The sequence below is a fragment of the Pseudomonas sp. 5Ae-yellow genome (genome assembly GCF_014077575.1).
Taxonomy (GTDB): domain Bacteria; phylum Pseudomonadota; class Gammaproteobacteria; order Pseudomonadales; family Pseudomonadaceae; genus Halopseudomonas; species Halopseudomonas neustonica.
The window spans coordinates 115,344-173,014 of sequence record NZ_JACGWE010000004.1 but is presented as its reverse complement, the minus strand read 5'-3'; the positions used below and the strand labels follow the sequence as shown (position 1 = coordinate 173,014).

Below are 57,671 nucleotides of genomic sequence, written 5' to 3'. Positions count from 1 at the left end.
CCAATTCTGGGACCTGATCGGGCGTATACGTCAGGGGCGGCCGGGCATGAGTGTGCTGATCGCCAGCTCCTACATGGATGAGGCGCAGCGCTTTGATCATCTGGTGGTCATGGATGACGGCAAAGCGCTGGCTTGCGGCAGCCCCGACGAATTGCTACAGCGCACCGGTACCAGCGATCTGGAACAGGCGTTTGTGGCCTTGCTGCCGGAAGAGAAACGCCAAAATCACGAAAAGCTGGTTATTCCACCGCGTACCGCTGACGGCGAGATTGCGATTGAAGCCCACGACCTGACGCGGCGATTCGGCGACTTCACTGCGGTAGACAAGGTCAACTTTCGTATTGAGCGCGGGGAGATTTTTGGCTTTCTGGGCTCCAACGGCTGTGGCAAATCTACCACCATGAAGATGCTGACCGGGTTGCTACCGTCCAGCTCCGGCGAGGCTTCGCTTTTTGGCAAGCCGGTGGACCCCAAGGACATCAATACCCGCAAGCGGGTGGGTTACATGTCGCAAGCCTTCTCGCTCTACAGCGAGCTGACGGTGCGGCAGAACCTCAACCTGCATGCGCGGCTGTTTCAGTTGGCGGCTGGCTACCGCGATGAGCGTGTTGCTGAACTGATCGAGACGTTCAATCTTGCAGAGGTGGCAGATAGTCTGCCCATGAGTGTGCCCCTGGGGGTCAGGCAGCGCCTGTCGCTGGCGGTCGCGGTGATCCATAAACCGGAAATTCTGATTCTGGATGAGCCCACTTCCGGCGTAGACCCCATCGCCCGCGATGCGTTCTGGGCGCTGCTCGTTAAGCTATCGCGGGACGACGGCGTGACCATTTTCATCTCGACCCACTTCATGAACGAGGCTGAGCGTTGCGACCGGATGTCGTTGATGCACGCAGGCAAGGTGCTGGCCAGCGATACGCCCGAAGCGCTGCGGCTGGAGCGTGGCAAGGATACGCTTGAGGAAGCCTTTATCGATTGGCTGCGCGAAGCCAGTGACCCGCAGGCAACTCCGGATTCTGAGACCGCCTCGCCAACACCGCAGGTGGTCAGTTCAACGGCAAAGTTGCCGCGTTTCAGCCTGCGCAGGCTGATGAGCTATGCCCGACGCGAGACGATTGAACTGCGTCGTGATCCGATCCGCGGCTTGCTGGCGTTGCTGGGGTCGGTTTTTCTGATGTTCATCATGGGCTATGGCATCAATCTGGATGTGGAAGATCTCACCTTCGCGGTGCTCGACAACGACCGCACCACCTACAGCGAGCGCTACATACAAAACCTCTCTGGCTCGCGCTACTTTGTTGAGCGACCGCCGCTGGTGAGTCATGCCGATCTGGAGCAGCGCATGCGCGAGGGCAGCATCAGTCTGGCGTTGGAGATTCCACCCAATTTTGGCCGCGACTTGCTGCGCGGCGACACGCCACAGGTGGCTTATTGGGTTGATGGTGCCATGCCCATGCGCGCCGATACCCTGCGTGGCTATGCGCAAGGTATTCACCTCAATTACCTGCGCAGCTTGGCAGCAGAGCAGCCGTATACGGTCAGCATGGAATTCAGCAAGGTGGCCACGCGTTACCGCTATAACCCGGATGTGAAAAGCCTGCCGGCGATGGTGCCGGCGGTTATCCCCATTCTGCTGATGCTGATTCCGGCGATGCTGACGGCGCTGGCGGTAGTGCGCGAAAAGGAGCTGGGCTCGATCATCAACTTCTACGTTACGCCTGTGCCCCGTCTCGAATTTCTGCTGGGCAAGCAATTGCCTTACATCCTGTTGGGCTTCATCAACTTTCTCACCTTGCTGCTCTTGGCGGTGCTGGTGTTCAAAGTGCCGGTGAAGGGGAGTTTGCCTACGTTGCTGTTGGCGGGGCTGGTCTATATCACTTGCGCGACGGGCGTTGGCTTGTTCATGTCTTCACTGCTGAAAAGCCAGATTGCAGCGATTTTCGGTACGGCCATCGTCACTATCGTACCGGCGGTGCAGTTCTCGGGGCTGCTGCACCCGGTATCCAGTATGGAGGGTTTTGGCGCCATTATCGGTGAGCTGTATCCCACCACCCATTTCCTCATCATCAGCCGGGGTGTGTTCTCCAAGGCGCTGGGGTTGAGCGAGCTTTATCCGTTCTTTATTCCAATGTTGCTGGCCATACCCGCCCTGACGCTATTCAGCGTGCTGGGTCTCAACAAGCAGGAAAAATAACATGCGCTCCCTCGGCAATATTATCCAGCTAGGCATCAAGGAACTGCGCAGCCTGTGGCGCGATCCGGCGCTGGTGTTGCTGATCATTTATGCGTTCAGCGCCAATATCTACTCCAGCGCCATGGCCATTCCGGAAAGCCCGCATCGAGCCAGTATTGCGGTCGTCGACGAGGATCGCTCACAGCTCTCCGGGCGGCTGCTGGATGCCTTTCAGCTACCGTATTTTGTGCCGCCGGTGCGTATCGATCAGGCCGCCATGGACGCCGGTATGGATAGCGGTAAATACACCTTTACGCTGGATATTCCACCGAATTTTCAGCGTGACGTACTGGCGGGTAAACAGCCGACCATTCAGCTTAATGTCGATGCCACGCAGATATCCCAGGCGTTCAGCGGCGCCGGCTATATTCAGCAGATCATCCAAGACGAGACGACGACCTTCGTCAGCCGTTACCGGGCAGATACCGTGCTGCCGGTCGACGCCGTTGTGCGCATGGCCTTCAATCCAAACCTGGAACGGAGCTGGTTTGGTTCGCTGACCGCGGTAATCGATCAGATCACCATGCTGTCGATTATCCTGACCGGCGCGGCGCTGATACGCGAGCGTGAACACGGCACCATAGAGCACCTGCTGGTGATGCCGGTTACGCCGCTGGAAATTATGCTCGCCAAGGTTTGGTCGATGGGGCTGGTGGTGCTGGTCGCGTCAGCGCTGGCCCTGCGCTTTGTTGTCGAGGGACTGTTGGCGGTGCCGGTGCAGGGCTCTATTGCACTCTTTCTGCTGGGCGCTGCGCTGCATCTGTTTGCCACTACCTCGATTGGCATCTTCTTTGGCACTGTGGCGCGCTCCATGCCGCAACTGGGCCTGCTGATCATTCTGGCGTTGATTCCGCTGCAGATACTTTCCGGCGAAGTCACACCGCGCGAGAGCATGCCGATGCTGATTCAAGTGATCATGCTGGCCGCACCCACCACGCATTTTGTCGAGTTGGCCCAGAGTATTTTGCTGCGTGGTGCCAACCTGGCCATTGTCTGGCCGCAGCTGTTGGGGTTGCTGGCGATTGGTAGCGTCTTTTTCCTCAGCGCTTTGGCGCGGTTACGACAATCGCTCCAGTAGTTTTTTATCCTGACGGCCATGTGGCTGACCGCCGTACTACCGATCAACCCTGGGCAGCAACCCGATCTGCGGCGCATGCTGCTGCGCCGCAGCGCCGTAACCATGGCTGATGATCTAACTGCGCCCACTCTCCCTCGAAGCGAGTTAATAATCCGGATACGGGTATTTAGCACGGCTGGGCATGTTATGGGTGTTGGCTCTGACGGTAACGAGCCTGGGTCACGCTCGTTGAAAATCAAGTCTTCGCAGCAATTCATCAGCGCACGCTACTATGTAGGCGCTTTGCTTGAACTATTCCACGGTTGGGAATTTGTGTTTCAGGCCGCGTGTGACAGATGACAGGATCGTCACTCGCATGAAACAATCTCGCGCCTTAATCGTTGAAGGAATTGGTTATGCCCCGTTTATCTACTGAGCAGCTTTCTATGGAATGGGGGGCGTTGAACCAGCGCTTCAGCGCACACAGCCGAGTATTTATACTCGACTTTTGCCAGCGTCATGCGCTGCCGCTGGCTGAGCATTTTTATCAACAGATGCTGCAAGACGCTGGCGCTTCCCCTTTTCTGTCCCATGACCAGGTTAGTAGTCGCCTGCGTTCATCCATGCAACGCTGGGTCGCTGGGCTATTCGCTCCGCAAACCCATGAGGATCTGTTGCGGATCATCGCCGAGCAACAAAAGATCGGCGAGGTACATGCCCGTATCGATATTCCGGTACACCTGGTTTTGCGCGGCGCACGGGCAATGAAGGTTGAGTTTATCCGACTGCTCTTGGCCGACGGCCGCCTCTGCGGCGATGAATACCTTGAAGTGGCCCGCCTGATGTCGGACACCATCGACCTAGCGATGGAGGTTATGAGCCAGGCTTATGCCAGCTCTCACGACCGCAATTCCCGCACCGAAGAAGCCTATCGACTGTTTTCTGTCACCCAGAATATTGCCAGTGAGAAAGAGCGCCAACGCGGCGCACTGCTGGATTGGGAAAACCAATTGATGTTTGGTTTGGCGACTGGTTTGAGTATTGCGCAGTTGCCGCGGATACGAACTTGCGAGTTTGGTGTGTGGTTTCGTCACAAGGGCGCTCATGCGTTTGAAGGGACGCCGGAGGCCAGCCAGATTATCCACGGCATGGTGCAGATCGATGACGTACTGCTGCCGTTATTCGCTGAGGAGTGGCGAGACCGAGTGCCGCAGCTGCGTGAAATGCGCGATCTGGTTAGTACTATCCGGTTCAACCTTGATCATCTGTTTGAGCAGAATAGCGAGCTTGAGGCCGGACGCGATGTACTTACCCGGCTACTCAACCGCAAGTTTTTGCCGGTGGTGCTGAGCAAACAGATTACTTATGCGCGCAACCATGGAGCTGAGTTCGCCGTGCTGGCGCTGGATATTGACCACTTTAAGCGCATTAACGATGGCTACGGGCACGAGGCTGGAGATCGCGTATTGCAGCAGTTGGCCGCTTTACTGGTTAACAATAGCCGGGCAGGGGACTACCTGTTCCGGCTTGGCGGCGAAGAGTTTCTGATGTTGCTGGTGGATACCGGACTGAATGGCGCCAGGCGTGCCGCGGAAAAGTTGCGTGCCAGCGTTGAGCGTGAGGTGTTTCGTTTGCCACAAGAGCAGACGCTCAGCGTGACGATGAGCATCGGCCTGGCCTGTTTTGATGGCCATCCCGATTACCAGCAGATGATGCGCCGTGCAGACGAAGCACTGTATAAAGCCAAAGAGGGCGGGCGGAATCAGGTGGTTCAGGCTATCTAGGTAGTTGCGCTCAGAGCGTACCGGTCCTGATTTGATCAGGCGGCACGTTGCGGCTGCGCTGATACCTGATCAATCAGCACGTCCATGACTCTTGGCTCTGGTTGGCATCCCTAACGTGCAGGCTTATGCTGTTTCATCTACGAGACATAAGACCTACAAAGGGCTTCCAATGACAACAGCACTGCCCGATGGCCTGATTGTAGTGGCCAAGGCCGATTGCCCTACCTGCCGCTTGGTGGAACCACTGCTCGCCGAAATGGCGCAAGGCGGCCCGCTGACTGTTTACGTGCAGGACTCAGTCGATTACGCCGCTGATTTGTCCGGCTCGCTTTACGACAAGACGCTGGAACACTCCTATCGCCTGGGCATCGAGTTCGTGCCCACGCTCATCCGTGTTGAAAACGGACAGGAGATCGAGCGTACCTATGGCTGGCACAAGGAAGACTGGCGACAGCTGAGCGGCGTGGCTGAGCTGGGCGAGGCGCTGCCGGTGATGCGCCCTGGCTGCGGTTCCAAAACGCTTGAGCCGGGCATTGCCGAGGAACTGGAACTGGCCTTTGGCGACATCCAGCTACAGTCCCGTGAGATCGACATTGCGGGCGCTGATGACCCGATGGAGGCCTGCTACGAGCGGGGCTGGAGCGATGGTTTGCCGGTGGTGCCACCAACGCCGGTGCGGGTGTTGCGGATGCTCAAGGGTACCGAGCGCAAGCCCGATGAAGTCGTGGGTTTGATGCCGCCTGATCTGGTGCCCTGCACCGTGGAGAAAGTCGCGGTGAACGCCGTGCTCGCGGGCTGCAAGCCCGAGTACATGCCGGTACTGTTGGCCGCGCTGGAAGCCTCACTGACCGATGAATTTGGCTTGCACGGGCTGATCTGCACCACGATGTTTGGTAGCCCGATGATCATTGTGAATGGCCCGGCGGCCAAGGCCATCGGCATGAACTCGGGGGTGAACGCACTGGGGCAGGGTAATCGCGCCAATGCCACTATCGGCCGCGCGCTGCAGTTGATTATTCGCAACGTGGGCGGCGGCCGGCCCGGTGAGATCGACCGCTCCACGCTGGGTAACCCCGGCAAGTACAGTTTCTGTTTTGCTGAAGCAGAAGACAGTGACTGGTTGCCGCTGGCGCAGGAGCGCGGCGTCGAAGCAGGCCGTTCGGCGGTGACGATCTTCCCTGGTGAAGGCGTGCAGGGCATCGTTGACCAGAAATCCCGTGATCCTGAGTCCTTGGCGCGCTCCTTTGCGCTGTCGCTGCGCACCGTTGACCACGCCAAGCTGGCGATGGCCGGTGATGCGGTGTTGGTGGTATCGCCTGAGCATGCGCGGGTCTTTATCGACGCTGGTTGGTCCAAGCAGCGTTTGCGCGAAGAGCTGGAGCAGCTGCTGATGGCGCCCGGCGCGCAGCTGGTGGCTGGCGCCGACGGCATTGCCGAAGGTATTCCGGCGCGTTTTCAGGATCAACAGGTTCCCAAGTTTCGCCCCGGCGGTCTTTTGATCGTCCGGGCTGGCGGTACAGCAGGTCTGTTTTCCGCCATTATTGCTGGCTGGGCCGCGTCTGGCCCGGTTGGATCTTCTCCGGTAACACGTGAGGTAAATACATGAACGACAGCATATTGCTCGATCCGACGGCCGAGCAGGCCCCGGCTCAGCGCTCGCGACTGGCACGACCTGCCAGCCTTGAGGGCAAGCTAGTTGGCCTGCTGGATATTTCCAAGCCGCGTGGCAACGTCTTCCTTGATCGTATCGAGGAGCAACTGGCGGCGATGGGGATTGAGGTCAAACGCTACAACAAGCCGACCTTTACCCGTGTGGCGCCTACCGAACTCAAACAACAGATGGCCGCTGAGGTTGATCTGCTGGTAGAAGGGCTGGCTGACTGAGGGTCTTGTACGTCGTGCTGTATGCATGACATAGCAGACCTGGAGTCACGCCAGATCCCAGGAGTAGGGGTTGCTTCCAGTGAATTTGTACAAGCGGCTGCCTTGCAGTCCAAGGCGCTTGGTTTTGATCCGGCGATGGTTTTTGTGCCACACCCGATCCAGGACCGTACCGATGATGAAATGCGCGCGCTGGCCGACGGCGCTCTGGCGGATATTCTGCGCCTGCTGCGTGCCGATACAGAGGATGCCAGCGACTGAGCAGAACGGGAGGGCAGCCGCATGACCGAGGTTGCCCAACCGATGCACCGCCCGCCGGCGGTAGACAAGGCGCTGAAGTGGCCCGGCATGCAGGCGCTGGTGGCTATTCATGGCCGCGCGCTGGTGCTTGAATGCCTGCGGGTGGCACTGGAGTCATGGCGCCAGGGCCACATCAGTGATGAGGCTGAGGTGTTGCACGCGGTGCAGCGGCAGATCGAGCAGCTGCTGGCGCCGTCCATGCGGGCGGTGTTCAACCTGACCGGAACCGTACTGCACACCAATCTGGGCCGCGCGCCATTGCCGCCAGAAGCCATCGAGGCGATGACGGCGGTCGCGGTGGGTGCCAGTAACCTTGAATTCGATCTTAAGACGGGCCAGCGCGGCGACCGTGACGATCATGTCGAGCAGTGGATTTGCCGGCTGACCGGTGCTGAAGCGGCGACCGTGGTCAACAACAACGCCGCCGCCGTACTGCTGGTGCTCAACGCCTTGGCCAACCGTCGTGAGGTGGTGGTTTCGCGCGGTGAGTTGATCGAGATTGGCGGTTCTTTCCGCCTGCCAGACATTATGGCGCGCGCTGGCTGCAAGCTGCACGAAGTTGGCGCGACCAATCGCACGCACGCCAAGGATTATGTCGAGGCCATTGGCCCGCGTACTGCCTTGCTGCTCAAGGCGCATACCAGTAATTACCGGATTGAAGGCTTCAGCACGGCGCTGAGCGAGGCGCAGCTGGCCGAGATTGCGCGTGCGCATCAGGTGCCGCTGATGGTGGATCTGGGCGCTGGCTCACTGATCGACCTGCAGGCATTGGGCTTGCCTGGTGAGCCGGTGGTATCGCGGGTGCTGCAGCAAGGGGTTGATGTGGTTACCTTTAGTGGTGACAAACTGCTCGGAGGGCCGCAAGCCGGCATTATCGCTGGGCGCGCAGACCTGATCGCGCGCATTCGCAAGAGTCCCCTCAAGCGGGCACTGCGTTGCGACAAGATGACCCTCGCCGCGCTGGAAGCGGTATTGCGTTTGTATGCTGACCCGCAAACGCTGGTGCAGCGCATTCCGGCGCTACGTTTGTTGACGCGCAGTCAGGCTGATATTCAGAGCACCGCAGAGCAGCTGTTGCCCAGGTTACAGGCCTGGGTGGGTGAGGCGTTTGAGGTCGACGTCTGTGCGGTCAGCAGCCAGATTGGCTCGGGCTCGTTGCCACTGGAGGTGCTGCCCAGCGCCGCCTTGCGCCTGCGCAGTCGCAGCGCCAATAAACGTACCCGTAGCCGCGATCTACGCACCCTGGCCGAGCGCTTGCGCCAACTGCCGCAGCCCGTGATCGGGCGCATCGCCGATGACAGCATGCTGCTTGATTGCCGTTGTCTGGAACACCCGGAAACCCTTCTGGCGCAGTGGGTCACCGAGGCGTGATCATTGCCACTGCCGGGCACGTGGATCACGGCAAGACCACGCTGATCAAAGCGTTGACCGGCGTCGATACCGATCGCCTGGCCGAAGAAAAACGCCGTGGGCTGACCATCGAGTTAGGCTTTGCCTGGTTGCCGACCGAGTCCGGCCTGCCGTTGGGATTTGTCGATGTGCCAGGGCATGAAGGGTTCATCAGCACCATGCTGGCGGGTGTGGCTGGCGTCGATATGGCGCTGCTGGTAGTGGCCGCTGACGACGGCGTTATGCCCCAGACCCGTGAGCACCTGAGTATTCTGCGCCTGCTTGGCGTTAGCGAACTTGAGGTGGTGCTGAGCCGCTGTGACCTAGTGGATGATGCGCAGCAGCAACGGGTTGCCGCGCAGATTGCTGAGTTGCTGCACGAGGAGGCTTGGCCGCTTGCCCCGGTATGGCGGGTTTCCAGTCTGAGCGGACAGGGCATCGCCGAGCTCAAGGCGCATCTGTTGGCGCGCGCCGCCGAGCAGGTTGCGCAGAAGGTGGGCGGCCATGCACGGCTGATGGTGGATCGCCGCTTCAGTATTACCGGTGCGGGTTGCGTGGTAACCGGCACCCTGGTCAGCGGCGAGCTTAAGCCAGGTCAGCGCTTGCTGTGCGGCGACGTCGAGTTGCGCGTGCGCGGTCTGCAGATGGCCAGTAAAGAGGTGACGGCGGTTCAGGCTGGTCAGCGCTGCGCCGTCAACCTGACAGGCGCGATCACTGAGGACGTGCCACGTCGTGGCGATTGGCTCAGCAGTGCCGTATTGCCAGCAAGCGAGCGGCTGGATGTCGCCTTGCATCGGCTACCTGATAGCCGCTGGCACCGGGGCGTATTGCAGTTGCACCTGGGCACCGGGGTTTATCCGTTACGGGTGGTGATGCTGGATGATAGCACTGAACCGGTCATCGCTCAGCTGATGCTGGAGCAACCAGTACAAGCGGTCTGGGATGAGCGTTTTATCATCCGCGACCCGGCAGCCAATACTACCTTGGGCGGTGGTCAACTACTCGATCCGCAAGGTTTACGGCGTGGCCGCAGCAAGCCACAACGCATCGACTTGATGCGCGCCTGGCACGCGGCGAAGGATGCAGAACAGGCATTCGCTGCTGCGCTGGCGCGGGGTGAGGTGGAACTAGTGAGTTTTGCCCAGCGCTTTAATCTGAACGATACCGAGCTTGAAGCACTGCTGGAGCGCAGCGAAGCGTTGCAGTTGGCCGGCTATGCACTGAGCGTAGAGCGCAGCGAACAGGCCTGGCAGCATCTACACCTGCGCTTGAGCGACTGGCACAGCACGCACCCGGAACAGCTGGGGCCGGGGGAGGGCGAGTTGGCGCTGGTTTCTACTCTGCAGTTGCCCCTGTCACTGGGGCGTGCTTTGTTACGTCGCTGGCTGGATGAGGGCAGGCTGCAGCGCCAAGCCTGGGCCTGGTATCTCGCGGGCCACAAACCGCAACTGCAAGCGGGCGATCAGGTGTTGTTGGCGCAGGTCAGTGAGCAGTTGCAGCCCGCTGGGCTGAGGCCACCGATTATTGGTGAGCTGGCCACCCAACTAGCTATGCCGCTGGATCAGCTCAAGCCGTTTTTGCAACGTATGCAGCGCGCGGGTGAGCTGATAGCAGTGGCGCCAAATCGTTACTATTTACCAGACCAGGTTGCGGGTCTGGTGGCCGTGGCAAAGGAGTTGGCGGCAGCCTCCGCCTCTGGTAGCTTCAACGCCGCGCAATACCGGGACGCCTCGGGTATCGGCCGTAACCTGACGATTCAGGTACTGGAATATCTGGACCGCGCGGGGGTTACCCGTTTCGTACGTGAACAACGTTTTCTTGCCGCAGGCTGATTCTCAGGCCTGTATCGCATAGGAAGGACATCGTCCCCGGTGGGGCGCCCGGATTTCAACTCCGGTGAGATGCGCAACGCGTGTCTGGTGGGTTCGACTCCCATGTCCTTCCGCCATTTACCCAACCTGTTTCAGAGTGCGCTAAATGGCTCTGTCATAAAAGTTTCTGCTTTGAAATATTGTCACCAATAAGACATCGATTTGTTGCGTAATAGCCGCTAAAGCTTCATCTGGTTTTGCATTTGTTGTCATCAATGATCTGCATCCTGTTTGGGATTGGCACTACAACCCCCTGATGAGGATGGAACCGATGTCTCAAGCGCAAAACGATCAGCTGATAATTATCGATAATGGCGAGGGTGATGAACCGCTGAGCACTCGCAAGATGAACCCCCTTTTTTCCAGCATTCTTGAGGCGCGCTTGGCGCGGCGCCAGGTGCTCAAGGGGAGTGCAGGTGCTGCTGCGCTGGGCTTCTTCGGGTTGGGGCTGGCTGGCTGCAAAAGCAGTTCTAGCGATGATGGTGATGAGCCGGGTAGCCCGGCCGAATTGATTGGCTTTTCTGCTGTGGCAGTCAACAGTGAAGACAAGATTACTGTCCCTGAAGGCTACAGCTATCAAGTTTTGATTCCTTGGGGAACCCCGATTATTGGCGGCGTCACCCGTGCGTTGGCCGATAGCGGTGCTGATCAGGCACAGCAGATAGGCTCGCACCATGATGGTATGCACTTCTACGGCATTGACGGTAGCTCCGACGACGGTCTGCTGGTACTGAACCACGAGTATGTAGAGCCGCGCTTTATGCATGCATCAGCCGTGGGGCTATCTTTGGGCAGTAGTGCGTTGCCACCGCTGGATAACGGCAAGCGCCCGGCTGATGAGGTGCTCAAGGAACTGAACGGCCACGGGGTGTCCGTGGTGCGCGTGGTCAAAGGCGCCAACAATGAATGGCAAGTTCAGTTTGACGCCTTGAACCGCCGGATCACTGGCCTGACGCCAATGGAGCTGCACGGCCCGGTGCGCGGCACCGATTTTGTTAAAACGCTCTACAGCCCTACAGGCACCATGACCCGTGGCACCTTGAATAACTGCGGCAATGGTTATACGCCCTGGAACACCTATATGGCGGCCGAAGAGAACTGGGCCGGTTACTTCACCAACAAGGGTGATAACCCGCGTGAGCACTCACGTTATGGCGTGGGCAGCGGTACCGGTCGTTATGCCTGGGAGCTGGCCGACAGTGGCGCTGATGAGTTCATCCGTTTTGACGCCAGCATCAAGGGCTTAGACGCTACTCAGGATTACCGTAACGAGCCGGTCTGCTTCGGCTGGATGGTTGAGATCGACCCCTTTGCGCCGGAAAGCAACCCGAAAAAGCGCACTGCCATGGGCCGCTTTGGCCATGAAGGTGTGGTCTTTGCCCCGGCAGAAGAAGGTAAGCCTGTGGTGTGTTACTCCGGCGATGATTCGCGCTTTGAGTACATCTACAAGTTTGTCACTGCCAGCAATTACAACGCGGCAACTGCCAGCGGCGATATGCTGGACGAGGGCACCCTTTACGTTGCCAAGTTCAACGATGATGGCAGCGGCGAGTGGTTGTCTCTGGTCTACGGTGAAAATGGCCTGGATGAAACTCATCCGGATACGCCCTTCACCAGCCAGGCCGATGTGCTGGTCAATACCCGTCTGGCTGCGGATGCGAGGGGGGCTACCCCAATGGATCGGCCGGAATGGGGCGCTGTTGATCCCGCCAATGGTGATGTCTATTTCACCCTGACCAATAACTCTAACCGTTCCGCTGGCCAGGTCGATGAGGCCAACCCGCGTGGACCTAACCTGCATGGTCACATCATTCGCTGGTCAGAAACCGGTGGCGACCAGGCCGCGACCACCTTCAACTGGGATATCTTTCTGTTTGGTGGTGATAGCGGAGAAAGCGGCCAGGATACCAATATTGGTTATGACCCGAACGGCGACCAGTTGACCGCAGACAATATTCTCAGCTCGCCGGACGGTATGTGGATCGACCCTGACAGCCGGGTGTGGATTCAGATGGATAGCGGCTTTGATGACCCCTACGGTAACTGCGCCATGTTGGTTGCCGACCCCAGGAAAGGCACGCTCAAGCGCTTTCTGGTTGGCCCGATTGATCAGGAAATTACCGGTATCACCATGTCGCCGGATCAGAAGACGTTGTTCATTAACGTTCAGCATCCGGGCGAGGGGACCTCAGGCGCGAATTTCGCTGCGGGTAATTACAGCAGTAACTGGCCGGATAACACTGCCGGCGCCTACCCACGTTCGGCCACGGTAGTGGTGTGGAAGAATGACGGTGGTGTCGTCGGTAGTTAATGGCGGGCAGTGTGCTAATGCACTGTCTATAAAACCCTGTTTTCAGGGGCGGGTGAGTTATTGCCTGCCCCCTTTGTTGTGGAGGTTTTTATGGGTATTGGTGGAGTGAGTGTGGGTTCGTTATTGATCGTTCTGGTCATTGTCATGTTGCTGTTTGGTACCAAGCGTTTGCGTAATATCGGTGGTGATTTAGGCGGCGCAATCAGCGGATTCCGCAAGGCCATTAAGGAAACGGATGAGGTACAGGAAGGCTTGGCGCTGGATGCCGCGCAAAAACCGGCCGCACAGCGCGAAAGTCAGCAACGCGCCTGAGGCGAGGAGCTGTGTATGTTCGGCAACGGCATGACTGAGTGGCTGCTGGTATTTGTGGTGGGGCTGCTGGTGTTAGGGCCTGAGCGACTGCCGGCGGTAGCACGTTCGGTAGGACGTGTAATGGGCAGGGCTAAAAACATGCTGGCTGATGTGCAGCGGGAGTTGGGCGAGTCTGTTCCTGCCGACGAGCTCAAACAGGTGTCAGACAACGTGAAAATGCTGCGACAGAGTAACGTCAAGACGCTGGTGCGCAGGGTTGTGATTGATGAGGTGGAAAGAAAACAGGGCTGAGAGTCAGCCCTGTTTTTCGTTGCAGAGATAAGGGTGTTTAGTCGGGGATGTTGCAGGCGTCGAGTAGCACTCGAGGGTAATTGTCAGGTCCTACGGGCCCATCAATCGTATAATTACAGCCGAAGTTCGAATCAGCAACCGTAGCGGGTGTATTCCAGTCATCGCCCCCAGGTTTGATATCTAATTGTTCCCAATCGAGCATGGCATCGAGGGTGTCTTCAAACTCAGCCACTGTGAAATCGCAGTGCCCTGGCGCCCTGATAGCTCGCTGAACCAGAAGCCCGCCATTACCGTTAGCGTTGGCGCGTTCACGGTACTGCTGCTCCATCAGAATGGGGACAAAGAGGTCGCCAATAGTGTGCGCAGTCACTACTGGAACGTCGAACTCGCCTTTCACGGTAGGTATCCAGCGCAGACCATCATCGCGAAGCGCGTTGGCACCCTCTTCAGCTTCTGCTTGAATAATCATGCTGTTGAAGTTTATTTCGTCGTTGGTCAGTGGCTGCCCGAGGTTGCTTTGATAGCGATAAGTAATGCCTGTGGTATCTACAACGTTTTTGAGCGTGATGCCTTCTACGGTTCCATCTGAACCGGCAAATCCCTGCAGCAGATCCTGAAAGAATCCGAAGCTGACGTTGTAAATAGGGCGCTCGCCACCGCTCAAGTTCCGCAGGGCTAGGAAGAAATTGAATCCTTGGGCCGTCAGACCAAGCGCGCTTTTGTCTGCATCATAGTTGTTCCAAATCACCGTCCGCGCTTGCGCAAGCATGTCTGCTGCCTGTGCTTCGGTCAGCGGGAAGTTATCAAGTGGTACGCCAGCCAGCGCTGCCAGGGAAATGGTGTACCCGGCGAAATAATTGAACAGTTCGGTATCACCGACCACGCCGCACATTGGCGCTGCGCCTGAATACGCTACTACGTTGTTAGCGGTTTCAATCGTTTCTCTTTCTACCGCCGCGGCGGCGACATGACCGCCCATCGATACGCCCGTGATGTAGTACTTTTCAGGCGCTGTTAATGTTCGACCATTTTGAGCTGCAATATCGGTAAAGGCCAAGGCCAACGCGTTGGTATCTTCAACGCCAGCCCGCACATCGTAGTAGTTGGTGCTGTAGCTGGAAGCGGCCCACGCGTAGCCGTTGTCTAGCAGATACTCACGCATAGGGGCGTTGTCGACCGTGAGGTCGGAACCCTCACCCCGGAAACCGTGGGCATACATTACCAGGTAGCCGTTCCAGTTCTCCGGTACTTCCACCCTGTAAGCTGCACCGTTCAGAACCCCGACCCAGCGGTCCGTAGTGTTGTAGGGGGCTTCGTCTCTCAGGGCGGTAAAGTCCGCGCTGGTTTCCTGTACTGGTTTGAAAAAATTGGCGTCTATCCGTTTCTGCTGCTCTCGGACTTGGGCGGGCGCGTCGTCGTCGCCACCTCCGCCGCCGCCACTGAGACAGCCAGAAAGAGCAAGACTGCTGATAGCCAAGCCGATCAGCGCAGTTTTCTTTAATTCAAACATTATTGTTGTTCTCCGTAGCGCAAGCCTAGTTGTTGTGTTCCCCGTCCTCGGGTTTGGCATTGCTCGCAGAAGTAAAGCGGTGTTCCGGTTGTCTCGCAAGTAGTTATTGGCTCAGTCTGAGACGGTTTCGCTATCAAGTATGAGGCTTTATAGAGTTTGGTGATGTGTGTAACAAGGAAGACACCCATTTGGGTGATGTGTCAGCATGATCTCTCCCGATAGCGTCTCAACTTTGCAGTCAAGCCTCTGGAATAACCTATTCAGGGGTTGCTGCTAGATGGCAAAATCGTGACAATCGAATCAAATGCGCAGTCTGTTTCAAACCTATAACAATAATTTTGCAAAGAAAGGTCAGTATGCTTCCTCTCGCTGGCCCGGACGCCGTCCCTCGGCCCCTTTGCTATGGAGAACGCATGCCATTGGTTGCTCGCTTTTCAGCGGATATCGTCATCAGGCTGACGACCGCTATTGTGGTGCTGTTCAGCGCATGGCTGTTGGCCCACCTCACATGGATGCTGGTTGAGCCTGATAGCGTACTGCCGGCACCTGCGGTGCTCGGTTACCCCACCTCCAGCAACGAACCCGGTGCAGGCCGCCCGGGTTTTCGTGAGCTCGCCGTACTGTCTGTTTTAGGCCGCGCGCCTGCGGCCGATGGTCCCGTCGTCGTCAACGCACCGGATACCAAGCTCAGTTGGACCCTAAAGGGCGTCTTGTCTGATCCTGATCCCAAACGCAGCGCAGCGATTCTGGCCACCCAGGGCCAACCGGAAAAACTCTACCGAGTGGGCGCCGAACTTCCAGGTCAGGTACGTCTTGATCAGGTCCTGTCTGACCGCGTCATGCTGGTGCGTGATGGCCAGCTTGAAACCCTGCGGCTCAAGCGTCACGACGTAGGTAGTAGCGTGCGCAGTGCCGGCCGCCAGGCGGCGCTGCCGACCACGAACTCCAATCTTACTTTGGCCCCCGATGGCGGTGTGGCGCGCATTGATCGCAGCGCCTGGCTTAACGACCCTCAGCGTTTTATGGAGGTTATCAGTGCAACGCCGGTAATGGTTGATGGCGGTATGTATGGCCTTGAGGTTTCTCCGTCGCGCAACGTACGCGAGTTTGAGGCGGCCGGCTTACAGTCGGGTGACGTGATCACCGATGTGGACGGAACCCCTATCTCAGATATCGAGGATTATCGCGACATTCTCAAAGAGTTGTCTGACGCCAGTTCGGTGTCGATTTCGCTTGAGCGCGATGGCGAGCCTATGAACATTACGATAACAATGGATTGATATACGATGCCCATGCAGTTTCGTCTTAACCGTTTTACCCTTTCGTTGGCATTGAGCCTGTGTTTGAGCACTACGCCGCTGGCGGCGCAGGCGCTGATTGAGCCACAGGGGGATGGTTCCGAAGATCTGGTGCTAAACCTGCGCGGAGCCGACATCAATGGCTTGATTGAAATCGTTAGTCAGGAAACCGGCATCAACTTTATTGTTGATCCGCGGGTGCGTGGCGAGGTCAATGTGGTGTCGGGTAAGCCAATCCCGCGTGATGAGCTTTATCCGCTGTTTCTCGGCGTGCTCAAGTCCTACGGTTTTGCTGCTGTGCGTGGCTCTGATGGAGTCGTGCGCATCGTGCCTGAGGTGCAGGCCAAGGAAAATGAGTTGGCCGGGCTAACCAGCAGTACGCCGGGTGATGAGGTCATCACTCATGTGATCAACGTGAAGAATATCAACGCCGGTCAGTTGGTGCGTATTCTGCGTCCGCTGGTACCCAAGGGCGGCCATCTCGCCGCGGCAGCGGAATCCAATACCCTGGTGATTGCCGATACGGCGGCCAATGTGCGCCGTATCCAGTCCCTGGTTGAACGTATCGATCAGGAGTCCATGGAAGACTTTGAAGTGTTGCCGTTGGAGCATGCTTCAGCCCTGGACGTGGTTCGGATAGTTCAAGGTCTGGAAAGCAATTCTCCCAGCGAAGAGTTCACCAAGGGGCCGCGCTTGATCGCCGACGAGCGCACTAATACGGTGATCCTGCGCGGCGATCCGCAGAGCCGCATTGCCCTGCGTAGTGTGGTTCGCCAGTTGGATGTGCCGGGACAGGATGGCAATACTCAGGTGCATTATTTGCGTTACGCCAATGCTGAAGAGGTGGCAGAGGTGCTACGCGGTATCGCCGAGGGGCGCGAGCAAAACGCCGGCACCTCATCGCAAGCGGGCGGCGCACCTACGACCAGCAGTATGAGCAATCAGACACGGGTACGCGTCGAGGCGCATGAAAGTACCAATTCGGTTGTGGTCTATGGCCCGGCTGAGTTATCCCGCGAGCTATCCAGCATCATTCGTCAGTTGGACATCCGTCGCGCGCAGGTACTGGTCGAGGCCGTTATCGCCGAGGTGTCTTACGAGCGGGCCAAGGAGCTGGGCGTGCAGTGGGGGTTTGGTAGTGAAAACTCGGGCGTGGGTATCATTAATTTCAACCGCAACGGTCGTGGCATTGTTGATCTGGCCGCAGGTCTCAATGGGTTTCTGGAGGGTGATCTGGCCTCACCGCCTTCGCTGGGAAGCGGTCTGAGTTTGGGCGGCGTAGGTAGCATCGGCGGCGCGCAAATTGCGCTGCTGATCAATGCACTGCAGGGCGACACCGCCAGCAATATTCTGTCTACTCCCAGTCTGCTTACGCTGGATAATGAAGAAGCCGAAATCGTCGTCGGTCAGAATGTTCCCTTTATTACCGGCCGCTCGGTTGAAGATTCAGGGCAGGCGTTCGATACCATCGAGCGTGAAGACGTGGGTATCAAACTGAAGATTCGTCCGCAGATCAACGAGGGCAACGCAGTGCGTCTGGAGATCGCGCAGGAGGTCTCGCAGATTGCACCCGGCACCAGCGGTGCGGCCGATATCATTACCAATAAGCGCAGCCTGACCACGCATGTCATGGTCGATGATAATCAGTTGATCGTGCTCGGTGGTCTGATTGACGATCAACTGGTTGAGACTGCCGATAAAGTGCCTTTGCTCGGTGATATTCCCGGTTTGGGGCGTCTTTTTCGTTATGACACCTCAAACGTGCAGAAGCGCAATCTGATGGTCTTCCTGCGTCCGGTCATCATTCGCGATACGGCCGTTGCTGAAAGCCTGACCCACAGCAAGTACAGCTACATCCGTGATCAGCAATTGGCGGAGCAGAATCGTCGGGGCCGCGCATCGGATGCTGTGGTGCCGATATTGCCCGATTGGAACTATCTGCTGACTTTGCCTGCGCCATTTGAGAATGCCATGCAGGGCGCCGCCAGACCGTCTGCTATTTCTGCACCGCCGTCAGCGCTTTAGGAGCAGGTCATGAGTGAGACCGAATTCAGTCCTGGGGCAACGCTCGCCAATGCGCCCGCGGAAACCGGTTATCGTTTTGCTCGTCGCTTTGGCGTGCTGCCGGGCAATGTGCGTGAGGATGGTCAGCTGGAAGTGTTCGTGCGCGCGGATTGCGACCCGCAGGGTCTGCTGGAGCTGCGACGTCACAGCAGCCATCCGCTCAGCCCGACCTTGCTGGACGACGACACCTTTGCCGCGCATCTGCGCAACAAGTACGAGCGCTCGGCCAATGACGCCATGCAGTTTGTTGAAGGCCTGGGCGATGATGCTGACTTGATGTCGGTTGCCCAGTCGCTGGCCGAGCCGGAAGACCTGCTGGAGTCGCAGGATGAAGCGCCGATCATTCGCCTGATCAATGCTTTGCTGTCCGAGGCAGTGAAGGAAAACGCGTCGGATATTCATATTGAGCCGTTTGAAAATAGATTGTCTATCCGCTTGCGGGTCGATGGCGTGCTGCGTGAAGTACTGGAGCCACCGCGTGCCTTGGCACCGGTCATCGTTTCGCGCATCAAGGTAATGGCAAAACTGGATATTGCCGAGAAGCGCCTGCCGCAGGATGGCCGTATTGGTTTGCGACTGGTTGGCCGTGCAGTGGATGTGCGCGTGTCTACCTTGCCTTCGGGGCATGGCGAGCGTGTGGTGTTGCGTCTGCTCGACAAGCAGGCCGGGCGTCTGGAACTGCGTCAGCTGGGCATGTGCAGCGAGCATTACGATGCCATGGAGCGGGTGATCAGCCGGCCGCACGGCATTGTGCTGGTTACCGGGCCAACCGGCTCGGGTAAAACCACTACGCTATATTCCGCACTGATGCGGCTGAACGACCGCACGCGCAACATTCTCACCGTCGAAGATCCGATCGAATATTACCTCGATGGTATCGGCCAGACGCAGATCAACAACAAGGTCGATATGACCTTCGCCCGTGGTCTGCGGGCGATTCTGCGGCAAGACCCGGATGTGGTCATGGTCGGCGAAATTCGTGACGTGGATACGGTGCAGATCGCGATTCAGGCCAGCTTGACCGGTCACCTGGTGTTTTCCACGCTGCACACCAATACCGCTGTGGGCGCCATTACTCGTCTGCGCGATATGGGAATAGAGCCCTTTCTATTGTCGTCCACGCTCAATGGTGTGCTGGCGCAGCGACTGGTGCGCACGCTCTGTCCTGAGTGTCGCGCGCCGCATGAAGCGACAGCCAGTGAATGTCGGCTGATCGGCGTTGCACCTGAACAGGCGCCTACGCTGTATAGCGCCGTAGGTTGTGACGCCTGCAATGGTGGGGGATATCGCGGCCGTACCGGCATTTATGAGCTGATTGAAATCGACGATACCCTGCGCGGCCTGATTCACGATGGTGCCAGCGAACAAGCCATGGTCAAGCACGCTCGACTCGGGCAAATGGGTATTCGGCAGGATGGTTTGCGGCGTGTTCTGGCGGGTGATACCACGCTGGAAGAAGTCCTTCGCGTTACCCGGGAGGACTGACCGTGCCCGCTTTCGAATATGTCGCTCTGGACAATGCCGGGCATACCCGCAAGGGCGTGGAGGAGGGTGACTCCCCACGGCAGGTACGCGGGCGACTGCGTGATCAGGGCCTTACGCCTATGTCGGTCAATCAGGTCGCCGAAAGCACCTCGCGCCTGCGCATGCCTAGCATGCAAAAACGTATCAAGCCGCTGGAATTGTCGCTGGCGACTCGTCAAATGGCGACCTTGGCAGGTGCTGGGCTGCCGATTGAAGAGGTATTGGGTACCGTCGCCCGGCAGAGCGAGTCACCGCGCGTGAAGTCGGCACTGTCCGCCGTGCGCACGCGCGTAATGGAAGGTTTGCCGCTGGCCCATGCGCTGAGCGAGTTCCCCTCGGTGTTTCCGCCGATTTATCGCACTACCATTGCTGCAGGTGAGCAGGCTGGGCGCTTGGACATCGTATTGGAGCGCCTGGCTGATAACGTGGAAGCGCAAAACGCCATGCGCCAGAAAATCCAGCTGGCGATGTTCTATCCCGCCATTCTGACCTGCGTGGCCCTGTTGGTGACGGTGGCATTGCTCACCTATGTGGTACCCGAGGTGGTGCAGGTGTTTGATGGCATGAACAAGGAACTGCCGCTACTCACGCGCTCGCTGATTGCGGTCAGTGACACGCTGCGTGAGTGGGGTTGGCTGATGTTGCTGGTGATGGTTGCCATGGGCTTTGGCGCCAAGACGTTACTGAAAAAAGACAGTAATCGGCGCCGTTGGCATGAGCTATTGCTCAAGCTGCCGCTGCTTGGCCGGCTGAACCGCGGCCTGAATACCGCCCGCTTTGCACGGACGCTGAATATCCTGGCTGGCAGCGGCGTGCCATTGCTGGACGCGCTCAATATGAGTGCCAGTGTGATTAGCAACCTGCCCATGCGGGAAGCGGTCTCCGAGGCGGCGCAGCGGGTGCGCGAGGGCGCGGGGATTGGTTACTCGCTGGAGCGCAGCGGCTACTTTCCGGCAATGACGCTTAGCCTGATCAAGAGCGGGGAAAGCAGCGGCACCCTGGACCAGATGCTGGAACGCGCCGCCGAAACCCAGGAGCGAGAACTGGAAGCACGCATTGCCATGGTCATGGGGGTTTTTGAACCCTTGTTGATTCTCGCCATGGGGGGCGTGGTACTGCTTATTGTGCTGGCAATTCTGTTGCCTATCTTTGAACTCAACCAATTGGTGAACTGATGATGTGTATTGCAAACAAGCCGGCGCGCGCTGCTCAGCGCGGTTTTACCCTGATTGAGATCATGGTGGTAGTAGTTATCCTGGGCATTCTTGCTGCAGTGGTGGTGCCGCGCGTTATGGATCGTCCGGATCAGGCCCGCATCACCAAGGCGCAGAGCGACATTCGAGCGCTGGAAAGCGCCCTTAATCTGTATCGTCTCGACAACTTCAACTACCCGACCACCGAGCAGGGGCTGAATGCGCTCGTGCGCTTGCCGACGGGCCAGAACGCGCCGCGTAACTGGCGTACCGGCGGGTACCTTGACCGCTTGCAGAAAGATCCGTGGGGCAACGACTACCAGTATCAGACCCCAGGTCGCGATGGCCGTCAGTTCGATATTTATAGCCTGGGGGCCGATGGTCGTCCGGGCGGTACCGAGGCCAATATGGATATTGGTAACTGGGATCTGGATCAGACGAATCAACCCTGATGAAACAACGGCGGCTATCTCGCGGGAGCGCGCAGACGGGGTTTACCCTGATCGAGCTGCTGGTCGTGATGGTGCTGATTGGCGTGATTGCTGGGCTGGCAACGCTGGCCATTGGTGATGGTGCTGATCGTGAACTACGCCAGGAGGCGCAGCGGCTGGCCGGTGTGCTGCAATTGGCCCATGACGAATTGCTTATTACCGGTGGCGCTGATCGCGCGCTAGGGTTGCGCAAAGAGGGTTACAGCATGCTTGATCTGGTGTTGCTCGATGACGCTACCCGTGAATGGCAAGCGCTGCAGGACCCGCAGCTAGGGCCGCACTACTTCACTGAAGGCGTGGTGGAACTTGAGTATGAGACTGACGGCGCGCGGCAGAGTCTGTCACAAACCGACAGCTGGAAGCCGCATGTACGACTGAGTAATACCGGAGAGCTGACACCGGGGCTGATTGTGTTGCGGGTGCCAGGCAAGGACCTGGTGCAGTATCTGAGTATCAGCCTGGATGGGAGTATTGAGGTGAGTAATGAGCGCCCGTAAATCCGGCGGCTTTACCCTGCTTGAAGTCATGGTTGCGTTGACCATCCTGGCGGTAGCGCTCGCAGCGCTGGTCAAGTCCGGCAGTGATCATGCCCGCAATACCATCTATCTTCAGGAGCGCACCATGGCGCATTGGGCCGGAGAAAATCTGCTGGCGGAATATCAGTCCGGCATGCGGCCAGCGGCGGTGGGCGATCTGAATGGGCAGACCGAGATGGGACCTTATCGCTTTGGCTATAAGGCTCAGGTCAGCGACTACAGTGCCACCTCGCCATTTCCATTGCCTGCGGTACGCCGAATCGATATCCGGCTCTGGTTGTTGCCGGGCGATGAAAGCGGACAACGGGCTGTTGTTAGCGGCTTTGTGCTGCCATGAACACGCAACAATCCCGAGGGTTTACCCTGCTCGAACTGCTGATTGCCATGGCGGTATTCGCGATCATGAGTGTGGTGGCCTATTCCGGTCTGCGCGCGGTGCTGGATGCGGATCATGTGACGCGTGCCAGTTCCAGTCAGTTGGCAGATTTGCAGGTTAGTCTGAGTGTGCTGGAGCGAGACCTGGCGCAGATGGTTGATATTCAGGTGCGCGATGAGTTTGGCGATCGTTTGCCGCCGTTGCGGTTGCTGGCCGGTACCGAGCAGCCGCTGCTGGAAATTGTGCGCGCCGGTTCCGGCGGAGATCAGCGCTTGCGACGCACTGCCTGGCGACTCACGGAAGCCGGGCTGGAGCGCGAGCTTTGGCCCGGTGTTGATATTACCGATGCCGAGCAGCGGCGTATTCAGCCCTTTGCTGATCTGGTGGAAGAGGGCGAGCGCTTGGGTGTTGAGACGGGCTTTGCTTTCGTGGTACGCGGTCCCGGCGGCCTGGAGCGGGTCAATAATTGGCCACCGGAAGGGCTTGATCCCAGCAGCAGTCAATTGCCCTTGGCGGTTGAGCTTGTGCTGGATGTGCCGCGCCTGGGGTTGATTCGACGCCTGATTCCGGTAGGCACGCTATGAAGCCGCAGGCGCAGCAGCGCGGTGTGGCGCTGATTACCGCTTTGCTGGTGGTGGCGCTGGCGGTGACAGCGGCCGTGGGTATGGTTTTGCGCGGGCAGGCCGATATTCGCCGCAGCAGCGCGGTATTCGAGCGTGATCTGTCACGGCACATAGCGCTAGGCGCGGAAAAAATGGTGCTGCAGGTGTTGGAACAGGCAGATGGACCTGATGATTTGCTATGGGATACCTGTCTATCACCTGTTTTGCCCTTCGAGGTTGACCAGGTAAAGCTCCAGGCCACGTTGGATAACATGCGGTGTCGCTACAACTTGAATGCGCTAGCGGGCGGTGACGAACAGCAGCAAGCCGATTTCGCGCGACTGGTTGATCGGGTGGCGCAGGATTCAGGTGTGACTATGCCATCAGGGGCGCAGCTGGCCGTGGCGGTCAGCGACTGGATGGATCCCGAGACCGATGACCCGCTATACCGCCTGCAGGATCCACCGAGGTTGTCCGCCAATCGCACCATGCTGGTTGCCTCTGAATTGAACTCAGTGGCGGGTATGACCAGCGAAGCCTGGCAAGCGCTGGCACCCTATGTGACGGCTTACCCCGCACAGGAAAGTCCGATCGACCTGGAGCGAAGCCCGGATCTGATGAAAGAGGTCTTTGCTGACCGCGCATCAGGTGATGATGCGGCCTGGTTTATGCGCCTGCAAATAGTCGCTGAGTTTGGTGAGCGGCGCTTTTTTCAATGCACCTTGCTGGATGCGCCCAACGGCAAAGTGGTCCTGCGAGAACAAACGGCTTGTGAGCCATGATAATAATTGGATCAGACAATCTATGTTGATAGTGCTTTTACCTGAACAACCGCTGCTGGCGGACGATGCTGATCCGGCCCTGTACTGGTGGCGTTGTGATCGCGATGGTAGCCAGCTGGACAACGGTCTGGACGGGCTGGGTGCGCTGCGCCAACGCTTTGGCAATGAGCGTATTCGGGCGTTGGCGCCAGCTTCGTCGGTTAACCTGTTCCGGGTGCGACTGCCCACACAGCGCGCCGCTGCGGCGCGCGCCGCATTGCCCTATGCGCTGGAAGAGCTGGTCAGCCAGGAGCTGGATGAGCTGCATATTGTCATGGGGCCGCGTCGTGCCGACGGCCAGACCAGTGCGGCGGTTGTCTCGCACACGCCCATGCAAAGCTGGCTTGAGCGTTTTCGCCAAGCCGGCTGGCGGCTCGAAGGGCTCTTGCCGCAGGCTACGCTGCATGCGGATGAGAGTCCGCAGCAGGCGCTTTTGGTTGCCGCGTCACCGTGGCCCCAGCAAACAGAGCAAGTACTGGTGCTGTCCTCCTCAGAGGAGCCAGTGCTGCTGGACCGCAGCCTGGCGGGCATCTGGATTACACGCCGCTTGGCTGCGCTGGAAGCTGGCGCCCAACAGCTTGGTTTGTCGGGGTTGACGCTGGCAGAACTCAATCTTTCGTTGCCCGAGACGGTACAGATAACGCAGCTTCCGGTTAGCGACCGCCTTGCTCCAGCCTTGCATCAGGCCGTGCGCAACCAACCACCATTCAACCTGCTTTGTGGGACCTATGCCGTCAGTATGGCCGCACCGCCCTGGCGCAAGTTGCGGCCGTTGATGATCGCCAGCGGGGTCTCGTTGTTGTTGGCCTTGGGGTGGCTCGCTGGAGAGCACATGATTCTCAGCCAAGAGCGCGACAGTCTGCGGGCAGATATTGACCGTTTGTTTGATCGCGGCATGCCGAACAGTCGGCGTAGTGATCCGGTCATGCAGTTTCGCCAAACCCTGCAGGGGGGCGCGCAGATTAGCTCGGATAGCGGTATGGGGCCCCTGTTGCATGCGTTCTTCACGGTGCTGGCAGAGCACCCGAATGCTGAGGTGGTGAAGATTCGCGGTAACCAGGATAGCGCTGAAATTGAGCTGCGCGTGGCCTCTTTCTCGGACCTTGAGGCTATCAGGGCGGAGCTGTCAGCGTTACCGGGCATTAGCGAGAACCTGGAAGGAGCTGATTCGGAGAATGACGGCGTTTCCGCGCGCGTGAAAGTACAAAGGAGTGGCTCATGAAAAGCTGGTGGGCAGGACTGGCCCCGCGTGAACGACTGATTTTGCTGGCAGGATCGGTGTTTTTGCTGGTTATGGCTTTCTGGCTGGTTATCTGGGAGCCGCTGATTGCCGGACGTGCAGAGCTCAGGCAGGAAGTGCGGACGTTGTCAGCCGAACGTCTCTGGATGGAGCAGGTAGTGGACGACGTTAGGCGTCGGGCGCGGATGTCACAGGGCGAAACCAGTTCGAGTGGCTCAGTGTTGACGCTGGTTGAAGTGTCGGCTCATGCGGCTGGTTTGAAGGAGGCGCTGTCGCGGGTGCAGCCGGAAGGTCAGGGCGCGCGGTTGAGCTTTGATCAGGTTGGTATGGACGCGTTATTGAGTTGGCTGGCCGACCTCGAGCAGCGCCAGGGATTGCAGGTCACACAGTTAGCGCTGGACGTAACAGAAGCCAAGGGCATGGTCTCTGCCAGATTGCTTGTGGAGCGTCCCTGATGCAGCGTCTTTTGCGACTCAGAACCCTTTTGGTGTTGTCCCTGCTGGTGTTTGTATTGACTCTGCTGAGTAATTTGCCAGCGAGTCTGGTCTGGCGCCAGGTGGCGCCGAGCTTGCCGGCGGAGGTAGAACTGCAGGGGATTTCCGGCAGTTTGTGGCAGGGAAATGTTGCCAATATGCGGGTAGATGGAATAGACCAGGGTGCCTTGCGCTGGGATTGGTTGCCGGTGGCCATGCTCAAGGGTCAGTTGGCGCTTGATCTGGATTGGCGTCCGCGAAATGGCCAGGTATACGCCACCTTGCGTCTGGGGCTGGATACGCTGGTACTGGAGCAGGTTAATGGCCGGCTGGATGCGCGCAGTATGGCGGCGGTGAACAAGGCGCCTTTTATCCTGACCGGCGACTGGCTACTCGATATTCCCGAGCTTAGGCTGGAGGAGTTTGAGCGTGTAGCCCAGGCGCAGGGACGTATTGTTTGGCAACAGGCGGGCGGCGGCCTGCCGGAACCACTCGCGCTGGGGCATCTGGCTGCAGATCTGAGCAGTGAAAACGATTGGTTGATGATGACGCTTTCCTCTGACCTGGATGGGCCGTTGGCGCTCGATGGAACGGCAAAATGGCGTCCGGCACAGGCCATGCAACTGGATACCCGGTTAAAGGCTCGCCAGCAGGCTGATCCAGGCTTGATTCAGGGCCTGACGATGTTGGGACGACCCGATGCTGATGGTTGGGTACACTGGCGCGCAAGGCTGCAATGACAATGTTAACGCAACAGCATAATAGGATGGGCGCGATGCGCGGAGTATGGTTACTGGCAGTGCTTTTGGGATTAGCAGGTTGTGCCAGCTCAACGGTAAAGCAGCAGGAACAGAGTTCGGCCGTTGCCGATGCGCGAGCGCGCCTGGGTATGGGGCAATGCAATATGAATCTGGCGCAGCAGGTACATCAACTTAGTGACCCACAGCTCGACCTGGAGGCGGCCTATCTATGTTTGCAGCAGGGTCAGCTGCCGCCGCTTGAATTGGTGTTGGAGGATTTTGCCAAGCGCCACCCGGATGCGCCGTATCAGGATTACGCCTCGTACCTGCAGGCGATGGTGCCCTTCGCGCGCTTTGAAATGGCAGCCGGTGATGACCAGGAGCGCTTACGAGTGGGTCGCGAGGCACATGCCCAACTGACTGGCTTCATTCGGCACTACCCGGAGTCTGCTTATCGCAGTGAGATTGTGCCGCGCCTGGAGACCCTGCTGGAAGGTATGGCGCAAGCTGAATACGACCTGGCCATGCTGGATGTGGAAACCGGACAACGCGAGCGAGGCGAGGCGCGCTTGCGTTACTTGACGCAATATTACCCACGAAGCAAGGCTGCCGTTGAGGCGCAACACTGGTTGGGTACGGCGCCATCGTCGACGTCAGATTAGTTACTGCTAGGTCAGAGTGCGGGGTCAGGTCAAGCGATTTTGTAGCGATTCGGTCGGCTTTTTTTGCGCTTATTCGGGGCGCCTCGGGTTGACATTGTGCACAGATACGGGGCGGGCTGTCATTGAACCGTAAGATAACTCTGTAAGTGCTTGAATTTGGGTGTTGAATTTGTAAGTTGTTGATTTTATTGGATAAAAAATAGGTTAAAAAATAACCATTTTGCAGCGTCGCCCCAGCTACCCTAGCTCGGCGCGCTGTTCAAACAAGCTATCCACAAAGTTATGCACAGATTTTGTGGATAGCTTTTCGCAGGCCGGGCCAGTTACGCGTCGTTTCAGATCCCCTGCGGGATATCCTCGCCACCGAGGGCGTTGGTAAGCGCGGGAATAAGTTCACTGAGGGTGCTGGACATGATGCTGAAGCTGGCGTCCAGTTGGCTTGCCATGTCATCCCCGGCGTTATCATCAGCTTCATCACGCAGCAGGTCTTCAAACTTCAGGCGCTTGACGGTGAGCTTGTCGTCCAGGCTGAAGCTGAGTTTCTCCTGCCATTGCAGCGCCAGTTGACTGACTTGCTTACCGGCTGAGAGGTGCAGCTGAATTTCATCGCTGGCCAGATCCTGACGCTTGCAGCGCACTACGCCGCCATCCTCACTGGTGTCGCGTAATTCACATTCGTCGCCGATCACCATCTGCTCGGGTGCGCTGCCATCTTTCACCCACTGGGTCATGCAGGCAGCGGGAGCCATCTTAACGTTCAGCGGACGAACCGGCAGAGTCCCGGTGCATTCGCGCAGCAGGCTCAGAAGGTCCTCAGCGCGCTTGTGGCTGGAGCTATCGACCGCGACCCAGCCCTCACCCGGGCAAATGCAGGCATAGGTCGTCTGCGTGCGCGTGAAGGCCCTTGGCAGCAATGACATGATGATGTCGTCTTTCAGGGTGTCGCGCTCTTTCTTGTAAACCTTGCGCGAATCACGGTTCTCGATTTCCTCGACTTTCTCAGCCAGCGCTTCCTTGACCACGCTACCGGGCAAGATGCGTTCTTCTTTGCGCATAGCGATCAGCCAATAACCGTTGCTGGTTTCCAGTCGGTTCTCTGAGTGACGGCCATAGGGGGTAGTCCAGCCCAGTGTATGGGTTTCCTGGCTGGCGCAGGGACGTGATGGCTTTTCCTCAAGCGCATCGAGCAGCTCGGTTTCGCTGAAAGGAATCGGTTGACTGAAGCGATAGAGAAGCAAATTACGAAACCACATTGTGCTGTCCTTCTGTTGTTGCCTTGGGGCAGTGCGCCCGAGAAAGCGAGCAATTTTGCCTGAGCCCATGCGTCACGACCAGTATTTACGGGGCTGATGAATAAGATATTGAAATAGGCTAATTTTTTTTTGAAAAAGGTGTTGCCATAATCGAAAAAGCTGCCTAGAATGCGCCCCACTTCGAGAGCAAACGGGTGATTAGCTCAGCTGGGAGAGCATCTGCCTTACAAGCAGAGGGTCGGCGGTTCGATCCCGTCATCACCCACCACTCGAGGTATATAGCGCAGCGGTAGTTCAGTTGGTTAGAATACCGGCCTGTCACGCCGGGGGTCGCGGGTTCGAGTCCCGTCCGCTGCGCCATTTCCCCCTCAGATGTAAATCCTGTTTATCCCCTGAATCGTGTAGCAGTTATCACTGCGCTGATTCGCCTGTCCGTTTATCTCTGATCCTGTAGCCTGCCCCTTCAAGCCCTGTTAAGCTGATTGCTTTATTTCGCCCTGTGTGGGCCTGTCTATTGAGGTAAGCATGAAGCGTAATCTGCTGGCAGTCAGTGTTGCAGTCGGTGTCTTGATATTGTCCGGTTGCGAGAAGGAACCAGAACTTACTACCCCTATCCAGCAAGCCTCCTATGGCATTGGTTTGAACATGGGGCAGAGCCTGTTGCAGGATGGCCTGGATGATATTGATGCTCAGGCATTGGCGCTCGGTCTGGAAGATGCGCTATCCAAGGCTGATCATCGGGTAGGTGATGAGGAGCTGACTGCTGCTTTCACCACGTTGCAGGAGCGCGCGCAAGAGCGTGCCAAAAACCTGGCTGACAAATCCCTGGAAGCCAATAAGAAGTATCTGGAAGAAAATGCCGCGAAAGACGATGTGGTAACCACCGAGTCTGGCTTGCAGTATGAAGTCTTGACTGCTGGCGATCAGGATTCTGCGCAGCCTGCTGCGGATGACGTGGTTGTCGTGCATTACGAAGGTCGCTTGGTTGATGGTACTGTTTTCGACAGCTCTGTCGAGCGCGGTGAGCCAGCAGAGCTGCCGGTCAATGGTGTTATTCCTGGCTGGATGGAAGCACTGCAGCTAATGCACGTGGGTGATAAGTGGAAAGTGACCTTGCCGAGTGAGCTGGCCTACGGTGAGCGCAGTCCTAGCCCGGTTATTCCGCCTAATTCTGTCCTGGTGTTTGAAATGGAGCTGATCTCCATTGCTCCCACAGAAGAATAAGCGGTAACACGTAGGAATGCCCGAGGCAAGGCCTTCGGGCATTCAAGTGTTACCCTTATGCACAATTTCCGGTAACACTTTCTGTTTACTTCCTACTTATTTTCTGATCCTTTCCTTCCTTTGTAACTGGCTGAAAAATATCGCTTTTTTCTCTGGTTAAAATATACCCTTTTTGACTGCAAGCGCTTTCTAACGGGCGTTTGAAGCACTTTTCCAGTTTTTTTACACAGAGTTATCCACAGGTTCTGTGGGTAACCGATCAAGATGTACCAGGTGTAAGGGGTTGCTCAGTCGAAGCGCTGGACTATGCGTTGCATTCGGCCATCTTCAATCATCTGATCAATGCTTTGGGCCAGTCTTTGGCTGTTGTCTTCAGTGGGGTTGGTAATGGCGCATTGCAGTGAGAAGGTTTCTACCGCCCAGTTACTGATACGAAATGATGTTTGGCCGGTCGGTAGCAGGTGTTTTACTGCGCGACGCAGGTCGATGGCGGCATCCAGTCGACCTCGTTCAAGCATCTTTAGTCTGGTTGGTAGATCACGTACGTCGTGCCGCGTGATGAGCTGCTGTTCAAAGGCAAGGGTTGCCTGGGGGGAGTAGTGGTAGCCCTGCGTGGTCCCGACTATTGCCCCTTTGAGCTGGCCGAGTGATGCGGGGGCAGGAGTGTCCAGCCGCGTTATTATCACGTCCGCATCCTCATAGAGGCTTTTCGTCCACAGCAGAGATGTCGGTGAGCCTAGCCACGTTGGTTGCGTATTGCAGATGATATTAATCCGGCCGTTTGCCAGGGATTCTTCAATTCGGTTATTTGGGGTCGCAACAAAGATAACGTCGCGCTCGACTACGGCGGCGACTTCGATACCAATGTCGTGCGTCAGGCCTGCTTGCAAGTCGTTATTCTGGACAATCACATAAGGAGCCGGGTCTGCTGGGGAGTATCCCCATAGCAGCGGCTGAGCCTGACTAAGCTGCGTTGTAAGGGCCAGTCCAGCCAAAGCCAGACCAGAGGTGAAATTGGACACAGTTAACCCGCTATCAGTGATACCGCTTTAATCTTAGCTCATTGGCGAGCTAAATAATCTGACAGTGATGATCTTCTTTTTGCTCGGGCGCCTGCTCAGTGCTCGCTAGCTGCAGTGCGTTCGACAGTGCAATACTGAAGCCGCGTATCTTTTTTGCATCGTGTTTGGCGCGGGAGGCGTGCTCTGCCAGATAGGCAGGGTCTATCTTCTCGGCGTGTTGTCCCCTTAGTTGAAGTACGCCGATGGAGAGGTTGAGTAGGTCGTGTTTGCGCCAATTACCTTCCCTGTCTGGCGCGCTGAAGCCTTGATCTTTTATATGCTCGGGGCGATAAAGGGTCAGGCATAATTGCTGAAAGCGCTGATCTAGTTGATTAAGCCTTTGGCGCCAGTCTTTGCTGCGCATGACCAGCATGAAGTCATCACCGCCGATGTGCCCGACGAAGTCTTTCTGTGGGTCGCATAGCTCGCGTAATAGTTGGGCCAGGGCCAGTAGTACTTCGTCACCTTTGCCATAACCATAGAGGTCGTTAAAGGGCTTGAAGTTGTCCAGGTCGACGTAGCATAGCTGTGCGTCCTCCTGCTGCTCCAGCAGGCGCTCCAGGCACTGCTGGATAGGGATGTTCCCGGGCAGCAGGGTTAGCGGGTTGGCGTGTCGCGCTTGTTGTAGCTTGAGTTCGGTGATTTGTCGCAGTACGTCAATGCCGCGTCCCAGCCCTTTATAAACGCCTTGGTCGATAATTATAAAGTCGTCTTCCAGGCGCTGGCGCGCTCGGCTGGTAAGCAGCCGGCTCACACGCTGCAGGCTTTGCCGTATATCTACCAGCAAGCAATCGGTATCCATTAATTTACGGATGGGTTTGCGACTGTAAATTTCCTGCGCAAAGGGCTTGAGCATGGTTTGGCTTAACGCATGGCGTTGCACCGCGCCGATCGGGCGCTGATGGTCGTCCAATATGGCTAGTGTGTTGAGCGTGGGTTGTTGCTGAAAAAAAGCCAGTACGTTCTGTACCAGCGTGTTTTCGTTCAGCCCGGCTACGGGCAGCAGCAGGCTGTGGATTGGGGCGTCGTCGCTGCTGGTCGATTTACGCTGATTCAATCGCTCTGCCAGCAGCTCGGGATTTATCTCTGGCACACTCGCAGGGCGACCCAGCCAATACCCTTGAACCCAGTCGATACCGATTTCTTCCAGAACGGCAAGTTCTTCGGGTTGTTCAATGCCTTCGGCGATGACTTGAGCTCTTGAGGCGTTGGCCATTTGCAGAATGGATACGACGAACTCGCGCTTGATAGGGTCCTGATGTATGCCATCAACAAAGTGCCGGTCTATCTTGACGTACTCTGGGTGTAATTCGGACCACAGGCGCAGGCTGGAGTAGCCCGCACCAAGATCGTCCAGCGCAATGGAGAACCCCATGTCGCGGTAGTGGTGGAGCGCAGTCTGGAGCAGGTTCAGGTCTTCTATGGGGGCTTGCTCGGTCAGCTCGATCACTACACGATCAGGCGTTAACCCCTTGGCTTCAAGCATTGCCAGTGTGCCGCCGGAGTAATGCTGCTGCTCGAGCAGACTTTCCGGTGAGACGTTGAGAAACAGCTTGCCAGGCAGCCTTAAGGCACAAAATCGGTCGATGGCGTGGCTGCGGCAGAGCATTTCCAGCTCGGTTAGCATGCCGTGGTAGCGAGCGGCAGCAAACAGGGTAAGAGGGGAGTGCAGGGGGCTGTTGGAAGGGCCTCGGCTCAGCGCCTCATAGCCTATGACGCGTTGTTCCAGGCTGGATACGATGGGCTGAAACAGGCTGGATATAGCGCCTCTGTTGAGGATGTTCAGCAGCGCTTGGCGTTGTTCGGAGACGGTCATTGGCGATCCCGGGCGAATGGATTTTACTTTGCCCGGCAGCCTGAGAGGCTCTGGATAGGCACACTGACGGGCAATTGTACTGACCCGAGGCAGTGTGCCATCACCATATTACAGAAAAGTTACAGTTGTTGGCCGCGCAACTTAGTTGGCCTTGGCCACCTGATGCTCCAGTTGCAGGAGATCCACCAGAATTTGCCCCGTTTCGACCAGAAAGGCGTCGGGCTCTTCGTCCGATGTGCTGCTGTGCAAAGCTACCTCGTCTGCAGGATCTTCTTTTTCCAGAGAGGCTAGCGGCTCCTCACCGTTTGCCGTACGCCGCGTATTTTCCATGACCAACAGACGTGACTCGTAGTCGTTCAGCTGTTGCTTACGCTTGTCCTCATTCAACGGCAAGGTTTTGCGCGCCTTGATTTCGTCGTCCAGGCCCAAGCGGGCCAGAGTGTAGACAAAGTCAGGGTCGTTTGCCGCGCGCGCTTCATGGTCGATCAGCAGTTGCTGGACGAAGGGTTTGAGCTGCTGGCTGCTGCTGTAGCGCGCAGGCGGAATGGTATCCCACGGCATGGCATGAGGCAGCGCGCTTTCGCCTATTTCCTTACTGTCCAGCAATGATGGATAGCTGATGTCGGGTACCACCCCGCGATGCTGAGTGCTCTGACCGGAAACACGATAGAACTTGGCCAGGGTCAATTTCAATTCGCCATGATTGAGCGGTTGAATCGACTGCACCGTGCCTTTGCCAAAGGTTGGCTCACCAATGATGAGCGCGCGGCCATAGTCCTGCATGGCGCCAGCAAAGATCTCCGATGCGGAGGCGGATAGGCGGTTTACCAGCACGGCCATGGGGCCGTTGTAGGTGACACCTGACTCGGGGTCGTCAAGCACCTGTACATCGCCTTCAGTATTGCGGACCAGTACGGTAGGTCCTTGGTCGATGAACAGGCCGGTCAATTCGGTGGCTTCTTGCAGGGAGCCGCCGCCATTGTCACGCAGATCAAGGACCACGCCATCAACGTTCTCTGCTTTCAGCTCTTCGAGCAAGCGACGTACGTCACGCGTAGTGCTGCGGTAATCCGGATCGCCCTGACGGTAGGCTTTGAAGTCGAGGTAAAAACCGGGTAGATCAATGACGCCGATGCGGTAGTCATGGCCCTGGTTGTTTAGCTCGATCACACGTGACTTGGCTGCCTGGTCTTCCAGCTTGATCGCTTCGCGAGTCAGGTTGACCACTTTGCTGGCCATATCGCCGGGTGGGTTGCTGGCAGGGATGACTTCCAGGCGTACGTTCGAGCCTTTGGGGCCGCGGATCAACTTGACCACTTCGTCCAGGCGCCAGCCGATAACGTCCACCATTTCTCCATCAGCCTGGGCAACACCGACGATACGGTCGGCCGCGGCAAGTTGCTGGCTGCGCTGGGCCGGTCCGGCGGGGACCAGGCGCATTATCTTGGTGTATTCATTATCGCTCTGCAGGACGGCACCGATACCTTCCAGAGACAGGCTCATGTTGATATCGAAGTTTTCTGCATTTTCCGGTGACAGGTACTGGGTGTGGGGGTCGTACACCTGCGCCAGTGCGTTGATGTAATTTTGGAAAATATCTTCCGAGCGGGTCTGGCTGATGCGTATCTGTTGTCCCTTGTAGCGCTTCACCAGCTGGGTCTGGATGTCATCCAACGTTTTGCCGGACAGCTTCAGGCGCAACACTTCATCTTTGATTTGGTCGCGCCAGAGTTGGTGCAGCGCTTCGTCATCTCTGGCCCAGGCAGCGTCTTCGCGATCAACCAGGATTTCCTTGTCGGTGGAGAAGTCGAGAGTTGATAGCTGATTTTCCAGCAGACCCAGGGTGAATTCCAGTCGTTGCTCCAAACGCTCCAGCTGGCGCTTGTGCATATCAAAGCCAACACTCAGATCGCCGCTGAGCAGCAGGTCATCCATGCGCAGCCGGTTTTTGGCAAAACCATCGATGTCCTCCTGGCTGAACAGGCTGCGCTGACTATCCAGCTGCGTCAGGTAGGTGTCGTATACCTGCGCTGAGAGAGCATCGTCCAGGCGTGTACGGTTGTAGTGATGGCGGCGTAGCAGCTCTACTGTGTTTAGGCTGGCGATGACTTGATCACGAGTGGGTTGCAGCTGATCAAGGTCGAGCGGCTCGGCCTTCTCTGCGGCAAAAACGGTGGCGCTGATTGACATAAAAGCAATCAGGCATGACTGGCGCAGGGTGTTGGAACCTTTCATCTGGGGTATCGTATCCGGAGAGAGTATGCTTTATAGAGGTTGTGTGGGAGCCTGAGTTCCCGACTGTATTTACCTATTAGATGAACTATGGAGGCAGCGTGAGAGGATTGCAAGCCGAGGGCGGAGCACTGGTTTGGCAGGAACAGGCAGCAGAAACACTGCAACCTGGCCAAGTTCGCGTGAAGGTCATGGCCGCGGGGTTGAACCGCGCCGACCTGTTGCAAAAGGCGGGTATGTATCCGCCACCCGCTGGCGTGACCAGCGTGCTGGGGCTGGAGTGTGCCGGTCAGGTGGTGGAAGTCGCCGAGGGCACGCGCTGGAAAGTGGGTGATCGGGTCTGTGCGCTGCTGGCCGGCGGCGGTATGGCTGATGAAGTCGTGGTTGATGAGCGTCACTTGCTTACCGTACCCGCTAATCTCGACTGGGCTGAAGCCGCTGCCATTCCGGAAGTATTCAGTACTGCCTGGTTAAATATCTTTGAGCTGGCGAACGCACGGCCGGGCGAAAAGGTATTGATTCACGCGGGTGCCAGTGGTGTGGGTACCGCAGCCATTCAGCTGTGCAAGGCGCAGGGTAACCCGTGCTGGGTAACGGTCGGCAGCCAGGAAAAACTGGACGCTTGTATTAAGCTGGGCGCTGAAGGCGGCGTATTGCGTCAGGATGGTATTGCTACGTTGGCCGACCAAGGTCCGTTTGATGTGGTGTTGGATCCGGTTGGTGCTAACTACGCTGCTGATCACCTTGATCTGCTGGCTGTTGATGGCCGCTGGGTGCTGATTGGTCTTATGGGTGGCCGTGAGGCGACACTGGACCTGGGCAAGATGCTGGTCAAGCGTGCGCGCCTGATCGGCTCCACGTTGCGCACCCGCGATGCTGGCTTTAAGGCAACCTTGCTGGCTGATATGGAACAACGCCTGATGCCGTTGTTTGCCAAGGGCGATCTGCATCCGTTGGTCGCCAAGACATTTGCTTTTGAGGATGCCGAGGCGGCGTTTGCCGAGCTGGCAAGTGACAAGATCGTTGGTAAAGTGATACTGCTGCGCGAGGCTTGATCGAGCAGACTAAAACCCCGCTGTGCAACATGCGCAGCGGGGTTTTTTGTGCTCGCTAAATGAGCTGCGCGCAGTTGTAGAAGTGACGCAACACGCTGGTTAGATAGCCTGGATCGCGGCTGCCGGCCAGCTCCCTGATGGAATGCATGGCAAAGGTGGGCGCGCCTATATCGACGGTGCGCACGCCCAGGCGGCTCGCGGTAATTGGGCCGATGGTGCTGCCGCAGCCCATGTCGCTGCGCACAACAAAGCTTTGCACCGGAATGTTCGCGGCCTCGCAGAGGGAGCGGAAAAAGGCCGCTGTCTCGCTGTTGGTGGCATAGCGCTGGTTACTGTTGATCTTGATAACCGGCCCAGCGTTCAGCTTGGGGCCGTGATTGTCGTCGTGTTTTGCTGCGTAGTTGGGGTGTACTGCATGCGCGTTGTCCGCGGACACCAGCAGTGAGCGCTGAAGTACCTGAACGCGCTGAGCGGCGTCCGGTACTATGCGGCTGAGTACGTCTTCCAGGAAGGGGCCGTCGGCGCCGCAGCTGGAGCTTGAGCCTATCTCTTCATGGTCGGTGCAGACCAGCAAGCAGGCCTGTTCGGACTCTGCACTCAATAGTGCGGTTAGGCCGACGTGGCAGGACAGCAGATTGTCCAGTCGAGCAGCGCTGAAGAAGTCATTGTCCAGGCCGATAGTAGCTGGCGGCTGGGTGTCATAAAAGCTCAGCTCGTAATCGAGGATGTCCAGGTTGGCGCAATCGGCATGCTCGCGCTGCAATTGCTCAGACAGCAAGGCGCGCAGGTCGCGTGCCGGTTCCAGGCTGTGGGCCAGCAACGGTGGCAGATCGGTTTGTGGGTTGATCGGCAGGCCGTCGTTGACGCCGCGATTGAGGTGGATAGCCAGACTGGGGATTATTGCAATGGGTCGTTTGAAGTTGATCAAGCGACTGGCTATGCGTCCTTCTGCAGTACGAAAGCTGACGCGACCGGCCAGGGACAGGTCGCGGTCGAACCAGGGCGCGAGCAGGGCGCCGCCATACACTTCTATGCCTAGCTGCCACATGCCTTGCTGATCGAGTTCCGGTTGCGGCTTGACCTTAAGGCACGGGCTGTCGGTATGCGCGCCGACTAGGCGAATTCCGCCCTGCAGGCTATCAGCGCCCCCCATCTGAAAGGCAATCAATGACGAGTCGTTGCGCGTCACCAGATATTTGCCGCCGCTTTCAAGCTGCCAGTCTGCGCGCTCATCCAGTGCCTGGTAGCCGGCATCGAGCAGGCGGCTGCGCAATGTCGCGGTGGCGTGAAATGGAGTAGGTGACTGACTGATAAAGTCAGCCAGGTCCTGATTCAAGTCGGTATGCGACATGCCGTATTCCTCGCGGGCAGTGTGATTCAAAAAGGGCAGGGGCACTCAAAGGACAAGCGTTCGGCGGTCTCTGGATGGCTTATCACTAGCTTGGCGGCATGCAGTGCCAGTCGTGGGCAAGCTGCCAGCGCCTGCTCGTGCGCATACAGGCGATCACCTAGCAAGGGATGCCCGATCGCCAGCATGTGAACGCGCAATTGATGTGAGCGGCCGGTAATCGGAGTTAGCTCTACTCGACAGTAGTCACCGTGTCGCTCCAGTATCCGCCAAAAGGTTTGCGCGTGCTTGCCTTGCTCATGGTCGACTATGTGCCTCGGTTTGTTGGGCGGGTCATAGCGCAGTGGCAGGTCAATATGGCCGGAGTCGGTATCGGGCTGTCCCCAGCATAACGCAATGTAGGCCTTTTCTGTTTCACGGTCATGAAACTGACGTGACAGCTCGCGGTGAGCATCGGGGTTGCGGGCGATGACCAGTAGTCCGGACGTTTCCCAGTCCAGGCGGTGCACAATACGGGCTTCAGGATAGCCGTTATCTTGCAGGCGGGTGATCAGGCAATCCTTGTTATCCTCGGCGCGGCCGGGTACGGATAGCAAAAGAGTGGGCTTGTTGACGATGAGAAAGGCCGGATCCTGATGCAGGATGCCGATATCGGTCAGGGGCATGATGATTCCGCTGCGCCGCCCTGATGCAGGCGGCGCATAGTCTTCAGGGGCGTTCGGGCAGGGTGATGTTCAGCTCCAGGATCGAGCAATCGTCCTGGTTGTCGAGGGCGACATGCACCTGTTCGCGATCAATCTGAACATACTTGCTGATCACGTCGATAATTTCCTGCTGCAGCTGCGGCAGGTAATCGGGCTGGTTACGTTGGCCACGTTCGTGGGCGACTATGATCTGCAAACGCTCTTTGGCAATAGATGCAGTCGCCGGTTTTTTGCGGTCGCGGAAGTAGTCGAAAATGCTCATTTACCGACCTCCAAACAGGCGCTGCAGCAGCCCCTTCTTTTGTAATTCCAAAAAGCGGTGCGGCATATCTTTGCCAAGCAAGCGCTCAACCGCGTCGGCGTAAGCCTGACCCGCGTCGCTCTTGTCGTCCATAATGACGGGTACGCCCTGGTTGGACGCCTTGAGCACGGCCTGCGACTCGGGGATAACGCCCAGCAATGGAATTGACAGGATGTCTTCAACGTCGCTGACCGACAGCATTTCGCCGTTTTCGACGCGCTCCGGGTTGTAGCGGGTCAGTAGTAGGTGCTCTTTGATCTTCTCGCCGGCTTCTGCGTGTTTGGATTTGCTTGCCAGCAAGCCCAGCATGCGGTCGGAGTCACGCACCGATGATACTTCCGGGTTGGTAACAACCACGGCTTCATCGGCAAAGTACATCGCCAGGTGGGCACCTTTCTCGATACCGGCAGGCGAGTCGCATACGATATAGTCGAAGGTTTCTTTCAGTTCATTCAGTACGCGCTCGACGCCTTCCGGAGTCAGGGCGTCTTTGTCACGGGTTTGTGACGCGGGGAGAATAAACAGATTATCGGAGCGCTTGTCCTTGATCAGGGTCTGATTAAGGTTGGAGTCGCCGTTGATAACGTTGACGAAGTCATAGACTACGCGCCGCTCACAGCCCATGATCAGGTCCAGATTACGCAGCCCGACGTCGAAGTCGACGATGACTGTCTTGTACCCGCGCAGTGCCAAACCGGTACCGATGGCAGCGCTGGTAGTGGTTTTGCCTACCCCGCCTTTGCCTGATGTGACGACGATGATCTTAGCCAAGATGACCTTCCTGTCGAATTTCTCTAATGGTGGAATGTCGCGCTGAAAAAATGCGGTTATCAGCGCGAAAAATGATGTTCTGGTGGGGCCCATCGGTTGGCCAGAGGCCACGCAGTACGGGCGCCCCCGAATGGCTCAACAGTATCGGTTAAAGGGCGCTTATCTTCAAGCTGTCACCTGCCAAACTGATATGTACTGCCTGTTTCCAGTGCTGTTCCTTGCGCAAATCCTCTGCGACTTTGTATTGCCCGGCAATGGACACCAGCTCGGCCTCAAGGTTCTGACAGAAAATCCGCGCTTCGGTATTGCCTTGAACCCCTGCCAGTGCGCGACCGCGCAGCGGGCCGTAGACATGGATATGTCCGTCTGCGAGCAGCTCTGCCCCAGCGCTGACGGGCGCCATGACGATCAGATCGCCGCCGCGTGCATACACCTGCTGGCCTGAGCGGACCGGCTCGGTGATCAGTCTGCCGCCGCCGGGCATGGCTGCCGCCGGTGGTGCGCTGGTGACCGGTTCTGGTGTCGGTTGCGGAGCCGGCGTTTCAATGATCTTTTCGCGCTGCCGGCCTACCGGTATCAAAACCATGCCAGCGCTTTGCGCCAAGGCGCGGAAGTCTTCGCCGCCGCGCAGGGCGACCGGCTGCAGGCTATGCTCGCGACAAGTCGCCAGCAGTTTAGTCAGACCGGCAGCGTTGATTGGGTCTGTGAGTTTGTCGAGCGCAATGACAACAGGCGTATCGACGAAGAAGTTGGGTGCCTGCTCGACCTTTTCTGCCAGTTGTCGCGCAAAATGGTCGTGGGACAGGCGCACCAGTTCGACAACGGTCATGGTCAGCATGCCGCCCTTGAGATGAAACACGGGGTCGTTGTCGAGCAAGTCCAAAGTAGTGTCAGCAGTCATGGTGGGTCCGTTTCGCTTTAATGCGCACACTTATATAGATTGACTACGCTGATCGCAAGCCGCGCGCGGCTTGGGTAGAATGTGGTTTTTGCGCAAATGGATATCCGAATGGATCACGCGGTTTTTTCCCGAACTCTGTTGCACCCCCGCTATTGGTTGTTATGGCTGGGTTTGGGGGTGCTGTGGCTGGTTGTTCAGTTGCCCTATTCGTTGCTGCTGGGGCTCGGACGGCTGGTGGGTAAATTCATGTACTACTTTATGGCTGAACGCCGTGAAGTGGCTCGTATTAACCTGGAGCTGTGTTTTCCGCACATGAGTCAGCAGGAGCGCGAGGCGTTGCTGCGGGAAAATTTTGCCTCCAACGGGATTGCGTTGTTTGAAATGGCTATGGCCTGGTGGTGGCCCAAGCGACGTTTGGCGCGCCTGGCAAAAATAGAGGGTATTGAGCACCTGCACAATGCCGCAGCAAAAGGGCAGGGTGTAGTGTTGATGTCACTGCATTTCACGACGCTGGAAATTGGTGCTGCGCTGCTGGGGCAGGTAGTCACCATTGATGGCATGTATCGTGAGCATCGCAACGCTGCATTCGACTTTGTCCAGCGCCATGGTCGTGAACGGCATAATCGCGATGCCAAGGCAGTGGAGCGTGAGGACGTACGAAGCATGATGCGCTCACTACGCAGTGGCAGAGCGATATGGTACGCACCTGATCAGGACTATGGTCGCAAGGCGAGTGTGTTTGTGCCTTTGTTTGGTGTGCCAGCGGCAACTGTTACGGCCACCAGTACCTTTGCCCGCCTGGGTAAGGCGCAGGTTGTGCCCTTTACGCAGAGCCGTTTGCCCGGAGCCCAGGGTTACCAGTTGACCATTCATCCGCCGTTGCAGGATTTTCCCAGTGGTGACGACATGGCAGATGCGCTGCGAATCAACCAGTGGGTAGAGCAGTCGATAGCACAACAGCCGGAGCAATACATGTGGGTGCATAGGCGTTTCAAAACGCGGCCCGAAGGCGTGGCCAGGCCCTACGCCAAGCGCGAGCGCCGGCGTAGCCGTCGCTGATGGGTATGCAGCGCCCCGCTGATTGTACCGGATTGATACTGTCGGGCGGCGGCGCGCGTGCGGCTTATCAGGTTGGCGTGCTGTCGGTGATCGCCGAGCTGCTGCCAGCAGGTGCAGCCAATCCTTTTCCGGTTATCTGCGGTACTTCTGCAGGCGCCATCAATGCGGTCGCCCTGGCCAGTCACGCACGCACCTTTTCTGACGGTGTAGAGCGGCTACAAGAGGTGTGGTCGCAGTTTCGTTGTGAGCAGGTATATCGTAGTGACTGGCCGGGCGTTACTGCGCAGGCATGGCGGTGGGCGCGCGCCAATTTGCTCGGTATTCCAAGTAAAAAACCAACCGCTTTGCTGGACAACGAGCCTTTGCGGCAGTTACTTGATCGGACGCTGAAATTCGGTCAGATAGACGACAGCCTGATGAGCGGGCATCTGCGCGCCATATCGGTCAGTGCTTTCGGCTATCAGTCGGCCGACTCGGTTAATTTCTATCAGGGTGAGGCGCGTATTTCGCCTTGGGCGCGGCACCGCCGAGTAGGCGTGCAAACCAGGCTGGGTCTTGAGCATTTAATGGCGTCGTCTGCCATTCCCTTGGTATTCCCTCCGGTGTTGCTTAATCGCGAGTGGTTTGGTGATGGCGCGGTGCGGCAGCGGGCGCCAATCAGCCCGGCATTGCATCTGGGCGCTAACCGGGTGTTGGTAATTGGTGTTTCTGATAATTTTGCGGGGCAGCCTGCTGGCGGGCGCCGCGGGCCGAGGTTACGCACTGCTTTGCCGCCGACGCTAGCGCAGATTGGTGGGCATCTGTTGAATAGTACTTTTGTTGATAATCTGGAAACGGATGTCGAGTTGCTGGAGCGCATGAACCGCCTGGCTGGCTACATGCCTGCGGGCTCGCGGTATTCCGGTCGGGGAGTGCGTCAGGTTGAGGTGCAGATTATCTCGCCCAGTGAGCCACTGAATCTGATTGCTGCACGTCACCGCAAGGCTCTGCCGCGGAGCTTACGTGTTTTCCTGCGTGGCAGCGGCGCAACCCGCGCGTCAGGTGGCAGTGTGCTGAGTTACCTGTTGTTTGAGGCGGAGTATTGTCAGGAGTTGATCGAGCTGGGGCGGCGTGATGCGCTGGCCAAGGCGGAATCCCTGCAGCGCTTTCTGGGTTTATTGTGTCCGCTACAGGAGTCGACCGAGGTCGACTCCTACGCAGGTGGGGCTTGAGGCTAGCGGGTTAACCAACAACCAGTACACGAATGGCGTCCAGCCTGAGCTTGGCTTGTTGTAGCACGTGGTTGCCTTGTTCATGCTGGCGTTCGAGTGCCGTGATCTCGTCCTCGCGTACCAGTGGGTTGACCGCCTTTAGCGCTTTCAGACGTTGAATCTCCTCCTCTAGCTCGTCACTGAAGCGTGCGCGCGCGTCGGCGATTACTTGCAGGTGTTGAGCCTCGACAGCGCTTTCGGCGTGCTTGAGGAGTGATTCAACCGGCTCTCGCTGGGTTTTGGCAATTTTGGTGGCGAGCTGGCGCGGCAAGGATTCAACCTGGGCGTCAAGGGTATCGAAGCTGACCTTGGCTGCCAGATTGTTGCCATTGGCATCCAGCAGGCAGCGAATCGGCGTGGGTGGCAGGTAGCGCTGCAGTTGCAGGGCACGCGGCGCGATGGCTTCGCATACATAGACGCATTCCACCAGCATGGTGCCGGGTTTGAGCGCCTTATTCTTCAGTAAGCCAACCGAACTGTTGCCCATGCTGCCAGAGAGGACCAGATCCATGCCGCCTTGCAGCATGGGATGCTCCCAGGTCAGGAACTGCATGTCTTCGCGTGACAGCGCCGTGTCGCGGTCATAGGTGATGGTGACGCCTTCGTCGTCGCCCAGCGGGAAGCCAGCATCGAGCATGCGCTCGCCGGGCCGCAATACCAGTGCGTTGTCGGAGTGGTCGTCGCTATCGATACCGAACACGTCGAACAGGCGTTCCATGTAAATGGGTAGCTGAAAGTCGTTGTCCTGTTGTTCGATGACATCAATCATCTGGACGGAATCCTGATGGCCTCGCGAATGCAGCTCTAGCAGCCGATCACGGCCGTTGTGCAGTTCTTGCTCCAGCTCCAGCCGCTGGTTGCGTGCCTGCTCAATCAGTTTTTCCCATGCATCGGCATCGGGATGATCGAGTTGAGTGAGCAGTTCGCCGCCAAACTGGTGCTGCAGGGCGTTACCGGCCGGGCAGGTGCTCTGGAATGCATTGAGCGCCAGGTGATACCACTCGAACAGGCGTTGTTGTGCAGTTTCTTCAATGTAAGGCACGTGCAGCTGAATGATTTCGCGCTGACCAATGCGGTCGAGGCGACCGATACGCTGCTCCAGCAAGTCCGGGTGTGCCGGCAGGTCAAACATGACCAGGTGGTGAGCAAACTGGAAATTACGGCCCTCACTGCCGATTTCCGAGCAGATCATGACTTGTGCGCCAAATTCTTCATCGGCGAAGAACGCGGCGGCGCGGTCGCGTTCGATGATGCTCATGCCCTCATGGAAAACGGTTGCCGGTACGCCGCTGCGCACGCGCAGAGCGTCTTCCAGATCCAGTGCGGTTTCGGCGTGGGCGCAGATCACCAGCACCTTGCTGCGTTTAAGTACCTTGAGGGTGTCGATCAGCCACTCGACACGGGGATCTTCCAGCCACCACATGGTTTCAGCGGCATCAAAATCAGCCTGCAAGGGTTGCTCAGGATATAACGCAACTCGGCCTTCCTGGTCTTGATAGAGCTCAGGGCAGGGTAGTGGATAGGCATGCAGCTCCCGTTCCGGGAATCCAGAAATGGCCGCGCGAGTGTTGCGGTACAGAACGCGACCTGTGCCGTGGCGGTCCAGCAGTTGGCGTACCAGGCTGTCGCGTGCGTGGTTTGCCGCTTCGCCGGGTTGGTTCAGTGCCGCCAGTTGCGGTTCGGCGCTGCTGCCAAGCCAGTCGATGATCGCGCTCTGATCGCCAGTGCTGAGTTGATCATCCTCCAGAAGATGCTGTACGGCGTCTGCCACCGGTTGGTAGCGCTCGGCCTCGGCAATGAACTGCGGCAGGCTGTGGAAGCGATCGGGGTCTAGCAGGCGCAGGCGCGCGAAGTGGCTGGCTTGGCCCAGTTGCTCCGGGGTGGCTGTCAGTAGCAATACCGCCGGTATCTGCCGCGCCAGGGTTTCGATCAGCAAATACTCGGGGCTTGGCGATTCTTCGTGCCATACCAGGTGATGAGCTTCGTCGACTACCAGCATGTCCCAATCGGTCTGCTGTACGTAGTCCGCGACCTTGTCGTTCTCGAGCAGGAACTCCAGCGCAACCAGCGCCAGTTGTTCTTCCTCAAAGGGATTATCTTCTGCGCCAGCGCAGCGATCAGGATTGAAGAGAGCAAATTGCAGGTTAAAGCGGCGGCGCATCTCTACCAGCCACTGGTGTTGCAGGTTTTCCGGTACCACAATCAAAGCACGGCGAATGCGGCCCGTTTGCAGCTGGCGGTGCAGTATCAGACCTGCTTCGATGGTTTTACCCAACCCCACTTCATCGGCGAGCAGTACGCGTGGCGCCATGCGGTCAGCGACATCCCGAGCGATATGCAGCTGATGGCCGATCGGTTGCGTACGCACGCCAGCCAAGCCAAGCAGCGGTGAGCGCTGAACGCGGCAATAATGACGCAGGCTCTCAAACCGCAGGCTGAACCAGGGAAGAGGATCAATCTGACTGGCGAACAGGCGATCGCTGGCCAAACGGAACTGAATGAAGTTGTCGAGCATGGTTTCGGCAAAGGTTTCTTCGCTGCCGTCTTCGCGTAAACCGGTGTAGACCAGCAGGCCGTCCTGCTCGCCAACGTCGTTGACGGTAATGCTCCAGCCCTCATGATGGCTGATGTTGTCGCCGGGGCTGAAGCGCACCCGCGTCAGTGGCGCATTGCGTAATGCGTAGTGACGAGTCTCGCCGCTGGCGGGATACAGCACCACCACCAATCGGTCGTCCTGAGAGAGCACTGTGCCCAGCCCCAGTTCCGATTCGCTGTCACTAACCCAGCGCTGTCCCGGGATAAATCCTGCCATGCCTCTCTCCTGACCGTGCGAAAAAAAGGGCGCACATCTTACCCGATCGTCTCGCATGCAGAAACCTCGAGTTTCAGTTGGCTGCAGCCAAATTTGCCTTTACATGCGATCAAAAATCACTCAATTATGTCGATTGCATCACTGTTGTCTGGATATAGATGCGATCTTCGCGGTCGATATAGTGTAGACAACAATGGTTACGAGGCTGCGACAGGGTGTCTGGCAGCTTTTATGAGGTTATAGAATATGCTGATTCCAGGGATTCCCCCGGCGGGGGCGCAGCATGACCCGGTGAAGGTCAAGCGACAGGTGGAGCCGACGCAAGAGTCGAAATCGGTAGATAATGCAACTTCATCCCCCGTCGAGCGCCGCCAGCGTGATAACGGCCGCTGGCCAGAGCGTCGCCGCAAACGTCGCCGCCAGCCGCGCCTGGAGCAGGCGCCCGCAGAGCACGAGTTTGACTTGCCAACCAAGGGGTTGCTGGTTGATATTGAGGCATGATTCTGTGCGCGTAGTAAGTAAGGTCGTGTTTCGCTTTCCTTGACCAGGGTTCTCGCGCTGGTGTTTCGACAGGCCCTGGGCTGGCTTTCACTCCAAAACCCACTTGAGTTATCAGCTCCGCCGTAAGGGGGTAAATATGTCTGACAAATCTGATTCGCCTGTTGTGGTCGACTTCGCTGAGGCGCGGCGACAGCGTATCCATGATATTCACGATGCGCGGCTTGAGAGCATGCGTAGTGCTTTCGCCAAGGCGTTGCCGCTAGCGGGAGCCAAATCATCAGGTAAAGGCAAAAAGAAACGCAATAAAAAGCCGCGCTAAGTCGCTGGCTCCTTCATTGACCCTGATCAATATTCCAATCAGAGCATCGGCATAACCTGTGTACATGGAAAACGCAGGAGGTGCCTTATGTATGTTGATGCAGCTGTAATCGCAGGGATACTCACAGTCGGTTTGATGCTGGCTTTCTTTGGTGGTGTGGGTTTGTTTATCAGGAGTGATATCAAAAAACACAAGAAAGAGCAGTGAGTTGTGTCGCCAGGAAGTAGGGCATAATGCAGGTCTGTTAATAACTTCAGACCATTATGCCCTCGTCCGACTTGCCCACACGTCGCCCACGTTGCGAGCGCTGCCTGCGCCCTGCGCAATCCTGTCTGTGTCTTCTTATTCCAAACGTACCCAATTGCACTCATCTGCTGATAGTGCAGCATCCCTCCGAGCAAAAACACGCATTGAACACGGGCCGACTGCTTGCCCTGGGCCTCTCTAGTGCCGATCTTTTGATAACCGAGTCGCTTGCAGGGCACGCGCAGTGGTGTGATCGGTTACAGGACTCCAGCTGGCGCACAGAACTTCTCTTTCCTGGCCCGCAAGTATCAATCATTCAGCGCGACTGCGCGGATACACGGCCACGACGTCTGGTATTGCTGGATGGAACCTGGCGCAAGGCGCGAAAGCTGTTGCACCTGAACCCGGTCTTGCAGGCGCTGCCCAGGGTTGGCCTGTCTGCTGGCCTTTCCAGCCGCTATCGCCTGCGCAAGGCGCCTGAAGCAGGTGCACTCTCGACTATTGAAGCCGGTGTCGAGGCCCTGCGAATGCTTGAGCCCGACCTGCTCGTGGAGCCTTTGCTGGCCCCCTTTGACGCACTTATAGAAGGGCAGATCAGCGCCATGGGGCAGGCGCGCTATCAGCGCAATTACCCGACCCGCTGAGCGCCAGTGCAATGGCATGATGAGTCAGCGTGCTGTCGTGTAGAACGCTTGATTCATGGCATTTATAGTGCCCTTTAATCCCGGCTTGCCAGCCAGCTTGTCGCTAGACTGATCCTTGAGTTAATCGCTCGCGCTCAACAACAAAAATAGCGTCATTCGATAGTTAAGGGGTTTTCATGCAGGCAACAGGGCAACGAGTTGTAATCACCGGCGCTGGCAGCGGCTTAGGGCGCGAGCTGGCTCTACGGTACGCTCGAGAAGGTGCGCGCTTGGCACTGGCCGACATTAATGAGGATGGGTTGAAGGAAACCCGGCAATTGGTTGCAGACGCGGGTGGCTGGAGTTTTAGCCAGCGTTGCGATGTGCGTGACTACAGCCAGCTTGCTGCGCTGGCGCAAAGCTGTGAAGAGCGCTTTGGTGGTGTCGATGTGCTGATCAATAACGCCGGCGTGGCTTCCGGTGGCATGTTTTGGGACCTGAGCCTTGAGGATTGGGACTTTCAAATTGGTATCAATCTGATCGGCGTGGTCAAGGGCTGCAAGGCATTCATGCCGCTGCTGCTGGCTCAGGGCAATGGCCGCATTATCAATATCGCCTCCATGGCCGCGCATATCCAGACGCCGGGGATGAGTAATTATAATGTCGCCAAGGCCGGGGTGGTGGCGCTGTCGGAAAGTCTGTTGGCCGAGTTGCAGCCCCTGGGTATCAAGGTCAGCGTGGTTTGCCCCTCTTTTTTCCAGACCAATCTGCTCGACTCTTATCACGGTCCCGATCATCAGTCGAAAAACGATATGGCCAAGTTACTGCAGAGTTCGCCGATCAGTGCTCAGGAAGTGGCCGATATCACTTACCGCGAAAGCGAGGCTGATCAGTTCATGATTTTGCCGCACGAGCGCGGCCGCCTGGCCCTGGAGCAGAAGCGCGCTGATCCGCAGGTTATTTATCAGGAGATGTTCAAGCTGGCTGCGCGACGACTGGAGCAGAGCTGATCCGGTTCAGTAAACTGAGCAGCCGTTCAGCGCAGGCTCATGCTTGCGCACCTCAAATAGCGCTTTATCACGCTGGTCTATTGTGTTTACCGCACGCGGTCTGGACTTTATGCTGTGCGACCTTGGTGGTAGAAGCGATTGATGAGCGCTGCCATCCATTCACGAGTGTCTGATCTGCATGGCAGGCGGATGCTCGCTATACCCCCTGCTGAATTTGAGGTTACTAGCATGCGTGACGTCGTTATTGTCGACAGTGTACGGACCGGTCTGGCCAAGTCATTCCGTGGCAAGTTCAACATTACCCGCCCTGATGATATGGCGGCGCATTGCGTCAACGCGCTGTTGGAGCGCACCGGTATCGATCCCAAACTTATTGATGACTGCATTGTGGGTGCTGGCTCCAACGAAGGCGCTCAGGGTCACAACATCGGCCGCAACGTAGCCGTACTGTCGAAAATGGGCATTGATGTCGCGGGCATGACGCTGAACCGCTATTGCTCATCCGGCCTGCAGTCAATTGCCATTGCTGCCAACCAGATCGCCTCTGGTTGCTCCGACGCTATCGTCGCCGGTGGCGTTGAGTCCATCACCATGACGGCCAAGAGCCGCAATACTGACAACTTCGTCAACCCGATCCTGGAAAAAGACTTCCCGGGTATTTACTACCCCATGGGTCAGACTGCCGAGATCGTAGCGCGCCGTTACAACGTGACCCGCGAGCAGCAGGATGAGTACTCCCTGCAGAGCCAGCAGCGCACTGCCCGTGCTCAGGCTGAAGGCCTGTTTGACGACGAAATCGTACCGATGAAAGTCAAGTACCAGGTGCAGGACAAGGCGACTGGCGATATCAGCATCGTTGATGGCGTTGTTGATCGCGACGAGTGCAACCGTCCTGAGACCACCCTGGAAGGTCTGAGCAGCCTGAAGCCCGTGTTTTCGGAAGATGGTTCGGTTACTGCGGGTAACGCCTCTCAGTTGTCTGACGGCGCCTCAATGACGCTGCTGATGAGTCTGGAAAAAGCATTGGAGCTGGGTCTGAAGCCATTGGCTTACTTCCGCGGTTTCGCCGTGGCTGGTTGCGAGCCTGATGAAATGGGTATTGGCCCGGTCTATTCCGTGCCCAAGCTGCTCAAAGCACGCGGTCTGACGGTTGACGATATTGATCTGTGGGAGCTGAATGAAGCTTTCGCTTCGCAGTGTCTGTATGCACGTGACTTCCTCAAGATCGACAATGAGAAGTACAACGTCAACGGTGGCTCTATCTCCATTGGTCACCCGTTCGGTATGACCGGCTCGCGTCAGGTTGGTCATCTAATTCGTGAGCTGCAGCGTCGTGGCAAGCGTTATGGTGTGGTCACCATGTGTGTCGGCGGCGGCATGGGCGCAACCGGCCTGTTTGAAGCTTACCCGCAGGACTAAAGTTGGCGCCGCCCTGTTCGGCGGCACTGCTTGTAAGGCGCGCCTCTGGCGCGCCTTTTTTATGTGTGTCGTTTTTGCTGTCTTTGGTCGATGCCAGCCGGTTTGCCTTGTGGCACAATGCAAGGATTATGACAGGACGAGATTGCAGCGGCTCAATGCGCGGTTATCAGTACATCACCAGGCTCCCCCATGGCGACTGACATTCGTCGCGTTGGCTTTCTGTTGCTGCCCGGTACGCATCCGGGCGCTGTGATGCCGGCATTGTCGGTATTGCTCTCAGCCAATCGCATGGCAGAGCAGCGGCGTTACGCGCCAGAAACCTACACCCTTGATGAGCAAGCACTGCAAGCCAGTGACGGTCTCAGTCTGGTTGCGGCTCCCTGGCAGCAGTGTGCTGCCGGTTTGGCGCAGCTTTGGCTGGTGGCGGATCAGTTACCCGCCGCTGACGCTTTGCCGCAGGAACTGGTGGCATATTTGCAACAGGCGCTTGCCGCGGGAGTATTGTTGGGTGGTCTGGAGGCCGGTGTGGCTGGGTTAGCCTTTGCCGGGTTGCTGGATCAGCATCGTTGCTCGGTACATTGGCGGATGCTGGATGAGTTTCGTGAGCGCTTTCCCGGCGTTGAGGCAACGACTCACCTGTTCGAGTTAAGCGATAATCTTGGCTCCAGCAGCGGCGGTCAGGCGACAACTGATTTGTTTCTTACCTTGCTGGCCCAGGAACAGGGTCAGGATTTGGCGGCACTGGTGGCCGAAGACCTGGTAGTGGAGCGTATTCGCGATGGTGGTGAGCGCCAACGAATGCCGCTGCGTAATCGGCTGGGTAGTAGTCATCCGAAGCTGACGCAAGCGGTTATCCTGATGGAGTCGAATATTGAAGAACCGTTGACTACCGATGAGATCGCTCGTCACGTCTGTGTTTCACGGCGTCAGCTTGAGCGCATTTTCAAGCAGTACCTCAACAGCGTACCCTCGCAGTATTACCTTGAGTTGCGGCTGAACCGGGCGCGTCAGATGCTGCTGCAGACCAGTAAGTCGATTATTCAGATTGGCTTGTCCTGCGGCTTCTCCTCCGGTCCGCATTTTTCCAGTGCTTACCGCAACTGTTTCGGTGTAACACCGCGAGAAGATCGCAATCAGCGTCGTGCTCAGCAAGTCGCCGATGGCGTAGCCAAAGATTCCTGACACCCGGCAGCGTTTGTCGGATGCCACATTGATAGAGTGCGCGTCAGTTTTGACGTGCCAATACAGAGAAGGAGATGACAGTGTCAGCAGAAGTCGGTCGGTCTGATTTTGATCGGGTTATGGTGCCCAATTATGCGCCAGTGAACATGGTGCCCGTGCGTGGCGCAGGTTCGCGCCTGTGGGACCAGCAGGGCCGAGAATATGTTGACCTGGCTGGTGGTATTGCGGTCAATGCTTTGGGGCACTGTCATCCTGCTATGGTCGAAGCGTTGACTGAGCAGGCTAATCGCTTGTGGCATGTATCCAACATTATGACCAATGAGCCGGCACTGCGTTTGGCCGACAAGCTGGTTGCAGCCACTTTTGCCGATAAGGTGTTTTTTGCCAACTCCGGCGCTGAGGCCAATGAGGCGGCGTTCAAGCTGGCCAGACGCTGGGCGCATAATCAGTTTGGGGTGGATAAAAGCCAGATTATCGCCTGCAGTAATAGTTTTCATGGGCGTTCCTTGTTTACCGTTAGTGTCGGTGGTCAGCCCAAGTACTCTGAAGGCTTTGGCCCGGCGCTTGGCGGCATCAGCCATGTTCCTTATCAGGACGTGGCAGCGCTGGAAGCGGCAATGTCTGATAAAACCTGTGCCGTTGTGCTGGAGCCTATTCAAGGTGAAGGCGGTGTGATTCCGGCCAGTGACGAGTACCTGCGTCAAGTGCGCGCACTCTGCGACAAGCACAATGCCTTGCTGGTATTTGATGAGGTGCAGAGCGGCATGGGGCGCACCGGCAAGCTGTTTGCCTACATGGATAGCGGCGTAGTGCCGGACATTCTGACCAGTGCCAAGAGCCTGGGTGGCGGCTTTCCGATTTCTGCCATGTTGACCACGGCTGCAGTTGCTGAGCATTTTGCGGTAGGCACGCATGGCAGTACTTATGGCGGCAATCCGCTTGCGTGCGCGGTGGCTGGTCGTGTGCTGGACGTAGTGAATACCCCAGAGGTGCTCGATGGTGTTCGGCATCGTCATCAACTGATCGTGAGTGCGCTAGAGAAGATGGCCACAGAATTCGGGGTGTTTTCCTCGGTGCGAGGTCGTGGTTTGTTATTGGGCGCCGTTATGGCTGAGCAATGGCGCGGCAAGGCCAAGGATATCCAGGTGTTGGCACAGGAAGAAGGTCTGCTGGTTTTGCAGGCTGGCCCAGATGTAGTGCGGCTGGCACCCAGTTTGATTATTGAAGAGGCGGATATTGCCGAAGGTATGCAACGGCTAAAAACAGCCTTGCAACGACTGGTTGCCTAGGACACGGAGGGCGCACGATGTTGATGCTGCGATTGGGGAAGTCGAGCGATTTATCGCAGATTGAGCGGCTGGCTGCGGCCAGTCCGGTCGGCGTCTCCTCATTGCCGGCCAATCGCGAGCGCCTGGCAGATATCCTCACTGCTTCTCAGGCATCGATGGCGGAGGAGGTTACCTTTACGGGAGAGGAGCGTTACTTTTTCGTATTGGAAGATACTGTCAGTGGCGACCTGGTGGGCTGTAGCGGCATTATTGCGGCCTCCGGTTTTCGTGCGCCTTTTTATACCTTCCGCAATGAGATGTTCGTGCACGCTTCGCGTGAGCTCGGGCTGCACAACCGTATTCACGTTTTGTCGCTGTGCCACGACCTGACCGGGCATAGTTTGCTGGCGGGTTTTCATCTTGCCGATACCCAGTCTGAGCCCGCTGCCATGCAATTGACTGCGCGGGGGCGTCTGCTGTTTATGGCTAGCCACCCGCAACGGTTTGCCGAGTCCACCTCGGTCGAGATAGTGGGTGTGAGCGACGCCGATGGCAATGCGCCTTTTTGGGATGCGGTGGGGCGTCACTTCTTCGCCGTCAGCTATGGTGAAGCCGAACGCATCGGCAGCGAGCGCGGCCGCAGTTTTCTGGCCGAGCTGATGCCGGGCTATCCGATTTATGTGCCGATGTTGTCGGATGAGGCGCAGGAGGTTATTGGTCAGGTCAATCCATCGGTGCAGGACGTATTCGATATTCTGATGGATGAAGGGTTCGAGACCGACAACTATGTTGATATTTTTGACGGCGGGCCGGTGGTGCATGCCAAGACAGCACTGCTCAATACGGTGCGCAACAGTGCCTTGGCAAAGGTGCAGATAGGTTTACCGGTAGCCGGCGACAGCTTGTGGCTGGTTGCCAATACGCGTGTCTGTGATTTTCGTGCCTGTGCCTTGCAGCTCACCTGGTTGCCGGGTCAGCCGTTGGTGCTGGATCAGGCGACAGCCGATCAGTTGTGTGTTGCCGAAGGCGATCACGTGCGCCTAGTAAGGGGATTCTAATATGCTGGTTCGCGCTGCCGGAATGCAGGACATAGAGGCGCTGTTGGCCTTGGCCGCCAGCGCGGGCTCAGGTTTGACTAGCCTGCCGGCCAGCGAAGATCGCCTGGTCGCGCGTCTGCAATCAGTTGAGCAGAGCTTTCGTGGCGAGGCGCCGCAGGCAGATGCCGACTACTTGTTTGTACTCGAAGACGAGAAGGGGCGATTAGTCGGTACCAGCGGTATGCTCGGTGCGGCGGGTATGCGTGAGCCGTGGTACAGCTATCGTATGGGGCTGACGGTGGCGGCCAGTCGCGGGTTGGATATCTATCGCCAGCAGCCAACGCTGTTTTTGGTCAATGACCTGACCGGGGCAACCGCGCTGTGCTCCTATTTTCTTGATGCCAGTGCGCGTCAGGGTGATAACGCCCGTCTATTATCCAAAGCACGTTTTATGTTTATGGCGGACTGTCCGCAGGATTTTTCATCGCGCGTCATTGTCGAGATGCGCGGCCTTTCCGATAGCGCCGGGCGCTCGCCGTTCTGGGATAGCCTGGGTCAACACTTCTTTCGTATGGACTTTGCGCGTGCCGACTACCTGACGGGTATCGGGAACAAGGCATTTATTGCGGAAATGATGCCCAAGTTTCCGCTGTACGCCTGTTTTCTCAGCGATGCAGCGCGCGAGGCGATTGGGCAGGTACATCCTGATTCGGAAGCCGGGCGGGCGGTGCTTGAGGAGGAGGGGATGTGCTACCAGGGATATATCGATATCTTTGATGGTGGTGCCACGCTTGAGGCGCAGCGCAGCCAGGTGCGGGCTATTCGAGACAGTCGTAACCTGCTGCTATCGGTTGGCACGCCCGGCGATGATGCTGCGACCCACCTTATCTACAACCGTACACGTGAAAGCTGTCGGATGATCGCAGCGCCTGCACGCATTGCCGCGGGTACCCTGGTTGTTTCTTCGGCCTCGGCAGAGTTGCTGAGGTTGCGTGCCGGTACGCCGGTAAGGGCGGTGGCGCTGCAAGGATAAGTGTCGCCTTGGCCGCCAGTACTCTCTGTCTATGCTGGCTATAGACAATATCAACCGTAGAGATAATGCATCGTATAGGCTGATGCCTATATAATGCGGCTCTTTGCCTCGCTGTAGTAGCTCTCCGGGTAATTTCCCCCTACACGGCGCAGACCGTGATATGCCCATCGACCTGCAGCAGGCTGACCAGTTTGTGGTAAGGGACTTATGAAAAGCGCAGAAATCCGTGAAGCCTTCCTCCGTTTCTTTGAAGAAAAGGGACATAGTCGCGTCGCCTCCAGTTCGCTGATTCCAGCGAATGATCCAACGCTGCTGTTTACCAACGCCGGTATGAATCAGTTCAAGGACTGCTTCCTCGGTTTGGACAAGCGCGCCTACACGCGTGCGACCAGCAGCCAGAAGTGTGTGCGTGCCGGCGGCAAGCACAACGACCTGGAGAATGTGGGTTATACCGCGCGTCACCATACCTTCTTTGAAATGCTGGGTAATTTCAGCTTTGGCGATTACTTCAAGCGTGATGCGATCAATTTCGCCTGGGAGTTTTTAACCTCCAGTCAGTGGCTGGGTCTGCCGCAGGAAAAGCTGTGGGTGACCGTCTATGCCAGCGATGACGAAGCCTACGATATATGGACCAAGGAAGTGGGCGTGCCAGCTGAGCGCATGGTGCGTATCGGTGACAATAAGGGTGCGCCCTATGCCTCCGATAATTTCTGGGCGATGGGTGATACCGGTCCCTGTGGTCCTTGCAGTGAAATCTTTTTTGATCATGGTCCTGACATTTGGGGCGGGCCTCCAGGCAGCCCGGAAGAGGACGGCGACCGCTATATCGAAATCTGGAACAACGTCTTCATGCAGTTCAACCGCACCGCCGATGGTGTGATGCATCCACTGCCAGCGCCGAGTGTTGATACGGGGATGGGGCTAGAGCGCATCAGCGCAGTCCTCCAGCATGTACATTCCAATTATGAAATTGATTTGTTTCAGAGCCTGCTTACGGCATCAGCGCAGGCAATTGGCTGCGAGCAGGACAACGCTGCCTCATTGAAGGTGGTGGCAGATCATATTCGCTCTTGTAGCTTTCTGATTGCCGATGGTGTGCTGCCCTCCAATGAAGGTCGTGGTTATGTGCTTCGGCGTATCATTCGTCGCGCCTGCCGACATGGCAACAAGTTGGGTGCACAGGGTTTATTCTTCCACAAGATTGTCGCCGCACTGGCAGTGGAAATGGGCGATGCCTTTGCCGAGTTGCGCACGCAGCAAGCGCACATCGAACGCGTGCTGAAAACCGAGGAAGAGCAGTTTGCCAAGACGCTGGATCAGGGGCTGAAAATTCTCGAGCAGGATCTGGCGCAGCTGAAAGGCAACGAGATTCCGGGGGACGTCGTCTTCAAACTGTATGACACCTACGGCTTCCCGGTTGACTTGACCGGCGATATTGCTCGCGAACGTGAGCTGACGATTGATGAGGCTGGCTTCGAGGCGGCGATGGAAGCACAGCGCGAGCGTGCCCGTTCGGCTAGCCAGTTTGGTCTGGATTACAACAGTCTGGTCAAGGTTGATGCCGAGACCCTGTTCCAGGGGTATGCGGCTACCAGTGGCGAGGGCAAGGTTATCGGTTTGTATTGCGATGGCCAGGTCGTCGAGCAGCTCCGTGAAGGTGATAGTGGCGTAGTGATCCTGGATCAAACGCCTTTTTATGCTGAATCTGGCGGGCAGGTCGGCGACACCGGTTACCTCGAAGCCAATGGTGTGCGCTTTGAAGTGACTGATACCACCAAGGCCGGTCATGCGCACCTGCACCACGGTAAAGTACTGCAAGGCGCGATCAACAACGGTGCCGAATTGCAGGCTCGGGTTGATGCCGGCGTTCGCCAGGCCACCGCCCTGAACCATTCGGCAACACACCTGTTACATGCGTCTTTGCGCCAGGTGTTGGGTGATCATGTGCAGCAAAAAGGCTCGTTGGTGGACAGTCAGCGTTTGCGTTTTGACTTTAGCCATTACGAGGCGATCAAGCCTGAGCAGTTGCGTGAGCTGGAAAATCTGGTGAATGACCAAATTAGACAGAACTCTACTGTCGATATTGAAGTCACAGACATAGAGCACGCCAAAGAGAAAGGCGCCATGGCCTTGTTTGGGGAAAAATACGGTGACGAAGTTCGCGTATTGACCATGGGTGGCGGCTTCTCTGTTGAGCTTTGTGGTGGGATCCACGTTCGGCGCACAGGCGATATTGGCCTGTTTAAAATCGTCGCTGAAAGTGGCATTGCCTCAGGTGTGCGGCGTATAGAAGCCGTTACCGGTCAAGCGGCATTGGAGTTCGTTGCGCAGACCGAAGAGCGGTTGCGTGAAGCTGCTCAGGTAGTGAAGGGCAGTCGGGATACCTTGATCGACAAATTGTCTGCATTGGTTGAACGCACCCGCCAGCTGGAAAAAGACGTGGATCAGCTCAAGGCCAAGGCGGCGAGTGCTGCCGGTAGCGATATGGCTGCTGAAGCTCAAAAAGTGGGCGAGCGCACCGTGCTGGTCAAACGCGTAGATGGTATGGACGGCAAAGGGTTGATGGTTCTGGTTGACCAATTGAAGAACAAGCTCGGCTCTGCTGCAATTTTGTTGGGCGGCGAAGCTGACGGAAAAGTGGTGCTGGTGGCTGGCGTGACGAAAGACCTGTCTGGTCAGGTAAAGGCTGGCGACTGGATCCGCAATACCGCGCAAGCGGTGGGTGGTAGGGGTGGTGGCCGCCCGGATATGGCGCAGGGTGGTGGTACTGATGTTGCAGCACTGGATCAGGCGCTACTTGATGCGCTGAACTGGGTTGGCCAGCAGTAATACCCTTAGCAGCAAAAAGTGATTTAGCAAAACCAAGGGCGGCACCCGATCGAGGTGCCAGGCAACGGTCGGCAAGCCGATCTCTGGGTAAGGATTGACGTAATAACATGGCGCTTATTGTCCAGAAGTTTGGTGGTACCTCGGTTGGTAGTGTGGAACGTATTCAGCAGGTCGCCGAGAAAATCAAAGGCTTCAAGTCAAACGGGCATGATCTGGTGGTGGTGGTCTCTGCTATGAGTGGCGAAACCAACCGTTTGATCGAATTGGCAAGGCAGATTCAAGCCGAGCCGGATGCGCGTGAGATGGATGTCATTGTTTCAACGGGTGAGCAGGTGACTATTGGCTTGCTGGCTATGGCGCTGAAGGCGACTGGCGTGCCAGCAGTGTCCTTTACCGGTTCGCAGGTGCGTATTGTTACCGATAGCGCCCACGGCAAAGCACGTATACAGCAGATTGACGACGAGCGTCTGCGTAGTGAGCTGGCTGCTGGACGAGTTGTTATTGTGGCTGGATTCCAGGGCGTGGACGAGGCCGGTGCTATTACCACCTTGGGTCGTGGCGGCTCCGATACGACGGGTGTCGCTCTGGCCGCTGCGCTGAAAGCTGACGAGTGCCAGATCTATACTGATGTAGACGGTGTCTATACCACAGACCCGCGTGTCGTAGAGAGCGCCCGGCGCCTGGACAAGATTACCTTCGAGGAAATGCTTGAAATGGCCAGCTTGGGATCTAAGGTGTTGCAGATTCGTGCTGTTGAGTTCGCTGGCAAGTACAACGTACCCCTGCGGGTGCTGCACAGCTTTAAAGAAGGCCCCGGTACTCTTATTACCCTTGAGGAAAATGTGTCGATGGAACAACCCGTTATCTCCGGTATTGCATTCAATCGCGATGAAGCCAAGCTGACAATTCGTGGTGTGCCTGATACCCCCGGTGTGGCATTCAAGATTCTCGGTCCGGTGAGTGCTGCCAACATTGAAGTCGATATGATCGTGCAGAACGTATCGCAGGATAACACCACCGATTTCACCTTCACGGTGCACCGTAATGACTTCCGCAAGGCTGAGGCTATTCTCAAGGAAACGGCTGTCAGCATTGGTGCGCGCGAAGTCGCTGCTGATGACAAGATTGCCAAAGTATCCATTGTCGGCGTCGGCATGCGCTCGCATGCAGGCGTCGCCAGTAATATGTTTGAGGCGTTGGCCAAAGACAGTATCAATATTCAGATGATCTCAACGTCCGAAATCAAAGTGTCGGTCGTGATTGCCGAGAAGTATCTGGAGCTGGCTGTGCGTTCTCTGCATACCGCCTTTGGTCTGGATGCGGAGCCTGTGCAACAGGCCTGAATCATATTGAATTCCTGCAGGCCGGCGACGGTCTGCTTGCAAGGGCACGGTCTCTGGCTGCCGTGTCCGCCTGTGACCCTTCAGGGGGCTGGAGGCACCAAGCCGGTTTTTTGCAGAC

At 57.3% G+C, this 57,671-nt stretch carries 50 protein-coding genes and 3 tRNA genes (1 of these 53 only partly in view); 42 read left to right on the top strand and 11 right to left on the bottom strand.

Going from position 1 to position 57,671, the window contains the following annotated elements; translation table 11 throughout:
* The 11 genes from rbbA to tatB form a co-directional block, all read left to right on the top strand.
* Positions 1–2,191: the 3' portion of a ribosome-associated ATPase/putative transporter RbbA gene (gene rbbA, locus H4J77_RS04600; RefSeq protein WP_182247233.1), read on the top strand. 527 nt of this gene lie to the left of the window's left edge; the window shows 2,191 of its 2,718 coding nt (coding positions 528–2,718); its start codon lies off the left edge, out of view; its stop codon occupies positions 2,189–2,191.
* A gap of 1 nt (position 2,192) precedes the next feature.
* Positions 2,193–3,308: an ABC transporter permease gene (locus H4J77_RS04595; protein ID WP_182247231.1), complete on the top strand. Its 1,116-nt coding sequence runs from the start codon at positions 2,193–2,195 to the stop codon at positions 3,306–3,308.
* A gap of 395 nt (positions 3,309–3,703) precedes the next feature.
* Positions 3,704–5,071 (top strand): diguanylate cyclase, encoded by a 1,368-nt coding sequence (locus tag H4J77_RS04590; RefSeq protein ID WP_182247229.1) that lies wholly within the window; start codon positions 3,704–3,706, stop codon positions 5,069–5,071.
* A 169-nt stretch (positions 5,072–5,240) separates the two neighbouring features.
* Positions 5,241–6,677, top strand: a complete 1,437-nt coding sequence (locus tag H4J77_RS04585) for a thioredoxin family protein (RefSeq protein ID WP_182247227.1) — start codon at positions 5,241–5,243, stop codon at positions 6,675–6,677.
* On the top strand, positions 6,674–7,213 hold the full coding sequence (locus H4J77_RS20175; RefSeq protein WP_310734932.1) for a UGSC family (seleno)protein: 540 nt from the start codon (positions 6,674–6,676) through the stop codon (positions 7,211–7,213). Before H4J77_RS04585 ends, H4J77_RS20175 begins: the two co-directional genes overlap by 4 nt.
* Before the next feature lie 21 nt (positions 7,214–7,234).
* Positions 7,235–8,623, top strand: coding sequence for an L-seryl-tRNA(Sec) selenium transferase (gene selA, locus H4J77_RS04570; RefSeq protein WP_182247224.1), 1,389 nt, complete (start codon positions 7,235–7,237; stop codon positions 8,621–8,623).
* The gene (gene selB / locus H4J77_RS04565; protein ID WP_182247223.1) at positions 8,620–10,473 is read left to right on the top strand and encodes a selenocysteine-specific translation elongation factor; all 1,854 of its coding nucleotides are present in this window, start codon (positions 8,620–8,622) and stop codon (positions 10,471–10,473) included. The genes selA and selB overlap by 4 nt, the downstream gene beginning before the upstream one ends.
* 21 nt (positions 10,474–10,494) lie before the next feature.
* Positions 10,495–10,589, top strand: a tRNA-Sec gene (locus H4J77_RS04560).
* A gap of 194 nt (positions 10,590–10,783) precedes the next feature.
* Positions 10,784–12,823 (top strand): PhoX family phosphatase, encoded by a 2,040-nt coding sequence (locus H4J77_RS04555; RefSeq protein WP_182247222.1) that lies wholly within the window; start codon positions 10,784–10,786, stop codon positions 12,821–12,823.
* A 90-nt stretch (positions 12,824–12,913) separates the two neighbouring features.
* On the top strand, positions 12,914–13,135 hold the full coding sequence (gene tatA / locus H4J77_RS04550) for a twin-arginine translocase TatA/TatE family subunit (RefSeq protein ID WP_182247221.1): 222 nt from the start codon (positions 12,914–12,916) through the stop codon (positions 13,133–13,135).
* A gap of 15 nt (positions 13,136–13,150) precedes the next feature.
* Complete coding sequence (gene tatB, locus H4J77_RS04545; protein ID WP_182247219.1) at positions 13,151–13,426, top strand: Sec-independent protein translocase protein TatB; 276 nt, start codon at positions 13,151–13,153, stop codon at positions 13,424–13,426.
* Between the two features lie 37 nt (positions 13,427–13,463).
* Here the strand turns inward: tatB and H4J77_RS04540 are convergent, their stop codons facing one another.
* On the bottom strand, positions 13,464–14,936 hold the full coding sequence (locus tag H4J77_RS04540) for an alpha/beta hydrolase (RefSeq protein WP_182247217.1): 1,473 nt from the start codon (positions 14,934–14,936) through the stop codon (positions 13,464–13,466).
* A 413-nt stretch (positions 14,937–15,349) separates the two neighbouring features.
* Here H4J77_RS04540 and gspC point away from each other — a divergent pair, with 413 nt between their 5' ends.
* The 13 genes from gspC to bamD are packed head-to-tail and all read left to right on the top strand — an operon-like array spanning position 15,350 to position 26,956.
* The gene (gspC, locus tag H4J77_RS04535) at positions 15,350–16,216 is read left to right on the top strand and encodes a type II secretion system protein GspC (protein ID WP_182247215.1); all 867 of its coding nucleotides are present in this window, start codon (positions 15,350–15,352) and stop codon (positions 16,214–16,216) included.
* Between the two features lie 6 nt (positions 16,217–16,222).
* Positions 16,223–18,259, top strand: a complete 2,037-nt coding sequence (gspD, locus tag H4J77_RS04530; RefSeq protein WP_220469251.1) for a type II secretion system secretin GspD — start codon at positions 16,223–16,225, stop codon at positions 18,257–18,259.
* A 9-nt stretch (positions 18,260–18,268) separates the two neighbouring features.
* Positions 18,269–19,783, top strand: coding sequence for a type II secretion system ATPase GspE (gene gspE, locus H4J77_RS04525; protein WP_123890691.1), 1,515 nt, complete (start codon positions 18,269–18,271; stop codon positions 19,781–19,783).
* Between the two features lie 2 nt (positions 19,784–19,785).
* Positions 19,786–20,997 (top strand): type II secretion system inner membrane protein GspF, encoded by a 1,212-nt coding sequence (gspF, locus tag H4J77_RS04520; protein ID WP_123890692.1) that lies wholly within the window; start codon positions 19,786–19,788, stop codon positions 20,995–20,997.
* 2 nt (positions 20,998–20,999) lie between these two features.
* Positions 21,000–21,467, top strand: a complete 468-nt coding sequence (gspG, locus tag H4J77_RS04515) for a type II secretion system major pseudopilin GspG (protein ID WP_218565778.1) — start codon at positions 21,000–21,002, stop codon at positions 21,465–21,467.
* Complete coding sequence (gspH, locus tag H4J77_RS04510) at positions 21,467–22,003, top strand: type II secretion system minor pseudopilin GspH (RefSeq protein ID WP_182247213.1); 537 nt, start codon at positions 21,467–21,469, stop codon at positions 22,001–22,003. The genes gspG and gspH overlap by 1 nt, the downstream gene beginning before the upstream one ends.
* On the top strand, positions 21,990–22,379 hold the full coding sequence (gspI, locus tag H4J77_RS04505; RefSeq protein WP_123890695.1) for a type II secretion system minor pseudopilin GspI: 390 nt from the start codon (positions 21,990–21,992) through the stop codon (positions 22,377–22,379). Before gspH ends, gspI begins: the two co-directional genes overlap by 14 nt.
* On the top strand, positions 22,376–23,002 hold the full coding sequence (gspJ, locus tag H4J77_RS04500) for a type II secretion system minor pseudopilin GspJ (protein ID WP_182247211.1): 627 nt from the start codon (positions 22,376–22,378) through the stop codon (positions 23,000–23,002). Before gspI ends, gspJ begins: the two co-directional genes overlap by 4 nt.
* Positions 22,999–23,802, top strand: coding sequence for a type II secretion system minor pseudopilin GspK (gene gspK / locus H4J77_RS04495; protein WP_123890697.1), 804 nt, complete (start codon positions 22,999–23,001; stop codon positions 23,800–23,802). The genes gspJ and gspK overlap by 4 nt, the downstream gene beginning before the upstream one ends.
* Before the next feature lie 22 nt (positions 23,803–23,824).
* Positions 23,825–25,063 carry a type II secretion system protein GspL gene (gspL, locus tag H4J77_RS04490; protein WP_182247209.1) on the top strand — a complete coding sequence of 413 codons (1,239 nt, stop codon included), beginning with the start codon at positions 23,825–23,827 and terminating at the stop codon, positions 25,061–25,063.
* Entirely contained in the window at positions 25,060–25,536 is a 477-nt protein-coding gene (gspM, locus tag H4J77_RS04485) for a type II secretion system protein GspM (RefSeq protein ID WP_182247207.1), read from the top strand. The genes gspL and gspM overlap by 4 nt, the downstream gene beginning before the upstream one ends.
* On the top strand, positions 25,536–26,294 hold the full coding sequence (locus H4J77_RS04480) for a type II secretion system protein N (protein ID WP_182247205.1): 759 nt from the start codon (positions 25,536–25,538) through the stop codon (positions 26,292–26,294). Before gspM ends, H4J77_RS04480 begins: the two co-directional genes overlap by 1 nt.
* 35 nt (positions 26,295–26,329) lie before the next feature.
* Positions 26,330–26,956 (top strand): outer membrane protein assembly factor BamD, encoded by a 627-nt coding sequence (bamD, locus tag H4J77_RS04475; protein ID WP_158611299.1) that lies wholly within the window; start codon positions 26,330–26,332, stop codon positions 26,954–26,956.
* Between the two features lie 335 nt (positions 26,957–27,291).
* Here the strand turns inward: bamD and rdgC are convergent, their stop codons facing one another.
* Positions 27,292–28,209: a recombination-associated protein RdgC gene (rdgC, locus tag H4J77_RS04470; RefSeq protein ID WP_123890702.1), complete on the bottom strand. Its 918-nt coding sequence runs from the start codon at positions 28,207–28,209 to the stop codon at positions 27,292–27,294.
* 192 nt (positions 28,210–28,401) lie between these two features.
* Between rdgC and H4J77_RS04465 the strand changes: the two genes are divergently transcribed.
* From H4J77_RS04465 to H4J77_RS04455, 3 genes are all read left to right on the top strand, one after another.
* Positions 28,402–28,477: transfer RNA gene (locus tag H4J77_RS04465), tRNA-Val, on the top strand.
* Positions 28,478–28,492: 15 nt separating this feature from the next.
* Positions 28,493–28,569: transfer RNA gene (locus H4J77_RS04460), tRNA-Asp, on the top strand.
* 165 nt (positions 28,570–28,734) lie between these two features.
* Entirely contained in the window at positions 28,735–29,433 is a 699-nt protein-coding gene (locus H4J77_RS04455) for an FKBP-type peptidyl-prolyl cis-trans isomerase (protein WP_123890703.1), read from the top strand.
* A gap of 287 nt (positions 29,434–29,720) precedes the next feature.
* Here the strand turns inward: H4J77_RS04455 and H4J77_RS04450 are convergent, their stop codons facing one another.
* The 3 genes from H4J77_RS04450 to H4J77_RS04440 form a co-directional block, all read right to left on the bottom strand.
* Complete coding sequence (locus tag H4J77_RS04450; RefSeq protein WP_158611300.1) at positions 29,721–30,455, bottom strand: ABC transporter substrate-binding protein; 735 nt, start codon at positions 30,453–30,455, stop codon at positions 29,721–29,723.
* 49 nt (positions 30,456–30,504) lie between these two features.
* Entirely contained in the window at positions 30,505–32,310 is a 1,806-nt protein-coding gene (locus H4J77_RS04445) for a bifunctional diguanylate cyclase/phosphodiesterase (protein ID WP_182247203.1), read from the bottom strand.
* A gap of 141 nt (positions 32,311–32,451) precedes the next feature.
* Positions 32,452–34,545, bottom strand: a complete 2,094-nt coding sequence (locus H4J77_RS04440; RefSeq protein ID WP_182247201.1) for a carboxy terminal-processing peptidase — start codon at positions 34,543–34,545, stop codon at positions 32,452–32,454.
* 98 nt (positions 34,546–34,643) lie between these two features.
* On the opposite strand from H4J77_RS04440, the gene H4J77_RS04435 reads away from it, so the two are divergent.
* The gene (locus H4J77_RS04435) at positions 34,644–35,597 is read left to right on the top strand and encodes an NAD(P)H-quinone oxidoreductase (RefSeq protein ID WP_404940749.1); all 954 of its coding nucleotides are present in this window, start codon (positions 34,644–34,646) and stop codon (positions 35,595–35,597) included.
* Between the two features lie 55 nt (positions 35,598–35,652).
* On the opposite strand, the gene H4J77_RS04430 is transcribed toward H4J77_RS04435, so the two are convergent.
* The 5 genes from H4J77_RS04430 to minC form a co-directional block, all read right to left on the bottom strand.
* Positions 35,653–36,948: a M18 family aminopeptidase gene (locus tag H4J77_RS04430; RefSeq protein ID WP_182247197.1), complete on the bottom strand. Its 1,296-nt coding sequence runs from the start codon at positions 36,946–36,948 to the stop codon at positions 35,653–35,655.
* A gap of 26 nt (positions 36,949–36,974) precedes the next feature.
* Positions 36,975–37,610 carry an RluA family pseudouridine synthase gene (locus H4J77_RS04425; protein WP_182247196.1) on the bottom strand — a complete coding sequence of 212 codons (636 nt, stop codon included), beginning with the start codon at positions 37,608–37,610 and terminating at the stop codon, positions 36,975–36,977.
* A 43-nt stretch (positions 37,611–37,653) separates the two neighbouring features.
* Positions 37,654–37,911 carry a cell division topological specificity factor MinE gene (gene minE / locus H4J77_RS04420; RefSeq protein WP_092288215.1) on the bottom strand — a complete coding sequence of 86 codons (258 nt, stop codon included), beginning with the start codon at positions 37,909–37,911 and terminating at the stop codon, positions 37,654–37,656.
* A complete protein-coding gene (gene minD, locus H4J77_RS04415) occupies positions 37,912–38,721 on the bottom strand; it encodes a septum site-determining protein MinD (RefSeq protein WP_123890710.1) in 810 nt (269 codons plus the stop codon). It lies immediately after the preceding gene.
* A gap of 148 nt (positions 38,722–38,869) precedes the next feature.
* Positions 38,870–39,622, bottom strand: coding sequence for a septum site-determining protein MinC (gene minC / locus H4J77_RS04410; protein ID WP_182247195.1), 753 nt, complete (start codon positions 39,620–39,622; stop codon positions 38,870–38,872).
* Positions 39,623–39,730: 108 nt separating this feature from the next.
* Here minC and H4J77_RS04405 point away from each other — a divergent pair, with 108 nt between their 5' ends.
* On the top strand, positions 39,731–40,681 hold the full coding sequence (locus H4J77_RS04405; RefSeq protein WP_182247194.1) for a lipid A biosynthesis lauroyl acyltransferase: 951 nt from the start codon (positions 39,731–39,733) through the stop codon (positions 40,679–40,681).
* On the top strand, positions 40,681–41,892 hold the full coding sequence (locus H4J77_RS04400; protein ID WP_259364720.1) for a patatin-like phospholipase family protein: 1,212 nt from the start codon (positions 40,681–40,683) through the stop codon (positions 41,890–41,892). Before H4J77_RS04405 ends, H4J77_RS04400 begins: the two co-directional genes overlap by 1 nt.
* 10 nt (positions 41,893–41,902) lie before the next feature.
* On the opposite strand, the gene rapA is transcribed toward H4J77_RS04400, so the two are convergent.
* On the bottom strand, positions 41,903–44,743 hold the full coding sequence (gene rapA / locus H4J77_RS04395) for an RNA polymerase-associated protein RapA (protein ID WP_182247193.1): 2,841 nt from the start codon (positions 44,741–44,743) through the stop codon (positions 41,903–41,905).
* A gap of 246 nt (positions 44,744–44,989) precedes the next feature.
* On the opposite strand from rapA, the gene H4J77_RS04390 reads away from it, so the two are divergent.
* The 12 genes from H4J77_RS04390 (at position 44,990) to H4J77_RS04340 (ending at position 57,553) form a co-directional block, all read left to right on the top strand.
* Complete coding sequence (locus H4J77_RS04390; protein ID WP_123890714.1) at positions 44,990–45,244, top strand: hypothetical protein; 255 nt, start codon at positions 44,990–44,992, stop codon at positions 45,242–45,244.
* Positions 45,245–45,380: 136 nt separating this feature from the next.
* Positions 45,381–45,563 carry a hypothetical protein gene (locus H4J77_RS04385; protein WP_123890715.1) on the top strand — a complete coding sequence of 61 codons (183 nt, stop codon included), beginning with the start codon at positions 45,381–45,383 and terminating at the stop codon, positions 45,561–45,563.
* Between the two features lie 87 nt (positions 45,564–45,650).
* Complete coding sequence (gene ccoM, locus H4J77_RS20170) at positions 45,651–45,770, top strand: cytochrome c oxidase subunit CcoM (RefSeq protein WP_305955062.1); 120 nt, start codon at positions 45,651–45,653, stop codon at positions 45,768–45,770.
* Between the two features lie 56 nt (positions 45,771–45,826).
* Positions 45,827–46,453: a tRNA-uridine aminocarboxypropyltransferase gene (locus H4J77_RS04380; protein WP_182247192.1), complete on the top strand. Its 627-nt coding sequence runs from the start codon at positions 45,827–45,829 to the stop codon at positions 46,451–46,453.
* A gap of 176 nt (positions 46,454–46,629) precedes the next feature.
* Complete coding sequence (locus H4J77_RS04375; RefSeq protein WP_182247191.1) at positions 46,630–47,442, top strand: SDR family oxidoreductase; 813 nt, start codon at positions 46,630–46,632, stop codon at positions 47,440–47,442.
* A gap of 228 nt (positions 47,443–47,670) precedes the next feature.
* Positions 47,671–48,861, top strand: coding sequence for a thiolase family protein (locus H4J77_RS04370; protein ID WP_182247190.1), 1,191 nt, complete (start codon positions 47,671–47,673; stop codon positions 48,859–48,861).
* A 189-nt stretch (positions 48,862–49,050) separates the two neighbouring features.
* Positions 49,051–50,043: a GlxA family transcriptional regulator gene (locus H4J77_RS04365; RefSeq protein ID WP_182247188.1), complete on the top strand. Its 993-nt coding sequence runs from the start codon at positions 49,051–49,053 to the stop codon at positions 50,041–50,043.
* 74 nt (positions 50,044–50,117) lie between these two features.
* Positions 50,118–51,332 carry an aspartate aminotransferase family protein gene (locus tag H4J77_RS04360; RefSeq protein WP_182247186.1) on the top strand — a complete coding sequence of 405 codons (1,215 nt, stop codon included), beginning with the start codon at positions 50,118–50,120 and terminating at the stop codon, positions 51,330–51,332.
* 17 nt (positions 51,333–51,349) lie between these two features.
* Complete coding sequence (locus H4J77_RS04355) at positions 51,350–52,369, top strand: arginine N-succinyltransferase (RefSeq protein ID WP_182247184.1); 1,020 nt, start codon at positions 51,350–51,352, stop codon at positions 52,367–52,369.
* A gap of 1 nt (position 52,370) precedes the next feature.
* Positions 52,371–53,381, top strand: coding sequence for an arginine N-succinyltransferase (gene astA, locus H4J77_RS04350; RefSeq protein WP_182247182.1), 1,011 nt, complete (start codon positions 52,371–52,373; stop codon positions 53,379–53,381).
* A gap of 207 nt (positions 53,382–53,588) precedes the next feature.
* Positions 53,589–56,210, top strand: coding sequence for an alanine--tRNA ligase (gene alaS, locus H4J77_RS04345; protein WP_182247180.1), 2,622 nt, complete (start codon positions 53,589–53,591; stop codon positions 56,208–56,210).
* Between the two features lie 107 nt (positions 56,211–56,317).
* Positions 56,318–57,553 carry an aspartate kinase gene (locus H4J77_RS04340; RefSeq protein WP_123891430.1) on the top strand — a complete coding sequence of 412 codons (1,236 nt, stop codon included), beginning with the start codon at positions 56,318–56,320 and terminating at the stop codon, positions 57,551–57,553.
* The last annotated feature ends 118 nt before the right edge of the window (positions 57,554–57,671 follow it).

Coding starts and splice junctions, on each gene's coding strand:
- H4J77_RS04595 (WP_182247231.1), top strand. CDS start 2,193: ATGCGCTCCCTCGGCAATATTATCCAGCTAGGCATCAAGGAACTGCGC.
- H4J77_RS04590 (WP_182247229.1), top strand. CDS start 3,704: ATGCCCCGTTTATCTACTGAGCAGCTTTCTATGGAATGGGGGGCGTTG.
- H4J77_RS04585 (WP_182247227.1), top strand. CDS start 5,241: ATGACAACAGCACTGCCCGATGGCCTGATTGTAGTGGCCAAGGCCGAT.
- selA (WP_182247224.1), top strand. CDS start 7,235: ATGACCGAGGTTGCCCAACCGATGCACCGCCCGCCGGCGGTAGACAAG.
- H4J77_RS04555 (WP_182247222.1), top strand. CDS start 10,784: ATGTCTCAAGCGCAAAACGATCAGCTGATAATTATCGATAATGGCGAG.
- tatA (WP_182247221.1), top strand. CDS start 12,914: ATGGGTATTGGTGGAGTGAGTGTGGGTTCGTTATTGATCGTTCTGGTC.
- tatB (WP_182247219.1), top strand. CDS start 13,151: ATGTTCGGCAACGGCATGACTGAGTGGCTGCTGGTATTTGTGGTGGGG.
- H4J77_RS04540 (WP_182247217.1), bottom strand. CDS start 14,936: ATGTTTGAATTAAAGAAAACTGCGCTGATCGGCTTGGCTATCAGCAGT.
- gspC (WP_182247215.1), top strand. CDS start 15,350: ATGCCATTGGTTGCTCGCTTTTCAGCGGATATCGTCATCAGGCTGACG.
- gspD (WP_220469251.1), top strand. CDS start 16,223: ATGCCCATGCAGTTTCGTCTTAACCGTTTTACCCTTTCGTTGGCATTG.
- gspE (WP_123890691.1), top strand. CDS start 18,269: ATGAGTGAGACCGAATTCAGTCCTGGGGCAACGCTCGCCAATGCGCCC.
- gspG (WP_218565778.1), top strand. CDS start 21,000: ATGTGTATTGCAAACAAGCCGGCGCGCGCTGCTCAGCGCGGTTTTACC.
- gspH (WP_182247213.1), top strand. CDS start 21,467: ATGAAACAACGGCGGCTATCTCGCGGGAGCGCGCAGACGGGGTTTACC.
- gspI (WP_123890695.1), top strand. CDS start 21,990: ATGAGCGCCCGTAAATCCGGCGGCTTTACCCTGCTTGAAGTCATGGTT.
- gspJ (WP_182247211.1), top strand. CDS start 22,376: ATGAACACGCAACAATCCCGAGGGTTTACCCTGCTCGAACTGCTGATT.
- gspK (WP_123890697.1), top strand. CDS start 22,999: ATGAAGCCGCAGGCGCAGCAGCGCGGTGTGGCGCTGATTACCGCTTTG.
- gspL (WP_182247209.1), top strand. CDS start 23,825: ATGTTGATAGTGCTTTTACCTGAACAACCGCTGCTGGCGGACGATGCT.
- gspM (WP_182247207.1), top strand. CDS start 25,060: ATGAAAAGCTGGTGGGCAGGACTGGCCCCGCGTGAACGACTGATTTTG.
- H4J77_RS04480 (WP_182247205.1), top strand. CDS start 25,536: ATGCAGCGTCTTTTGCGACTCAGAACCCTTTTGGTGTTGTCCCTGCTG.
- bamD (WP_158611299.1), top strand. CDS start 26,330: ATGCGCGGAGTATGGTTACTGGCAGTGCTTTTGGGATTAGCAGGTTGT.
- rdgC (WP_123890702.1), bottom strand. CDS start 28,209: ATGTGGTTTCGTAATTTGCTTCTCTATCGCTTCAGTCAACCGATTCCT.
- H4J77_RS04455 (WP_123890703.1), top strand. CDS start 28,735: ATGAAGCGTAATCTGCTGGCAGTCAGTGTTGCAGTCGGTGTCTTGATA.
- H4J77_RS04445 (WP_182247203.1), bottom strand. CDS start 32,310: ATGACCGTCTCCGAACAACGCCAAGCGCTGCTGAACATCCTCAACAGA.
- H4J77_RS04440 (WP_182247201.1), bottom strand. CDS start 34,545: ATGAAAGGTTCCAACACCCTGCGCCAGTCATGCCTGATTGCTTTTATG.
- H4J77_RS04430 (WP_182247197.1), bottom strand. CDS start 36,948: ATGTCGCATACCGACTTGAATCAGGACCTGGCTGACTTTATCAGTCAG.
- H4J77_RS04425 (WP_182247196.1), bottom strand. CDS start 37,610: ATGCCCCTGACCGATATCGGCATCCTGCATCAGGATCCGGCCTTTCTC.
- minE (WP_092288215.1), bottom strand. CDS start 37,911: ATGAGCATTTTCGACTACTTCCGCGACCGCAAAAAACCGGCGACTGCA.
- minC (WP_182247195.1), bottom strand. CDS start 39,622: ATGACTGCTGACACTACTTTGGACTTGCTCGACAACGACCCCGTGTTT.
- H4J77_RS04405 (WP_182247194.1), top strand. CDS start 39,731: ATGGATCACGCGGTTTTTTCCCGAACTCTGTTGCACCCCCGCTATTGG.
- H4J77_RS04400 (WP_259364720.1), top strand. CDS start 40,681: ATGGGTATGCAGCGCCCCGCTGATTGTACCGGATTGATACTGTCGGGC.
- rapA (WP_182247193.1), bottom strand. CDS start 44,743: ATGGCAGGATTTATCCCGGGACAGCGCTGGGTTAGTGACAGCGAATCG.
- H4J77_RS04390 (WP_123890714.1), top strand. CDS start 44,990: ATGCTGATTCCAGGGATTCCCCCGGCGGGGGCGCAGCATGACCCGGTG.
- H4J77_RS04385 (WP_123890715.1), top strand. CDS start 45,381: ATGTCTGACAAATCTGATTCGCCTGTTGTGGTCGACTTCGCTGAGGCG.
- ccoM (WP_305955062.1), top strand. CDS start 45,651: ATGTATGTTGATGCAGCTGTAATCGCAGGGATACTCACAGTCGGTTTG.
- H4J77_RS04380 (WP_182247192.1), top strand. CDS start 45,827: ATGCCCTCGTCCGACTTGCCCACACGTCGCCCACGTTGCGAGCGCTGC.
- H4J77_RS04375 (WP_182247191.1), top strand. CDS start 46,630: ATGCAGGCAACAGGGCAACGAGTTGTAATCACCGGCGCTGGCAGCGGC.
- H4J77_RS04370 (WP_182247190.1), top strand. CDS start 47,671: ATGCGTGACGTCGTTATTGTCGACAGTGTACGGACCGGTCTGGCCAAG.
- H4J77_RS04365 (WP_182247188.1), top strand. CDS start 49,051: ATGGCGACTGACATTCGTCGCGTTGGCTTTCTGTTGCTGCCCGGTACG.
- H4J77_RS04360 (WP_182247186.1), top strand. CDS start 50,118: ATGACAGTGTCAGCAGAAGTCGGTCGGTCTGATTTTGATCGGGTTATG.
- H4J77_RS04355 (WP_182247184.1), top strand. CDS start 51,350: ATGTTGATGCTGCGATTGGGGAAGTCGAGCGATTTATCGCAGATTGAG.
- astA (WP_182247182.1), top strand. CDS start 52,371: ATGCTGGTTCGCGCTGCCGGAATGCAGGACATAGAGGCGCTGTTGGCC.
- alaS (WP_182247180.1), top strand. CDS start 53,589: ATGAAAAGCGCAGAAATCCGTGAAGCCTTCCTCCGTTTCTTTGAAGAA.
- H4J77_RS04340 (WP_123891430.1), top strand. CDS start 56,318: ATGGCGCTTATTGTCCAGAAGTTTGGTGGTACCTCGGTTGGTAGTGTG.